37 protein-coding genes are annotated in these 45,275 nt (G+C 73.6%); 11 read left to right on the top strand and 26 right to left on the bottom strand.

Annotated elements, in window-relative coordinates:
• Window positions 1–356 precede the first annotated feature (356 nt).
• Complete coding sequence (locus ACZ4WH_RS13965; protein ID WP_468179974.1) at window positions 357–3,668, bottom strand: FtsX-like permease family protein; 3,312 nt, start codon at window positions 3,666–3,668, stop codon at window positions 357–359.
• 205 nt (window positions 3,669–3,873) lie between these two features.
• Complete coding sequence (locus tag ACZ4WH_RS13960) at window positions 3,874–4,278, bottom strand: globin (RefSeq protein WP_171156225.1); 405 nt, start codon at window positions 4,276–4,278, stop codon at window positions 3,874–3,876.
• Window positions 4,279–4,373: 95 nt separating this feature from the next.
• Here ACZ4WH_RS13960 and ACZ4WH_RS13955 point away from each other — a divergent pair, with 95 nt between their 5' ends.
• Complete coding sequence (locus tag ACZ4WH_RS13955) at window positions 4,374–5,351, top strand: methyltransferase domain-containing protein (RefSeq protein WP_468179972.1); 978 nt, start codon at window positions 4,374–4,376, stop codon at window positions 5,349–5,351.
• Between the two features lie 6 nt (window positions 5,352–5,357).
• Here ACZ4WH_RS13955 and ACZ4WH_RS13950 read toward each other — a convergent pair whose 3' ends face one another.
• From ACZ4WH_RS13950 to ACZ4WH_RS13880, 15 genes are all read right to left on the bottom strand, one after another.
• Window positions 5,358–7,166 carry an FHA domain-containing protein gene (locus ACZ4WH_RS13950; RefSeq protein WP_468179970.1) on the bottom strand — a complete coding sequence of 603 codons (1,809 nt, stop codon included), beginning with the start codon at window positions 7,164–7,166 and terminating at the stop codon, window positions 5,358–5,360.
• Window positions 7,167–7,200: 34 nt separating this feature from the next.
• Window positions 7,201–8,544, bottom strand: a complete 1,344-nt coding sequence (locus ACZ4WH_RS13945; protein ID WP_468179968.1) for a VWA domain-containing protein — start codon at window positions 8,542–8,544, stop codon at window positions 7,201–7,203.
• Between the two features lie 115 nt (window positions 8,545–8,659).
• Window positions 8,660–10,186 carry a PP2C family serine/threonine-protein phosphatase gene (locus ACZ4WH_RS13940; protein WP_468179966.1) on the bottom strand — a complete coding sequence of 509 codons (1,527 nt, stop codon included), beginning with the start codon at window positions 10,184–10,186 and terminating at the stop codon, window positions 8,660–8,662.
• Between the two features lie 3 nt (window positions 10,187–10,189).
• Complete coding sequence (locus ACZ4WH_RS13935; protein WP_468179964.1) at window positions 10,190–12,673, bottom strand: serine/threonine-protein kinase; 2,484 nt, start codon at window positions 12,671–12,673, stop codon at window positions 10,190–10,192.
• Window positions 12,670–13,950, bottom strand: a complete 1,281-nt coding sequence (locus tag ACZ4WH_RS13930) for a coiled-coil domain-containing protein (RefSeq protein WP_468179962.1) — start codon at window positions 13,948–13,950, stop codon at window positions 12,670–12,672. The genes ACZ4WH_RS13935 and ACZ4WH_RS13930 overlap by 4 nt, the downstream gene beginning before the upstream one ends.
• 40 nt (window positions 13,951–13,990) lie before the next feature.
• Window positions 13,991–15,022, bottom strand: coding sequence for a glutamate ABC transporter substrate-binding protein (locus ACZ4WH_RS13925; protein WP_468180002.1), 1,032 nt, complete (start codon window positions 15,020–15,022; stop codon window positions 13,991–13,993).
• 14 nt (window positions 15,023–15,036) lie between these two features.
• Window positions 15,037–16,494: a hypothetical protein gene (locus ACZ4WH_RS13920; protein WP_468179961.1), complete on the bottom strand. Its 1,458-nt coding sequence runs from the start codon at window positions 16,492–16,494 to the stop codon at window positions 15,037–15,039.
• A 198-nt stretch (window positions 16,495–16,692) separates the two neighbouring features.
• Window positions 16,693–18,147 (bottom strand): purine-cytosine permease family protein, encoded by a 1,455-nt coding sequence (locus ACZ4WH_RS13915; RefSeq protein ID WP_468179959.1) that lies wholly within the window; start codon window positions 18,145–18,147, stop codon window positions 16,693–16,695.
• Window positions 18,148–18,219: 72 nt separating this feature from the next.
• Window positions 18,220–19,206: an N-acetylglucosamine kinase gene (locus ACZ4WH_RS13910; protein ID WP_468179957.1), complete on the bottom strand. Its 987-nt coding sequence runs from the start codon at window positions 19,204–19,206 to the stop codon at window positions 18,220–18,222.
• Entirely contained in the window at window positions 19,197–20,462 is a 1,266-nt protein-coding gene (locus tag ACZ4WH_RS13905) for a 6-phospho-beta-glucosidase (RefSeq protein ID WP_468179955.1), read from the bottom strand. The genes ACZ4WH_RS13910 and ACZ4WH_RS13905 overlap by 10 nt, the downstream gene beginning before the upstream one ends.
• 7 nt (window positions 20,463–20,469) lie before the next feature.
• Complete coding sequence (locus ACZ4WH_RS13900; RefSeq protein WP_468179953.1) at window positions 20,470–21,363, bottom strand: carbohydrate ABC transporter permease; 894 nt, start codon at window positions 21,361–21,363, stop codon at window positions 20,470–20,472.
• A gap of 1 nt (window position 21,364) precedes the next feature.
• Window positions 21,365–22,306 carry a carbohydrate ABC transporter permease gene (locus ACZ4WH_RS13895; protein WP_468179951.1) on the bottom strand — a complete coding sequence of 314 codons (942 nt, stop codon included), beginning with the start codon at window positions 22,304–22,306 and terminating at the stop codon, window positions 21,365–21,367.
• A complete protein-coding gene (locus ACZ4WH_RS13890) occupies window positions 22,306–23,649 on the bottom strand; it encodes an ABC transporter substrate-binding protein (protein ID WP_468179949.1) in 1,344 nt (447 codons plus the stop codon). The genes ACZ4WH_RS13895 and ACZ4WH_RS13890 overlap by 1 nt, the downstream gene beginning before the upstream one ends.
• A 44-nt stretch (window positions 23,650–23,693) precedes the next feature.
• Window positions 23,694–24,905 carry an ROK family transcriptional regulator gene (locus tag ACZ4WH_RS13885; protein ID WP_468179946.1) on the bottom strand — a complete coding sequence of 404 codons (1,212 nt, stop codon included), beginning with the start codon at window positions 24,903–24,905 and terminating at the stop codon, window positions 23,694–23,696.
• Window positions 24,906–25,122: 217 nt separating this feature from the next.
• A complete protein-coding gene (locus ACZ4WH_RS13880; protein ID WP_468179944.1) occupies window positions 25,123–25,950 on the bottom strand; it encodes a hypothetical protein in 828 nt (275 codons plus the stop codon).
• Between the two features lie 244 nt (window positions 25,951–26,194).
• Between ACZ4WH_RS13880 and ACZ4WH_RS13875 the strand changes: the two genes are divergently transcribed.
• On the top strand, window positions 26,195–26,731 hold the full coding sequence (locus ACZ4WH_RS13875) for a hypothetical protein (RefSeq protein ID WP_468179942.1): 537 nt from the start codon (window positions 26,195–26,197) through the stop codon (window positions 26,729–26,731).
• Window positions 26,728–27,339 (top strand): hypothetical protein, encoded by a 612-nt coding sequence (locus ACZ4WH_RS13870; RefSeq protein ID WP_468179940.1) that lies wholly within the window; start codon window positions 26,728–26,730, stop codon window positions 27,337–27,339. Before ACZ4WH_RS13875 ends, ACZ4WH_RS13870 begins: the two co-directional genes overlap by 4 nt.
• Before the next feature lie 59 nt (window positions 27,340–27,398).
• On the opposite strand, the gene ACZ4WH_RS13865 is transcribed toward ACZ4WH_RS13870, so the two are convergent.
• Entirely contained in the window at window positions 27,399–28,511 is a 1,113-nt protein-coding gene (locus ACZ4WH_RS13865) for a mechanosensitive ion channel family protein (RefSeq protein WP_468179938.1), read from the bottom strand.
• Between the two features lie 317 nt (window positions 28,512–28,828).
• Here ACZ4WH_RS13865 and ACZ4WH_RS13860 point away from each other — a divergent pair, with 317 nt between their 5' ends.
• On the top strand, window positions 28,829–29,365 hold the full coding sequence (locus ACZ4WH_RS13860; protein ID WP_014672759.1) for an HNH endonuclease: 537 nt from the start codon (window positions 28,829–28,831) through the stop codon (window positions 29,363–29,365).
• 123 nt (window positions 29,366–29,488) lie between these two features.
• On the opposite strand, the gene ACZ4WH_RS13855 is transcribed toward ACZ4WH_RS13860, so the two are convergent.
• The 5 genes from ACZ4WH_RS13855 to ACZ4WH_RS13835 form a co-directional block, all read right to left on the bottom strand.
• Window positions 29,489–30,091 (bottom strand): hypothetical protein, encoded by a 603-nt coding sequence (locus ACZ4WH_RS13855; protein WP_468179936.1) that lies wholly within the window; start codon window positions 30,089–30,091, stop codon window positions 29,489–29,491.
• Window positions 30,092–30,122: 31 nt separating this feature from the next.
• A complete protein-coding gene (locus tag ACZ4WH_RS13850) occupies window positions 30,123–31,454 on the bottom strand; it encodes a hypothetical protein (protein ID WP_468179934.1) in 1,332 nt (443 codons plus the stop codon).
• Window positions 31,451–32,224, bottom strand: a complete 774-nt coding sequence (locus ACZ4WH_RS13845; RefSeq protein ID WP_468179932.1) for an ABC transporter ATP-binding protein — start codon at window positions 32,222–32,224, stop codon at window positions 31,451–31,453. Before ACZ4WH_RS13845 ends, ACZ4WH_RS13850 begins: the two co-directional genes overlap by 4 nt.
• 221 nt (window positions 32,225–32,445) lie before the next feature.
• Window positions 32,446–33,978, bottom strand: coding sequence for a zf-HC2 domain-containing protein (locus ACZ4WH_RS13840; protein ID WP_468179930.1), 1,533 nt, complete (start codon window positions 33,976–33,978; stop codon window positions 32,446–32,448).
• Window positions 33,975–34,583 (bottom strand): RNA polymerase sigma factor, encoded by a 609-nt coding sequence (locus tag ACZ4WH_RS13835; protein WP_468179928.1) that lies wholly within the window; start codon window positions 34,581–34,583, stop codon window positions 33,975–33,977. The genes ACZ4WH_RS13840 and ACZ4WH_RS13835 overlap by 4 nt, the downstream gene beginning before the upstream one ends.
• Before the next feature lie 166 nt (window positions 34,584–34,749).
• On the opposite strand from ACZ4WH_RS13835, the gene ACZ4WH_RS13830 reads away from it, so the two are divergent.
• From ACZ4WH_RS13830 to ACZ4WH_RS13820, 3 genes are all read left to right on the top strand, one after another.
• Window positions 34,750–34,995, top strand: a complete 246-nt coding sequence (locus ACZ4WH_RS13830; RefSeq protein ID WP_468179926.1) for a hypothetical protein — start codon at window positions 34,750–34,752, stop codon at window positions 34,993–34,995.
• Complete coding sequence (gene malQ / locus ACZ4WH_RS13825) at window positions 34,996–37,080, top strand: 4-alpha-glucanotransferase (RefSeq protein WP_468179924.1); 2,085 nt, start codon at window positions 34,996–34,998, stop codon at window positions 37,078–37,080.
• Window positions 37,081–37,146: 66 nt separating this feature from the next.
• Window positions 37,147–37,428: a hypothetical protein gene (locus ACZ4WH_RS13820; RefSeq protein ID WP_103810356.1), complete on the top strand. Its 282-nt coding sequence runs from the start codon at window positions 37,147–37,149 to the stop codon at window positions 37,426–37,428.
• A 141-nt stretch (window positions 37,429–37,569) separates the two neighbouring features.
• Here the strand turns inward: ACZ4WH_RS13820 and ACZ4WH_RS13815 are convergent, their stop codons facing one another.
• Window positions 37,570–38,070 (bottom strand): MarR family winged helix-turn-helix transcriptional regulator, encoded by a 501-nt coding sequence (locus tag ACZ4WH_RS13815; protein ID WP_468179922.1) that lies wholly within the window; start codon window positions 38,068–38,070, stop codon window positions 37,570–37,572.
• Between the two features lie 110 nt (window positions 38,071–38,180).
• On the opposite strand from ACZ4WH_RS13815, the gene ACZ4WH_RS13810 reads away from it, so the two are divergent.
• Together ACZ4WH_RS13810 and ACZ4WH_RS13805 are read left to right on the top strand one after the other, a co-directional pair.
• Window positions 38,181–39,146, top strand: coding sequence for an EamA family transporter (locus ACZ4WH_RS13810; RefSeq protein ID WP_468179920.1), 966 nt, complete (start codon window positions 38,181–38,183; stop codon window positions 39,144–39,146).
• 196 nt (window positions 39,147–39,342) lie between these two features.
• Entirely contained in the window at window positions 39,343–39,612 is a 270-nt protein-coding gene (locus ACZ4WH_RS13805; protein WP_468179918.1) for a hypothetical protein, read from the top strand.
• Window positions 39,613–39,753: 141 nt separating this feature from the next.
• Here the strand turns inward: ACZ4WH_RS13805 and pepN are convergent, their stop codons facing one another.
• Window positions 39,754–42,366: an aminopeptidase N gene (gene pepN, locus ACZ4WH_RS13800; protein WP_468179916.1), complete on the bottom strand. Its 2,613-nt coding sequence runs from the start codon at window positions 42,364–42,366 to the stop codon at window positions 39,754–39,756.
• Window positions 42,367–42,478: 112 nt separating this feature from the next.
• On the opposite strand from pepN, the gene ACZ4WH_RS13795 reads away from it, so the two are divergent.
• The gene (locus ACZ4WH_RS13795) at window positions 42,479–42,958 is read left to right on the top strand and encodes a DUF1203 domain-containing protein (RefSeq protein WP_468179915.1); all 480 of its coding nucleotides are present in this window, start codon (window positions 42,479–42,481) and stop codon (window positions 42,956–42,958) included.
• A gap of 72 nt (window positions 42,959–43,030) precedes the next feature.
• Here the strand turns inward: ACZ4WH_RS13795 and ACZ4WH_RS13790 are convergent, their stop codons facing one another.
• Window positions 43,031–44,050, bottom strand: coding sequence for an aspartate-semialdehyde dehydrogenase (locus ACZ4WH_RS13790; protein ID WP_468179913.1), 1,020 nt, complete (start codon window positions 44,048–44,050; stop codon window positions 43,031–43,033).
• A gap of 330 nt (window positions 44,051–44,380) precedes the next feature.
• Here ACZ4WH_RS13790 and ACZ4WH_RS13785 point away from each other — a divergent pair, with 330 nt between their 5' ends.
• Complete coding sequence (locus ACZ4WH_RS13785) at window positions 44,381–44,932, top strand: RNA polymerase sigma factor (protein ID WP_468180001.1); 552 nt, start codon at window positions 44,381–44,383, stop codon at window positions 44,930–44,932.
• Window positions 44,933–45,275: the final 343 nt, after the last annotated feature.

Genomic DNA, 45,275 nt, shown 5'->3' with positions numbered 1-45,275 from the left:
CGCACGCGACAGCCGCGCCGGTTTCGTTCGGAGTACGGCCGACGCCACGAGTGAGGCCCGCGGCCGGGCTCGCGCCCAGGGAGGAAGCACGCTCGGTGGCAGCGGTCGGCCCATGTCACTCACCTCCCTGCGCACGCGACAGCCGCGCCGGTTCCGTTCGGAGTACGGCCGACGCCACGAGTGAGGCCCGCGGCCGGGCTCGCGCCCAGGGAGGAAGCACGCTCGGCGGCAGCGGTCGGCCCCTGTCCGTTCGGCGTACGGCTGCTGTTGCCGCCGCCCGCAACCGCGTCCGCACCCACGGAGCGACCGTGTGGGACACCCCGGGTGAGAGCACACGCGGCACCGGGCGCCCCACCTCACTCACCCCCCTGCGCACGCAACGCCCGTGCCGGATCTCCCCGGCGTACGGCGGCTGTCGCCGCGACCGTCAGTGGGGCCACGGCGACGGCGGTGAGGAGCAATGCCACCCTTCCGGGCGGCAGTTGGACCAGTAGGTCCGGTACCGGGCGGGTCGCCTCGCCGGTCAGGACGATCAGGGGCAGGACGGTGCGGGCCAGTACGGTGCCCAGGCCCAGGCCGACCGCGAGGGCCAGGCCCACCAGGACGGCCTGTTCGGCGGCGACCGTCCGGGCCAGCTGGCGGCGCGGCACGCCGAGTGCGCGCAGGACGGCGAACTCGGCGCCGCGGGCCCGTTGCGCGCCGACGGCGCCGACCGCGAAGCCGACCGCGGCGAGCGCCGCCGCCACCACGGCCGCCGCCGCGAACGCGGCCTCCGGTCCGGCGCCGAACGGGTCGTCGCGCAGCTCGGCGGCGATCTCGTCGCGCACCACGACCTGCCCCGGATCGACGTCCGGCAACGCCCGGACGGCGGCGGCCACGGGCGCGGAGGCGCCGGGCGCGGTGGCGAGCCACCACTCGGTGGGGGTGGCGCTCTCGCCGTACCGGGCCTGGAGCAGCCGGTTCACGGCGCGCAGGTCGAGCAGGACGGCACCGCCGTCGTGGACGCCGGTGCCGGCCGGGTCGGCGGTGGCCGGCAGTGCCCGTACCGCTCGTACGATCCGCACCGGCACCCGCCGGTCGCCGATCGTGAGGTCGATCCGCTGCCCGGTGCGGGCGCCCGCCGCGGCCAGGTAGCGGTCGGTCGCGACGGCCGGCACCTCGGCCGGCGCGGCCTGGGTGGCCTGGAGCCGGAGGGTGACGGAGGCGACGGTCCAGATGTCGGCGTCCGGGAGGTAGCCGGTGCTGTAGGCGAAGGTCAGCGGGTGGGTGCCGGTGACCTCGGGGCGGGTGGGGCTGGTGGCGGCGCTCGGTACGGCGGCGCCGCCCGCCTCGGCGGTGGTGGTCCACCGGGCGGGCAGCGTGAGCCGGTGGTCCGTGCCGTCCGTCCCCGACGCGGTCACCCCGTCGACCGTGAACCGGTGCCGCTCGGCCCGCTCGGCGGGCTGGGTCAGGTCCAGGCGGAGACCGGTGAGGGTCGCCGGTCCGGTGGCGCTGCCGAGGGCGAGGGTCAGGGTGTGCGGGCGGCCGTCGGCGGTGAGCTGCCCGATCGGCAGTTGGTAGGGCACCCCGTACCGGTCGGTCAGGGTCACCGTCACCGTGGTCGTGGTGCCCGGCCCGGTCGAGCTGTGCAGACGTGCCGTCAGCTTCAGCCGGGCGGTGCCCGCCGGGACCTCGGCCCCGGCCGGGGTGCCCTCGGGGGTGAGCCGGCCCAGCAGTGGCCGTACCGGTTCGTCCGCCAGGTCGGGGCGCATGAGGTACGCGTCCGCCGCGTGGGCGGTGTCCAGGGCCAGCACGGTCGCCGTGCGGTCGCCGGACAGTGGCTGGGCGGCGTGCACGGCCGGGGCGGCCTCACGCACCCCCGGCAGGCCGGCGTACAGGTCCGTACGGCCGAACCCGTCCGCCCCGGTGGCCAGGACCCGTACCGGCACCCCGGCCCGGAAGTCGGCCTGGTCGTCCTGCGAGCGGTCCCAGGAGGCGGCCTGCCCGATCGCGAGCATGCCGAGGGCGACGGCGAGGACGAGCAGCAGCACCGGGCCCGCGCCGCGCGCGGTGCGCCGGCTGAACTGCCAGCCGGCCAGCGCCACCGGCAGCCCCCGCCCGCCGGCCGCCCAGCGTTCGGCGAACCGTGCCACGGGCGGCAGCAGCCGCAGCGTGAGCACGGTCCCGGCGAGCAGGGCCAGCGCGGGCGCGGCCACCAGCAGCGGATCGACACCGAGCGCGCCCGACCGGTCGGCGGCCACGGCCCCGGAGTCCTGCCGGCCCAGCTGCCAGTAGGCCACCCCGGCGATCGCGAGCAGCCCGAGGTCGGCACCGGCCCGCAGCGGTGCGGGCACGGGCCGCGCGCCGCCCGGCCGGGCCGCCTTCCCGCGCAGCCGCGGGGCCCAGGAGCGCCGGGGGCCGGACGGGCGCGCCTCGGCCCCCGTCCCCGTCACCGCGGGTACGGTCACCGCCAGCGCACAGCCGAGGGCGACCCCGGCCGCGACCAGCCAGACGGCGGGCCGGCCGACGGGCGGGAGATCCAGGCGCAGGCCGAGCCGGGCCAGCGGGCCGTGCCCGGCCAGCAGCGCGGTGAGCGGACCGGCGAGCAGCGGCGCGCACACGGCCGCGGGCAGCGCGAGCAGCAGCGCCTCGGCACCGGCGAGCGCGGCGATCCGGGTGCGGGAGGCGCCCCGGGCCCGCAGCAGCCGGGTCTCGTCGGCGCGTTCGGTGCTGAGCAGCCGGGCGACCAGCAGCAGCGCGTAGCCGGCGAGCAGCACCAGCTGGAGTGCGACGATCAGCAGGGTGGAGCGGGCCACGAGCAGCGAACGGTCCACCCGGTCCAGGACGTCCGGCAGCGCGGTCTGCGACACCGTCGTACCGCTCAGCGCGGCCGGCCGGCGCAGGGCCGCGCTGCCGGCCCGGGCCGCAGCCCGCAGCTCCCCGATCCGCCCGGTCGTCACCGAGGCGAAGTCCGCCGACGCCAGCCAGCCCGTCGCCCCGGCGCTGACCCGGCCGCCGGTGAGAACGGACGGGTCGGCGAGCAGGGGGCCGTACGTCGTGAAGCCGGACTTCTTCACCCCGCGCCCGAGCAGGTCGTCCAGCCGCCAGTACGGTGCCGTCACCGAGGCGGGGCGGTACACGCCGACGACCCGGACCCGGACCGCCGGTCCCTCCAGCCGGTTCGCCAGGGTGAGCCGGGTGCCGGGCTTCAGCCGCAGCGCCCGCGCCGCCGCCTCCGGGAACGCCACCTCCACCTCGCCGTCGGTACGGCGGGGGGATCGGCCGGCGGCCAACCGCACCCGCGTGCGGTCCAGGGCCGCGAAGTAGGTCAGGTCCGGGTCGCCCGACCTGCTCGCGGGCGGCTGGAGGGAGCGGGGCAGGGCGTACGGCCCCGAGCGGCGCAGGGTCCGTACGGTCACCGGTAACCCGGCGAAGGTACGGCGCGCGCCCTCGCGTACGGCGGCGTCGGCGGCGGTCCGCTCGGCCGGGGGCACGTCCGCCTTGACGATCAGCGCGGTGTCGGCGGCGCCCCGCGGGTCGCCGAGCACATGGCGCAGCGCCGCGTCGCCGACCGCCCCCGAGTACGCCGTGAGCGTCGCCAGCACGGCGGTGGTCAGCACCACCGTCAGCAGCGCGGCACCCAGCAGCAGGCGGTGCGCACGCGCGCGTGAGAAGACGAACCCCGTCACCCGGCCCCCGTGTGTCCGGTGCTTCCAGACCTTCGGGCGATGCTGACAGAGGGCCGGGCGGCGGGTAAGCGGTTGTCAGCCGGTCTATACCGGATTGTGATCGGAATACGGCGACGGGTGACCGGAATCCGACCTTCAGTGACGACCCGTCAGTCCGGAGTGACACCCCGGGTGATCAGCCGGGGAATGATCAGTCGGGGAGTGATCAGTCGGGGGTGTTCACCATCGACGCGGCGGCGTACGTCAGGTAGTTCCACAGCGTCCGCTCGTGCTCCTCGGAGAGCCCCAGCTCGTCGACGGCCACCCGCATGTGCCTCAGCCACGCGTCGTGCGCCGCCCGGTCCACGGTGAACGGGGCGTGCCGCATGCGCAGCCGGGGGTGGCCACGGTTCTGGCTGTACGTCGTCGGGCCGCCCCAGTACTGCATCAGGAACAGGACCAGCCGCTCCTCGGCCGGGCCCAGGTCCTCCTCCGGGTACATCGGCCGCAGGAGCGGGTCCTCGGCGACCCCCTCGTAGAAACGGTGGACGAGCCGGCGGAAGGTCTCCTCCCCGCCGACCTGCTCGTAGAAGGTCTGCTCCTGAAGCGTGCCGCGCCGAATCTCATTCACCCGTCCATCGTCTCAGACCGGGTGACGGAGGACTCAAGGCTTAGGACCAGCCCCGCCCGCCCCGTCCACGGACCCCCCGCCCCTACTGTGGACCCATGGGCGCCTACGACACCGAGACCGAGGCTCTCGCCGACGCGGCGCGGGCCGAGCTGGTGCGGGAGATCGACGCCGACGGGGCCTGGGCGGACGACCCGGTGTGGCGGAAGGCGTTCGCGGCGGTGCCCCGGCACCTGTTCGTGCCGTACTACTACGTCACCGGGGCGCGCGGCTACGAGCGCCGCTGGGGCGAGAGCCCCGACCGCGAGGCCCGGGAGCGCTGGGTGCGCGGCGCCTACGCGGACGTACCGCTGGCCACCCGGCTGCGCGACGGCGAGCTGCTCTCCTCCAGCAGCCAGCCCTCCCTGATGGCCCGGATGCTGGTCGCCCTGCGCGTCGAGGACGGCAACCGGGTCCTGGAGGTGGGCGCCGGCACCGGCTACAACGCGGCCCTGCTCGCCCACCGGCTCGGCGACGACGACCTCGTCACCACCATCGACCTGGAACCGGAGATCACCGAGTCGGCCCGGCAGCACCTCGCGGCGGCCGGCCGTCACCCCGTCGTCGTCACCGGCGACGGCGCGCGCGGAGTGCCCGAACGCGCCCCCTTCGACCGGATCATCGCCACCTGCGAACTGCCCACGGTGCCGCGCGCCTGGCTCGCCCAGTGCCGCCCCGGCGCGCGCGTCCTTACCCCGCTCGCCACCGGCCTGCTCACCCTGACCGTGCGGGACACGGAACACGCCGAGGGCCCCTTCCTGCCCGGGGCCGCCTTCTTCGTGCCGCTGCGCGGCGGGCGCAGGGCGCAGCCCGAGGGCGCCTTGCCGGCCGGGCTGCCGCGCCGGGCCCGCGAGCAGGAGCCGTTCCGCTTCCTGCTCGCGCTGACCCGGGGCGCGCTCGACCCGCAGGAGGCGTACGCGCTGTGGGAGCGCGAGGGCGAACCCGGGCGCGGGCGATACGGCGTCACGGTCGCCGGCGAGCACGCCTGGGCGTGGCTGGACGACCCGGAGGGGCCGTACGCCTGGCCCCTTCCCTGAGCGCGCTCAGCCCCGGCGGACGGTGATCGTCGTCCAGGCGCCCACGTGCACCCGGTCGCCGTCCTGGAGCGGCACCGGCACGAACGGCTGGATCGGCTCCTCCGACATGTTGACCGTGGTGCCGTTCGTCGAGTTCTGGTCGACGACCGCCCAGCTGCCGTCCGGCTGCTGCACCAGCACCGCGTGCTGGTGCGAGACACCCGGGTCCTCCGGCGGCACCGACAGGTCGATGTCGGGGGTGTCGCCGGTGGAGTGCCGGCGACGGCCGATGGTGACCTGGTTTCCGGTCAGCGTGCGCTGCTGCTCCGGCGAGTACGCGGGCAGGTTCAGGCCCGCGGCCTCGGGACCGGAGCGCTGCATCATCGCCATGAAGTACTCGCGGTCCGGGCCGATGGTCGCGGTCCACGTCGTCGACCGGGAGGCGTGCGGCGCCTGGGGGAAGCCGCCGGGACCACCCGGTCCGCCCTGTCCGGGCGGGGTCTGGGTGGCGCCGGGCTGCGGGTAGCCGTAGCCGCCGCCCTGACCGCCGGGGCCGGTGGACGACGGCGGGGAGATCACCCAGTCGTCGTCGGCGGCCGGGGGCCGGCGGGTCTGGCCCGGGAACGCGGGCGGAGCCGACGCGCCGGACTGCTGGAACGCACCGCCGGGACCGCCGGGCGGCGGCGCCGGACGCGAGGGATCACCGCCGAAGCCGGAGGGGCCGGACGGAGTGGGACCACCGGGACGGGAGGGCTCACGCCCGAAGGACGAGGGGCCCCGGGACCCCGGGCCCTGTCCTTGCCCCGGTCCCGGACCACCGCCGAAGCCGGACGGGCCACCGGACCCCGGGCCACCAGGGCCACTGGGGTCTTGGCCACCGCCGAAGCCGGACGCGTTACCGGACCCCGGGCCCTGTCCCTGGCCACCGCCGAACCCGGACGGGCCGCCCGGACCACCGGGACCCTGCCCCTGCCCGGGGCCGCCACCGAACCCGGACGAACTGGAGGGACCACTGGGACTCTGCCCCTGCCCGGGACCGCCACCGAACCCGGACGAACCGGACGGACCGCCGGCGCCCGGACCCTGCCCGGGACCGCCGCCGAAGCCGGACGGGCCACCGGAACCAGGACCACCGGGGCCCTGCCCCGGAACCGTGCCCCGGCCGCCGAAACCGCCGGGACCGGACGGGCCGGACGGGGCACCGGCACCCGGGCCCTGCCCCGCGCCCGGACCCTGCCCCGCGCCCGGACCCTGACCCTGGCCGCCCTGACCCTGGCCGCCCTGGCCGAAGCCCTGCGGCGGACCCGGCGGGCGCTGGTTGGCCCCGAAGGCGGGCGGGCCCGAGGGGCCGGGGGAGGTCGGTGGGCCGGACGGGGCGCGGTCGCCGCCGAACGGCGTCGGGCCCGACGGCTCGCTGTGGAAGGACGGGATCGGCTCGGCGGGCCGGTTCACCTGCGAGGGCCGCGAGCCCTGGTACTCGTACCCGTCACCGCCGCCGTACGTCGAGCTCGGCGGCTGGAACCGCGGCTGCGGCGAGCGCGGGGCGGCCGGGGTGTAGGAGGTCGCCGTGTTGGTCAGGAAGTTCCACCGGCACTCCTCGCAGAAGGGCGCGCCGCCCTCGCGGGGCGTACGGCACTGCGGGCACAGCTCCGGCTCCGGGTCGGACCCGGCGCCCTGGTGCGGGCGGCCACCGGCCGGGCCACCCTGCGCGGGCGGGAAGCCGTAACCACCCGGGGGCGGCGGAGGGGGCGGAGGTACGGCACCGGCCATGCGGTGACCGCAGACCTCGCACCAGTCGTCGGAACCCGACTGGTGTCCGTTCGGGCAGGTCGGCATGTCGGTGCTTCCCCTTCTCCTGCGCTTTTGAGGGTCACTTCTTTACACGAACAGTCTTTGTGGACCGGGTCTCCAGAGTCATCTCGTCCGCCTCCGCGACCCTCGTCTTCAACCGCACAGTACCTGTCACGGCGTCGACCACGTCCACCACCTTCGCAAGCAGTTTCGCAGTATCCGCGTTCCCCGAGGCGTTCGCGAGCTGAACTGCGCGCCCCAGTTTGGCGGTTGCTCCATCGAAATCGCCCGCTTTGCGAAGGTCGAGGCCCTTCTGGATGGCCTGCGCCAGTTCGGCCTGCCCGGTGTAGTGGGCGACTTGGGGGTTGATCGAGGTGGAGGCGGTCATGTCGTCGGTCCAGACCGCCCGTACGAGCCCCTGCGCGCCGAGGTTCTGTGCTGTCCCGTCCGGTTGCGGGACCACGAGCGAGACCCGCGCGGCGAGCATCTCCTGGCCGAGCCCGGCCGGCGGAACTGTCACGCACAGGTGGTAGTCGCGGGACTCGTCGCCCCAGGACCCGGTCGGGTAGTCCCCGGCGCGCGGCCCCGCCTCGGTACGGCGGCCGGTCAAGTCCTCCACGGCGGGGGCGACTTGCTTGACGAACCGGATGGTCGTGCCGACCGGCGTCCACACCCGCAGGGCGACGTCCGCGACCCCCTTGCCCATCGCCGTCTCCATCATCCGAGTGAAGTCGGCGGCGAGACCGGCCGGGTCGGCGACGATGTCGGCGGTGCCGAGCAGCGCCGAGGCGATCCCTGTGACTTCTTTCACTTCCCAGTCGGTGCCCACGCCCCGCGCGTCACAGGTGAACCGGCCGGCGCAGGCGTCCAGTGTCGCCCGGAGATCCTCCGCCGACTCGTGTTCGTTGCGGCCGTCGGTGAGCAGGACGCCGTGCCGGATGGTGACGTCCGCCGCGGACAGCAGCCGGTCGGCGAGCCGCAGCCAGGTGCCGATGGCCGTACCGCCGCCCGCGCTCAGCCGGCGCAGCGCCTGCTTGGCCTGCTCGCGGGTCGTGGCGTCGGCGACCGCGAGCCGCCCGCCGCCCGGATAGACCTCCTTGGCCACGTGCGTGCCGCCGATGACCGCGAAGCGGGTGCCGTCGCGCAGGGTGTCGATCGCGGCGGCCGTGGCGTCCCGGGCGCCCCGCATCTTGGTCGGCGGGTAGTCCATGGAGCCCGAGCAGTCGACCATGATCGCCACCGCGGCGGACGGCCGCCGGCCCGGCGGGTACACCTGCGCGGAGACCGCGCTGCCGATGGTGCCGCCGCCGGTCGCGGTCACCGTGACGATGGCGTTGACCTCGCTGCCGCCCTCGGGCAGGTACTCGTTCTGGTAGACGTCCACCGAGAACCGTGGCGCGTTCGACTTCGCGAAATTGGCCATGCTCGCTCGCATCCCCCTCGGACGCCTCGCCGACGCGAGGCGACGACTGTGAGCGGACCGGTCCCCTCCGGTCCGCCGCGGCTTCCCCGTGCCGTTCCCCCGTCGGATACGGCCCTCAGGCCGATCCTGCCCCCTGCGGCGGCGCCGGGAACGGCAGGACCGCCACTGTTACGTTGTCGTGGCCCCCGCCGTCCAGGGCGTGCCCGACCAGCACCCGCGCGCTGTGCAGCGGGCGGACCGCCGCGTCCGGCGGGACGATCTCGGACATCTCCTCGGCCGTCTCGGCGTAGTTCCACAGTCCGTCGGTGCACACCACCACGACACCGGGCCGGTCCGGCTTGAAGGACGCGGTGTGCGGCTCCAGTTCGTAGGCGTCCGCGCCGAGCCAGCCGGTGATCGCGTGGGCGCGCTCGTCGGCGTACGCCTCGGCCTCGCTCATCAGTCCGGCGGCGACCATCTGCGCGGCCCAGGAGTCGTCCTCGGTCAGCCGGGCGGGCGGGGCCGCGCGGTCGGTGGGCACCCAGTAGACGCGGCTGTCGCCGACCCAGCCGACGACCAGCAGCCCGGGGGTGACCACCGCGCCGACGATCGTGCAGGCCGGCGCGTTCTGGTGCGGGGCGTGCTCGCGGGCCGTGGCGGGCTCCTCGGCGAGCGCGTTGACGGCCTGGGCGGCGGCGACGATCGCCTCGTGCATCGCAGCTTGCGGGTGGGTGCCGCGCGGCAGCGCGGCCAGCAGGGTGTCGCCGGCCGCCTGCGAAGCGGCCAGGGAGGCGTCGTCGGGGCGGGTCGCGGACGACACGCCGTCGCAGACGATCGCCAGCGCGGCCGGGGTGCCGTCGGGCAGCGTGGTGCGGCCGACGGCGAAGGCGTCCTCGTTGCGGTGGTGGCGCAGGCCGCGGTCGCTGACGGCGGCGACCGGTCCCGACTCCCGCTCCACGTGGTCCCGTTCGCGCGGCTGGGCGTGCCCGCAGTTCTCGCAGTAGCCGTCGCTGTCCACCCGGCCCGCCCGGCAGGCCACGCACAGCTGCGCCGGATCGGCCGGGGCGGAGGCCAGCCGTGGATCGGGCGCCTGCAACGGGTACTCATCGGGCTCGTCCGGCCGATCGAACCGCACCCCGGAACCGGAAGAATGCCCCCCACCGGCCTCCTGCCCGCCACCCGACTCCGTCCCGCCCGGAACGGGCCCGCTCCCGTGCGAGGGCAGCGGTGCGCCGCCCGGGCCCGAGCCGGGCCCCTGCCCGGACGGCGGTGTGCCGCCCGTGGTGCTGTGGAATCCCTGACCGGTCGGCGATGCGCCGCCCGGGGCGGGCCCGAACCCCTGCCCCGCCCCGGGCGCAGCCCCGGAAGCCGCCGCGGGTCCCTGTCCTGACAGGGGGGTGTCGCCCGAGTCGGTGCCCGGGAGGTCTGTCGGGAGGTGGGGTGCCGGTGAGGCCGGGGGGCCGGGCGGTTCGGGGGTGGGCCAGGGTGTGCCGTCCCCGGGTGGCGTGGGGCCCGTCATGGTGAGCGTCGGATGGTCCTGCGGTGGTGCGGGCACCACCGAAAGGTCGTATCCGCACGCTCCGCAGAACAGGTCACCCGACTCCACGGGCTCCGCGCAGCTCGGGCACTTCGCCAGTGCGGCCTGCTGGGGCATCTGCGACATCGACTACACCCACGTTCGGGGGCGGTAACGGTTGGCCCGTTCCACCAGCTCGATCCTCTCCTCGCCGCCGGGCGCCAGCCGGGCCAGCGTGCGGTAGGCCCGCTCCAGGCCGAAGCGGAGGCCCCGCTCGTCCAGACCGCTGCCCAGCAGCACCCGGCCTCCGGCGGCGGGCCCGGTGCCCTGGCCCCCGGAGAGTATCCAGTCCAGCGCACAGCCGAGCACTTCCGCCGACAACAGCTCGCGCCGCGCCGGGTCCAGGCCGTACGCCTGGAGTGCCTCGACCTGACCGGCGGCGGCCGTCAGGTCGTCCAGGAACGGTACGTCACCGGCGCTCGCCGTGCGCTGTCTGAGCCGGGCCCGGACGGCGGCGACCCGGGCGGCCGTGTAGTGGATGGAGGACTCCGGCACCGACTCCAGCGTCGTCACGGCGCCGCCCCGGTCCCCGGCCGCGAGCTGCACCCGGGCCAGCCCGAACGCGGCGCTGACGAAGCTCGGGTCGGTCGTCCACACCAGGCGGTAGTACTCGGCCGCGTTGTCGAGCTGGCCCAGCACCTCGGCGCACAGGCCGAGCGCCAGCTTGGGCGCGGCCTCGCCGGGGAAGGCGTCGTAGATCGCGTCGAAGGCGAGCGCGGCGTGCTCGAAGTCGCCGGTGACCAGCGCGGCCACGCCCCGGTACCACACCACCCGCCAGTCGTCGGGCCGTTCTTCGTTCAACTCGGCCAGGCTCATCAGCGCACCCTGGTGGTCACCGCTCTCCAGCCGGGCGCGGATCTGCCGGAGCCGGGTCTCCTCGGTCTGCGCGGGCGCCGCCGCCAACGCGCTCATCAGTTCGGCCGGTGCCGAGGCCATCAGGCCGGCCAGGAAACCGGCGTTGGGGTCGTTCGGGTCGACCAGCGGGACCGGCAGGGCGAGCGCGGCGGCCGCGGTGTCGACGGGCTTGACCAGGGCCGGCAGGGGCGGAGCGGGGGTGGCGGCAGCCCTCCGTACCGGCCGGGCGCCCAGCCGGGACACGTCCCCGTCCAGCCGGGGGAACAACTCCGTGTCCGTGACCTTCGTCTCCGGCCCGAACAGCGTCGACAGCGCGGGCCGTGCCCGCCCGGTCTGGAGCGAGACGACCTCCCGCAGCACCCCCGTCAGCTGCTCGGCCATCTCCTGCGCGGAGGCGAACCGGCGGGCCGGGTCGGGGTCGGTGGCGCGCACCAGGAGCCGGTAGAAGGACTCGTAGCGGCGGAAGACCTCGATGGTGTCGGGGTCGGGCAGGGAGTCGGCGTAGACGTTCGTGTAGCCCTGGAAGTCGAAGGCCAGCACGGCGAGCGTGCGGGCCACCGTGTACAGGTCGCTGGCCACGGACGGGCCGGCCTCGGCGACCTCCGGGGCCTGGTAGCCGACCGTGCCGTAGATCGCCGACTCGTCGTCGTCCATCCGGCGGACCGCGCCCATGTCGATCAGCTTGAGCTGGTCCTCGGTCTGGATGGCGTTGTCGACCTTGAAGTCGCAGTACAGCAGGTTCCGGCTGTGCAGATGGCCGAGCGCCTCCAGCGCCTCGATGCCGTACGCGCACGCCTGCTCCACCGGCAGCGGGTCGCGGCGGCCGTCGGGCGCCCGGCGGGCGTTGGCGATCTCCTTCAGGGACTTGCCGCCGACGTACTCCATGACGATGTAGCCGTCGAGGGAGCCGGTGCGCTGGTCCAGGTGCTCCACGAAGTTGTAGATCCGCACGATGTTGGCGTGCTCGATCTCCGCGAGGAAGCGCCGTTCGGAGATCGCCGCGGCCATCGCGTCCTGGTCGCCGGTGTCCAGCAGGCCCTTGAGCACCACCCACCGGTCGGAGACGGCCCGGTCCACGGCGAGGTAGATCCAGCCGAGCCCGCCGTGCGCCAGGCAGCCCACGACCTCGTACTGGCCGTGCACGATGTCCCCGGCCTTCAGCTTGGGCACGAAGGAGTACGGGTGCCCGCACTTGGTGCAGAAACCTTCCGTGCGGCCCGGCCGCTCACCCCGGGCCCGGCCGACCGGCGCCCCGCAGTCCGACCGCGAGCAGAACCGCTTCCGCTCCGGCACCTCCGGGTTCTCCAGCACCATCGCGCGCGGGTCGGGCCGCGGCACCTGCGGCACCGAGACCAGGCCCACGCCCAGCCGGCCCCGCGAGGAGGCCCCGGACGACGAGCCCGAGCTGCGCACCGACACCGAGCGGCCCGTGGACTTCCCCGACAGCGACCGGGACAGCCGCCCGGACACCGAGCGGCGCGACCTCGACGACTGGGAGGACGTACGCGAGCTGCGGGAGCTGCGGGAACTGCCGCTGTCGGCCGCCCCCTTGGTGACCCCGGTGGGCGGCGAGGCCACCATGCCCGCCCCGGAGGGGGGACCTACAGCCGAGACCACCGGCGCGAGACCGCACGTGTCGCAGTACAGCTCGCCGCCGCCGACGTCCTCGTACGTCCCCGCACAGCCCGGCCGCTGGCAGGTCTGCCCCGGCTGACTCATGACTCGTCCCCCTTACGGTCCCCCGGCGCGCCCGCGCCGCCGAGCAGTTCCGCCGCCGCCTGCTGGTAGCGCAGCACGGCCTGCTCGGCCACGCGCAGGTCGCAGGGCGCGCTCCACAGCATGCGGCGGGCCGCGTCGTACCGCTCGACCAGCAGCGGGTCCTCCGCGAGACCGTGCCGGGCGACCTTCGCCTTGTACGCGTCGAGCCGGCCGCGCAGCTCGGCGCGGACCGCGAGCGGCGCGGTGACCGCGGTCAACGACTCGCGGGCGCGCAGCAGTTCGTCCTCCGCCTTCTCCTCCAGCGACTCCAGCAGCGGGGAGAGCCGGTGCCACTGGGCCTGCCTGCGGTACTCGGCCGCGGTCGCCAGCTGCTCCTGGAGCGCGGTCGGCGGCCCGCTCACCACCGGCACCTCGGTCGCGGCGATCTTCGCCAGCACCTCGCCGCGCGCGGTGCGGGCCTCCGCCAGGGTGCGGTCCGCGCGCGAGAGCACGTCCCGCAGCCGGATCAGCCGTGCCTCCGCGTCCTGGCGGACCGTCAGCACGGCGTCGATCTCCCGGCGCACGTCCTCCAGGGCGCGCGCCTCACGGTCGTACACCGTCGTGTCCGGACGTCCGCCGCCGGGCGCCGAACTGCCCTCGGCCGGCACCCAGAAGGCGAGCGGGTCGGAGACGACGTCCTCGCGGAGCCTGGTCAACGTGCGGGTGATCCGCTCCAGGTCGTCACCGGCCGGGTGCTCGCCGGGGCGCACCCCGACCGAGTGCGCGAGCTGCCGGGTGCGCTGGAGTTCCGCGGCGAGTAAATCGATCCGCGCGGGCAGCGCCGACCAGACCGCGTCGGCGGCCACGATCATGTCCAGGCTCGTCGCGTACAGCTCGTTCATCCGGTCCACCAGCGCGGACAGCGAGAACGTCTCGCTGAGCCTGCCCCTCCCGCCGCCGGGGACGGTCACGGACTCGCCGCGCAGCAGCTCGGTCAGCTCCGCCAGGTCCTCCCGGCTGGACCAGCGGCGCCGGGCGCGGATCTCGCGGGCGCCGCGCAGCGCGGCCGTGTAGGCGTCGAAGTACGCCCACAGCTGGGTGATCTGCGCCTCCGTGGCCTGCCAGCGCTCCTTGGTGACGCCGGTCAGCTGCGCGCCTTCGAGGAGTCTGCGGCCCGCGTGGTCCTGAAGGGCCAGCAGCGAGGTCTCGATCGCCTCGTGCTCCTGGCCGAGCCGCGCCAGCGCACGGTCCACCTCGTCCCGGTCCATCACCGGCCCGGCGGGGTCCGTGACGCCCATCGATCACCTCTCGCTTGCTGTCTGTTCCGGTCGGTACGGCTCAACTGCTGCGCCGGTACTGCGGCGCGGGCGGCTTCGACGCGGCCGAGTCCTTGCCCAGTGTCGCCGACAGCCAGTCGTCGTACGACGTCTGCCAGCCGTGCGCGCGGTAGTCCACCAGAACGCGGTTGACCCGGCGTACCAGATCGCCGGCGTCCTTCTTCATCGCCACGCCGTAGTACTCGGTGGTGAACGCCGCGCCCTTCAGTTCGACGGTCGGGTCCTGCGCGGCCTGGCTAGCGGCGAGCGCGCCGTCGGTCACCACCGCGTCCACCTCGCCGAGTTGCAGCCGGACCAGGCAGTCCAGCTGGTTCGGCACGGTGGTGGAGATGTCGGTGGTGGCGGGCAGCCGGCCGTCCTTCCTGTCGGCGTCCAGCTTGGCGTAGGCGGTCGAACCGGCCGCCGTGCACACCTTCTTGTGCGCCAGCGAGTCGTTGTAGCCCCTGATCGGGGAGGACTTGGGGGCGAGGACCTGCTGACCGGTCTTGAAGTAGGGCGCGGAGAAGGCGACCTGCCTCAGCCGGTCACAGGTGATCGTCATGGTGCGGACGACCATGTCGACGCGCCCGTCCTCGATCGCCGGGATGCGCTGGCTGGTCGGTATCGCCTTGAACTGCACCGCCTCCGGGTCCCCGAGGATGTCCTCGGCGATCCGGTGGACGAGGTCGATGTCGAAGCCCTCCAGTCGGGCGCCCTCGGTGTTCGGGTTGCGGTAGCCCCAGCGGTAGCTGTTCTGGTCGACGCCGACGATCAGCTTCCGCTTGGCGCCCGTGCGCGCCTTGATCGCGTCGATCGTCGGACCGTCCGCGTCGGACGGCGCCAGCGTCTGCTCGTGCGCCTCGGCGTCCACGCACTTGTCGGCGCGGGCCTGGGTGCCGGTGGCGACCTTCTGCCCGGCCCGCTGCGGGTCGTCCGGCGTCCGCTGGGTGCACGGCAGCAGCAGCACGAACGCCAGCGCCAGCGCGCACAGCACCGCCATCGTGGCGACCCCGCCCCAACCTCGCAGGGCGGACCGTGCACGGCTCACGTACATCGCCTTGCCCCCTGTCACCGGTACTCCGAAAGTCTGCGGCCGATGCCGGCGACTGCGCCGGCCGCGCCCAGCACCGCGAGGACGGCGGCGCCCTCCGGCAGTCCGGCCATGGCGTCCCGCCCGTCCCCGGCCGCCCGCTGGAACTCGGCCTGCTCATGGTCGATGGCCCGGGCGAGACTGCGGTCGACGCCGTCGAAGCACTCGGCGGTCGCGCCCTTGGCGCCGATCACCTTGTCCAGCGCCTGCTGGTAGTTGCCGTTCTCGTCCTCGGCGCGGGCCGCGGAGTGGCGTTGCTTCCACACCGCCATGTCGCCCTCGGCCGCCTTGACCGGTGCGGTGCCCCCCTGGTCGTCGGCGAGCCGCGCCGCCTCGGTGAGACCCTTGCCGAGCACGGCGATGTCCTTGTCGAAGTCGCGGTAGTAGGCGTCGTACGTCGTGCCGTCGACCGTGACGGTCTCCGCGCCGCGCGCCACCAGGCTCAGGTTCTCGTTGCCGCGCGCCTTCAGGGAGGCGATCCGGGCGTCGTGGAGCACGTTCAGCGAGCGGATGCCGTGCTGGTACGAGCCGTCGAGCCCCGACCGGGCCACCGCGTGGCCCACGACCAGCCACAGCAGGGCGACCGCCGTCGCGGCGCTGGCGGCGACCAGGCCGTGGTTGAGGACGCGGTGGGTGCGTCGGTACACGCGGTGCTGGGCCCAGCCGAGCGCGGCCAGCGCGAGCAGCCCGAGCGCGATCGCGATCCACGGGTACGGCGTCGCGTCCGCGTAGTCCGCGTCGAGCCGCCGGTTCTCCGTCGTGTAGAGATCCTCCGCCGCCGGGAGCATCTCCTTCTGCATCTTCTCGTTGGCGTACCGCAGATAGGCGCCGCCGACCGGATAGCCCTGCCGGTTGTACGTCCGGGCCCGCTCGATGAGGCCCTTGTACTCGGGCAGCAGCCGGTTCAGCTCGGTGATGGTCGCCTCGGAGGCGGAGCCCGGCTCGGCGTTGGCGGCGGCGGTGACGAGCCCGGCGGCCGCCGTCCGTATGTCCTTCTCGTACCGGTCCGTGGACTGGGCGTTCTCCTGGCCGCCCGCCAGGAACCCGCTGGACGCGGCCGTGTTGGCGTCGGCCAGCGACCGGTAGATGCCGGCCGCGCCCGAACTGAGCGGCTGGCTGCGGTGCAGCACGTCGTCGGCGGCGGCCGAACGGGCACTGGTCTGCCAGGCGGTGACCACCCCGAACGCGACGACCAGCAGCGCCAGGACGGCACCGATGATCCGCAACCGCCCCGGCTCGGTGGTCGCGGCGGCCCGCAGCCGCTCGGCACCCTCGGCGAAGGCGGTCCGGCGCGCGGGCGGCACCCCCGGACCGACGGCCACGGGCGGCGCGGGTGGCCCGGGCGGCCCGGGCTGAGCGGGGATGCCGGGGACACCGGCCACACCGGCGGACCCGGCCGGCGGTGGCGCCGCGCTGCTCTTCGGCGGGTGTGTCACTCGACCTCCCCCATGGTCATCCGTACGCCGCCCAGTATCACCGCCCGCACTGACATTCCGCACCGGCCTTCACTGGATCTTGATCGGATCGCAGCGTGCCCCGGGGGCGCGTACCGGCGGACGCACCACCCCCTGTGCTGGAACACGCTGATGACGGGGGATCGGTTCCCTTGCGCAGCGGGCCGCCCGGGGACGGTCTCACGGCTCGCGGTGCTCGTGAGCAGCCTGTTCCAGGCCTGCCGCCTCCGCTGTCGCCAGCCGGGTCTCCGCCTCCACGTCGATCGAGCGGGTCAGCCACCAGTACAGGAGGGCGCTGACCGGGAGGCCGATGAAGAGGGAGATGTCGGCGCCGCCCAGCGCCTTCGCGGCGGGGCCGGCGTACAGGGTGCCCACGGAGAAGAACGGGACCATGGCGGCGAAGCCGACGAGGTAGGCGACGATGCCGTGCCAGCCCCAGCGGCCGTAGAGGCCGTGCGGGTTGAAGATCTCGGCGATGGCGTAGTGCCCGCGGCGCACCACGTAGTAGTCCATGAGGTTCACGGCGGTCCACGGGATGAACAGGTAGAGCACCAGGAGCAGGAAGTTCTCGAAGTTCGCCAGGAAGTTCGACGTCGCGGCCAGCGCGCCGACCAGGGAGAGCGCCGCGGTGAGGCCGAGGGTGAGCAGCCGCACGCCGAGCGTCGGCCGGACCCGTGCGAAGGAGTCGATGGCGCTGATGAGCGTGAGTGACCCGCCGTACATGTTCAGCGCGGTCACCGAGACCAGGCCGAGGGCCGAGAACAGCAGCACGACGGCGCCGAACCCGGTGAACACCTTGTCCCCCGCGGAGTTGATCGCCGGGATCGTCTGGAAGGTCTGCGGGCCCGCCCAGGCCGCCAGCAGCGCTCCGAGAACCATCAGCCAGATGCCGCCCAGCGCGGAACCGAAGTAGGTCCAGTAGAAGGTCTTGCGGACGGTCACGTCCGGAGGAAGGTAACGGGAGTAGTCGGAGACGTAGATGGCCCAGCTGATCTGGTAGCCCGCGACCACGCCGAACTGCGCGAGGAACGGCGTCCAACGGAAGCCGCCGAGGTCGAAGGAGCCCGCCGGGTAGTGCAGGGTGACCAGGACGCCCACGGTGAAGATCCCGAAGATCACCAGGAAGGTGTACGTCAGGACCCGCTCGGCCTTGTGGATGATGTCGTAGCCCACCAGCGCGACGACGAGCGCGACGACGGTCACCACGACGACCCACAGCTTGACGCCGCCGTGCACTGTGGTGTGCAGGGCGTCGGCGGCGAGGATGCTGTTGAAGACGTTGAACCCGGCGTACTGCACGTAGGCGAACAGCCACACCAGCAGGGCGCCGACGTAGCCGAACTGGGGCCGTGACTGGATCATCTGCGGCAGCCCGAGCTGGGGGCCCTGGGCGGAGTGGAAGGCCATGAAGAAGGTGCCGATCACGGTGCCGGAGACGATGGCCAGCAGTGACCAGACGAGGTTGCCGCCCTGGGTGATGCTGACCAGCCCGACGGCCAGGGTGGCGATCTGTGCGTTGGACATGAACCACAGCGGGCCCAGATGCCAGAGCTTGCCGTGCCGCTCGTCCAGCGGGACGTAGTCGATGGACCGGACCTCCAGACCGGACACTCTTGGCTCGTCTGATGTGCTCATGGCGCCTCCGGAGGTCGGGTCCGCACCTCTGGTCACATTGTTGCCCCGCTCCGCCCGTGGGACGACTCAGGATCAGCCCGCCTCCCAGTAGGCCCGCGCCCGCTCCCGCGCCTGAGCGTCCGCCCCCAGCCGGTCCAGGCCCAGGAGGACCGCTCCCAGGACCGGGCTCGCCGTCACCACCCGGACGTCGGCCTTGGGGGCGCGGGCCGCCAGGAGGGTGCGGATGGCGTCGTTCAGCTGGGGGTGGCCGGCGGTGAGGACGCTGCCGCCGAGGAGGACCGGGGTCTCCTCCTCCAGCAGGTCCAGGCGGGTGAGGGCGACCGTGGCCATCACCGTGACCTCCTCCGCGAGCCGGGTGACGATCGCGCGGGCCACCGGGTCGCCGTCCGCCGCGGTGGCGAACAGGACCGGCGTCAGCTCGTGCCGGCGGTCGTGGTCCACGTGCTCCAGGTGCAGCGCCTCGATGAGGGCGTACATGGTGGGCAGGCCGAAGTGCGCGGGCAGGGTCCGGGCCAGAGAGGTCGGACCGCCGCGCCCGTCCTCCGCGCGGGCCGCGTGCCACAGGGCCTCCTCCGCCAGGCCCCAGCCGCCGCCCCAGTCGCCGGAGATACGGCCGATGGCCGGGAACCGGGCGGTACGGCCGTCGGGCCGCATGCCCACGCAGTTGATGCCCGCGCCGCACACCACCGCCACCCCGCGCGGCTCGGCGACGCCCGCGCGCAGGATCGCGAAGGTGTCGTTGCGGACCTCCACCGACGCGCCCCACGCGCGCGCGTGCAGCGCGCTCGCCAACTGCTCCTCCTCCACCGGAAGATCGGCGTTGGCCAGGCAGGCCGCGACATGGCTGACGGAGGTGACCCGGGCGTCCGCGAACGCCCGGGCCACCGGTTCCGCCAGCGCGTCCAGCGCCGCCGCCACACCCACCGCGGGCGGGCGGAAACCGCCGCCGCGCGCCGTGGCCAGGACCTCCCCGGCGGCGGTGACCACGGCCACGTCGGTCTTGCTGTTGCCCGCGTCGATGGCGAGGACCGTCAGGGGGTCAGGTGCGGTCAGGCCCACGCCAGGTGCTCCCGGTTGTGTGCGATCAGCTGGTCGGTGAGGGCGTCGGCGTACGCGTGCTGGCCGATCAGGGGGTGTGCCAGCAGCGCGCGGAAGACGCGGTCCCGGCCGCCGCGCAGGGCCGCCTCCAGGGCCAGGTCCTCGTACGCCGTCACGTTCGCGATCAGGCCGGAGAACAGCGGGTCCAGGCCGGGGACCGGGAGCGGGACCGGGCCGGCGGAGCCGACCGCCGCCTGCACCTCGATCACCGCGTCGTCCGGGAGGAAGGGCAGCGTGCCCCTGTTGAGCGCGTTCACCACCTGGTAGGGGCTGCCTCCTCCGCCCAGCAGGGCCGCCGCCAGGTCCACGGCCGCCTCCGAGTAGAAGGCACCGCCGCGCTTGGCGAGCAGGGCCGGCTTCTCGTCCAGGGCCGGGTCGCCGTACATCGCCAGGAGTTCGCGCTCCATCGCCGCCACTTCGGCCGCCCGCGAGGGCTTGGTGCGCAGTTCCCGGACGACCTCGTCGTGCGCGTAGTAGTAGCGCAGGTAGTAGGAGGGGACGACGCCGAGGCGGTCCAGCAGGGGGCGGGGGAGGCGGACGTCGTCGGCGATGGCCTCGCCGTGCTCGGCCAGGAGCTTCGGCAGGACGTTCTCACCCTCCGGGCCGCCCAGACGCACACCGGTTTCCCAGGTGAGGTGGTTCAGGCCCACATGGCCCAGATGCACATCCGCCGGGGCCACGCCGAGCAGGGCCGCGAACTTCCGCTGGAAGCCGATCGCCACGTTGCACAGCCCGACCGCCCGGTGCCCGGCCTGGAGCAGGGCGCGGGTGACGATGCCGACCGGGTTGGTGAAGTCGATGATCCACGCGCGCGGGTTGCTCCGGCGGACCCGCTCGGCGATGTCCAGGACCACCGGGACCGTGCGCAGGGCCTTCGCCAGGCCGCCCGCGCCGGTGGTCTCCTGGCCGATGCACCCGCACTCCAGCGGCCAGGTCTCGTCCTGCTGCCGGGCCGCCTGCCCGCCGACGCGCAGCTGGAGCAGGACGGCGTCGGCGCCGTCGATACCCGCGTCCAGGTCGGACGTCGTGACGATCCGGCCGCCGTGGCCCTGCTTGGCGAAGATCCGCCGGGCCAGGCCGCCGACCAGCTCCAGGCGGTCCACGGCCGGGTCGACCAGGACGAGTTCCTCGATGGGCAGGGTGTCCCTGAGGCGCGCGAAGCCGTCGACGAGTTCGGGTGTGTAGGTCGAGCCGCCGCCGACCACGGTGAGTTTCATAGCCAGTTCAACCCTTTACTCCGGTGAGGGTGACGCCCTCGACGAACGCCTTCTGGGCGAAGAAGAACACGAGGATCACGGGGGCCATGACCAGCACGGTGGCGGCCATGGTGAGGTTCCAGTCGGTGTGGTGGGCGCCCTTGAAGGACTCCAGGCCGTAGGACAGGGTCCAGGCGCCGGGGTTCTCGGACGCGTAGATCTGCGGGCCGAAGTAGTCGTTCCAGGCGTAGAAGAACTGGAAGAGGGCGACGGCGGCGATGCCCGGCCTGGCCATGGGCAGCACGACCCGCACCAGGGTGCGCAGGTCACCGCAGCCGTCGACCTTGGCCGCGTCGAGGTACTCGTTCGGGATCGTCATCAGGAACTGGCGCAGCAGGAAGATGGAGAACGCGTCCCCGAACGCCATCGGGACGATCAGCGGCCACAGCGTGCCCGACAGGTCCAGTTGTTTCGCCCAGAAGAGGTACATCGGGATGACGACCACCTGCGGGGGCAGCATCATCATCGAGATCACCAGCATGAGCGACAGATTCCGGCCCCGGAAGCGGAACTTGGCGAGCGCGTACGCCACCGGGATGGAGGACACCACGGTCAGCAGGGTGCCGAGACCGGCGTAGATCAGCGTGTTCTTCCACCAGGTGAGGAAGCCGGGCGTGTCGAAGACCTTCCGGTAGTTGCCCCACTCCCAAGTGTGCGGGATCAGGTCCCGGCTGAGGGCCTGGCTGTCGCTCATCAGCGAGGTCAGGAAGACGAACACGAACGGCAGCGTGAAGAACAGCGCGGCGGCGACGCCGAGCGAGTGGACCGCGATCCACTCCAGCAGCGCCCTGCGGCGGGCGGTGCGCTCGGCTCCGGTGACGAGCGGTGCCGGCTTCACCGGCGGGTCCAGTACTTGGGTCATGTCAGTCACCTGCCTGGATCAGGCCGCCCCGGCGCCGCATCAGCAGCGCGGTGAACGCCATCGACAGGGCGAACAGCACCAGCGCCACCACGCACGCCGAGCCGTAGTCGAAGCGCTGGAAGCCGAGGTTGTAGACGAGCTGGGGGAGGGTGAGCGTGGACTTGTCGGGGTAGCCGGGCTCGAACTGGGTGCCGGCCCCCTGGATCACCCCGGAGGCGACCTTCCCGGCGACCAGTGGCTGGGTGTAGTACTGCATGGTCTGGATCACGCCGGTGACGACGGCGAACATCACGATCGGGGAGATGTTCGGCAGGGTCACGTACCGGAAGCGCTGCCAGGCCGAGGTGCCGTCCAGCTCCGCCGCCTCGTACTGCTCCGTCGGTACGTCGAGCAGCGCGGCCATGAAGATGACCATCAGGTCGCCGACGCCCCACAGGGCCAGCAGGGTCAGCGCCGGCTTGGACCACGTGGGGTCGTTGAACCAGCCCGGCGCCGGCAGCCCGGCCTTCTCCAGGATGGCGTTGACCGGGCCGGTACCGGGGTTCAGCAGGAACGCGAAGGCCATGGTGGCCGCGACCGGCGGGGCGAGGTACGGCAGGTAGAACAGGGTGCGGAAGACGCCCGTACCGGTCTTGATCCTGGTGATGAGCAGCCCGACGCCGAGCCCGAACACCACCCGCAGGCTCACCATGATCACGACCAGCCACAGTGTGTTGCGCAGGGCGGGCCAGAACAGCGGGTAGTGCTCGAAGACGTACGTCCAGTTCTTCCCGCCGCTCCACGTCGGCGGCCGGAAGCCGTCGTAGTGCATGAAGGAGAAATAGACCGTGGAGATCAGCGGATAGGCGAAGAAGACCGCGAAGCCGATGAGCCACGGGGACATGAAGGCGAGCGTGCGCAGGGCCGAGCGCCGGCGTTTCGACGCGAGGGTGACGGCGCTCATCACTGGGCCTGCGCGATGTCCGTGTCGATCTGCGCGGCCGTCTTCTTCAGCCCGGCCTTGAGATCGGTGACCTTGCCGCTCTCGTAGTCGTAGCCGAACTGCTGGATCGTCACCAGGTACACACCGCCGTTGATCGAGGCGGGACTCGTGGTGGAGTCCGGGTTGGCGGCGATGTCCAGGAAGGTCTTGAACCGCGGGTCGTACTTCAGCTTGGGCGACTTCAGCGCGGCCAGCGTGGACGGCACGTTGTGGATGTCGTTGGCGAAGCCGACCACCGCGTCCGTGTTCGTGGTCATGTACTTCACCAGTTCCCAGGCCGCGTTCTGCTTGTGGCTGGTGGCGGCGATGCCCGCGATGGTGCCGGTGATGTAGCCCTTGCCGTACTGGTCGGCCTGGTCGTCCGGGACGGGCAGCGGGGCGACCCCGATCTCGAAGTCCGGCTTGGCCTCCTCGGCCATGCCGAGCCGCCACTCGCCGTCGAGCTGCATGGCGACCTGGCCGGTGTGGAAGGGGTGCTTGGGGCCCCATTCGTCCCCCAGCGTGGCGCGGAACTTCTCCAGCTTCTGGTAGCCGCCGAGTTCGTCCACGAGCTTCTTCTGGAGCGTGAAGCCCTGTGCGAAAGCGGGGTCCTTGGTGAGGTTCGACTTGCCGTTCTTGTCGAAGTACGTCGGCGAGAACTGGCCGAGGTAGTGCTCGGTGGTGGACTCCCAGCCGTGGTAGTTCGGCATGAACCCGAGCTGCTTGTAGCCGCCGCCCTGAGGAATGGTCAGCTTCTTGGCGTCCGCCTCGAACTCGGACCAGGTCTTCGGCGGATTCGCGATGCCGGCCTTCTTGAACGCCGTCTTGTTGTAGTAGAGCCCGTACGCGTCACCGAGCAGCGGCACCGTGCAGCGGTTGCCGTCGAACTGGGTGTACTCGTTCATCGGCTTCGGGAACGTCTTCGCCGGGTCGATCCCGGACTTCGCGAAGAACGGGTTCAGGTCCACCAGCGCGCCCGAGGAGCAGAACTTGCCCACGTTGTTGGTGGTGAACGACGAGATCACGTCCGGGGCCTTGTCACCGCCGGCCCGCAGCGCCTGGTTGATCTTGTCGTCGGTCATGTTGCCGACGATGTTCACGTGGATGTTGGGGTGCGCGTGCTCGAAGCCGGCGACCAGCGACTTGACGGCCTTCACCTCGTTCGGCGCGCTCCAGGCGTGCCAGAAGTTGATCGTCGTGTCCTTCGAGGGATCGTCGGTGGCACCGGAGTCGGACTGGCCGGTACACGCGGCGGTGAGGAGCACGGCGGAGGCAGTCAGGGCAAAAGCCGCCTTTCGGGCGACTCCGGGTATGGCTGTGGGCATGGCGAGGTCTCCCTGGGGGACGGGGTCGGGAAAAGAGGGGGCGCTCAGCGCGAGGTGTCGAAGACCTCGTCGCGGGTGGCGGCGAGCGCGGACTCCAGCGCGCCGCGCATCACGGGGTGTTCGCGGACGTCGCCCACGACCAGCCGGGGCCGGGCCGCGGCCAGCTCCTCCAGCTCGGCCTGGACGAGGGCGCGCAGCACCTCGCCGCCGGCCGTCAGGGCGGAGCCGCTGAGGACGACGAGTTCGGGATCGAGGACGGAGACGAGCGAGGCGAGACCGGTGGCCAGCCGGGTGGCGTAGGTCTGGAGCAGCTCCCGGTGAGGGCCGCTCGCGTGGTCGGCGGCGCGGGCGACGAGCGTGGTGGCGGCTTCGGTGTACGGCCCCGACGGCACGTCCTCGATGCCGAGTTCCCGGGCCAGCTTCGGCAGGGCCTGGGAGCCGGCCAGCTCCTGGTAGCCGCCGCTGTTGGCCTTGGTGACCTGCCGTACCAGCGGGGTGCCCGGTACCGGCAGGAAGCCGACCTCGCCGGCGCCGCCGGTCCAGCCGCGGTGCAGCCGGCCGCCGAGGACCAGGGCGGCGCCGAGGCCCTCCTCGTTCCACAGCAGCACGAAGTCCGCGTGGCCGCGGGCCGCGCCGAGCCGCTGTTCGGCGATGGCGGCGAGGTTGACGTCGTTCTCGTACTCGACCGGCATCGGCAGGGCCGCCGCGAGGTCGTCGAGCAGCGCGGGGGAGTGCCAGCCCGGCAGGTGGGAGGCGTAGCGCAGCCGCCCGGTGTTGGGATCGAAGGCGCCGGGCGTGCCGATGACCAGCCGGTGCACGTCGGACCGGGCGAGCCCGGCGGCCTTGACGGCGCCGTCGAGGGCGTCGGTGACCTGCTGGACGACGGGGTGTGCCGGGCGCCGGCCGGGGGTGGGCAGTTCGTACTCGCCGACCGTGCGGCCGGTGATGTCGGCGACCGCGGCCCGGATGCGGTTCGGGGTGACGTCGAGCCCGGCGGCGTACGCGGCCCCGGGGTCGAGCGCGTACAGCTGGGCGTTGGGTCCCGGCCGGCCCTCGCTGGTGCCGGTGACCCGGACCAGTCCGGCCGCCTCCAGACGGGCCAGCAGCTGGGAGGCGGTGGGCTTGGACAGGCCGGTGAGCTTGCCGATCCGGGTGCGTGACAGCGGTCCGTGTTCCAGCAGCAGGTCCAGGGCGGCGCGGTCGTTCATGGCGCGCAGGACGCGCGGCGTGCCCGGCGTACCGGCGGTTCCTGCCATGGGGGTCGACACCTGCCTTTCCAGCCGCCCAGCTTTTCAGTGACCTGGGCATGACGTCCAGTCTTGATCAACGGCGCCCGGGAGATCACTGTTAGGAAACTTTCCTATTGGGGTGGGAGGAACGTAAGCCGAGGACGAAGGGGGCGTCAATAGACAACGCCCCCGAGGCAACAGAGTCGTTACCTCGGGGGCGCTGCGGTACGGGGAGTGCCCGGGGTCACTTCACGGTCACGTGGTCACCGGCGGACGTCTTCGCGCCGGTGGTGGCCGTACCGGCGAAGACGAAGCGGTAGCTGCCGCTCCTGGCCGCCTTCACCGTGGTGGACAGGGCGCCCCCGGTGCCGGAGGTGATCGTCCTGACGTTCGCGTACGCGCCGCCGTCCGCCTTGAACTGGAGGACGACCTTCTGGTCCTTGTAGCCGGTGTACGTGCCGGTCGCCCAGTTCGCGCGGGTCAGCCTGCCCTTGACGGTCAGCGTCCGGCCCTTGACGACGGGCTCCGGGGCGGCGTTCACGGTCAGCCGGGCGGCGCGCTTGATCTGCACCGACGCGAGGTTGCCCCACATGGTGACGTCGTTCTCGCTGTGCAGGTAGTCGTCCGAGGCGCTGCCGTCGCTGTGCGCGTAGACACCGGCGGCCTTCCAGGTGCCGGCGTCGGTGGCCTCGTACAGTTCCCGGTCCGGAACGGCGACGATCGTCTCGGTGCAGCTCTCGGTGACGGTCGTGTCCGTCGTGGCGGTGGTCGTGCAGACGGGCGCCTTCTCCGGCCCCAGCTCGTTGTCGACCGACTTCAGCGTGCCGAGGTACAGGAGCACGCCCTGCACGGTCTTCTCCTGGTCGATGACCAGGTCCTTCGGCCGGGTCAGGGTGTACGACACCGGCACGTTCACGGCCTTGGTGGTGCCGACCACGACCGGCTTGCCCTTGTTCACGGTCACGCCGGAGAACGTCAGGTCCGGCGTACCGGTCGCCGACGCGGCGGGCGCGGCCAGGCCGGCCAGGGCCAGGGCACCGGACAGGGCGGTACCGATGGCGAGCTTGCGCATGTTTCCCCACATTCGAGACGGGCCCCCGGGCGGCGTCGCGCTCCAGAACAAGGGCCCGTTGTGGAGGCGACCCTAGAGGATCACCGGATGCGGAGGGAATGCGGGGTTCCTGTGAGGACGATCTGGATTCGGGTGCGAGACGGGCGCCTGTCACGGGTGCGTCACGGATGTGGTTTTCGCTGGTCACAGGGCCTACATTCGGGCGGCGAACGGACAGCGCGGGGACGGGTGGGGGATGGTGGGGATGGCCGACCGAAGGCTGCTCTGGAGACTGTGGCCGGCCACGATGTCCGGCTTCGTGCCCTTGCTGGTGACGGTGGGCCTGAGCGACTTCCTGGGCGAGGGCCTGACCCGGTCGTTCGCCGAAGACCTCGTCCTCGCCCCGCTCCTCTGGGCCGGCCTCAGCCTGCTCGCCGCGCTCTGGGTGTACGCCGCCCTGGTCTGCCGGGCGCGCGGCACCGGCATCCCGGTCACCGTGGACGCCCTCGCGCCCACGCAGGAGCGGGCGTTCCCGGCGGGGGAGGCGGAGCGGCTGCGGGCGGAGATCGCCGGGTCCGAGCGGGCGTTCGACGTGACGGGCGAGGGGGAGGCGTGGGACTTCCGCTGGCGTCCGTTCCGCGGCCGGCACGCCGTCACCGGTTCCCTGACGCTGGACCGGACGTCGGGTGAGGCCCTGGTGGTGCTGCGCGCGGACCAGGGGTTGACGAGCATGCCGGGGCAGCGCGTGGCGAGCGCGTTCGTGGCGCTGTGCCAGGTGACGAGACTGGGGCAGGCGAAGTGAGAGGCGGTCGGACGGCGGTGGCGGTCGCGCTGCTGCTGGGAGCGGTGGCGTGTACGGCGCGGCAGCCGCGTCAGGCCCCGGCGACGCCCTTGGCGAAGCCCTCCGCGTCGCCGTCCTGCGGCTCCGGCGCGTTCCGCTGGGGTGCGGTACGGCGGGAGACGCGGCTGACCGGTGTCTCCCCGGTGGTGACGCTCGGCAAGGACGACGGATGGGCCACCTTCCGGAACGTGCCCGTGCGCACGGTCGTCGGCTCGATCCGGACGAACGGCGTGGAGGTGTCCCGGCGGCGGGCGATGGCCTCGCTCGCGCGGCACCTGGGCCACGACGCGAGCGAGCTGATGGCTCCCGGGGAGAGCACGGCCCGTCGTCCCCGGCACCCCGACCGGATCGACTTCGACGGCGCCGGCCGCTTCGTCACCGCGGAGGCCGTGAAGGTGGTGGACGCGAGCTTCGCCGTCAGCTGCCCGGACGGCACGCACTACGGCAGCGTCACGACCGGGCTCGACGCCCACCAGGGCGCCTCCCTGTCCTGCGGCACCGACCCGGGCGGGGAGGCGTGGGTCCGCGAGGCCTACCAGACGGCCTGCGGTCCGCTCAGCCCTCGATGAAGGCGGCGGCGGTGTCCAGGGCGGGGCAGGGCGCCGAACGAGCGCGCTGAACCGCTCCCCTACTTCCCCGGCGGCGCCTGGCGCTGGGCGGCTATCGGAGTGGCCGCCGCCGACTGGGGCGAGTCCGCGTTGGAGTACACCGACGGGGCCGCGACCGTGGCCGTCGGGTCGGGGGTGTCCTCCTGGTCCTCGACGGCCGTCGCCCCGCCCACGATGCGGATGCTCGCCGCGTCGAACGCCCGCTTGATCCGCCAGCGCAGCTCCCGCTCCACCGTGACCGACTTGCCCGGCATCGTCCTGGCCGAGACCCGGATCACCATGGAGTCGATCAGCACGGAGTCCAGGCCGAGCACCTCGATCTGGCCCCACAGCAGCTCGTTCCAGGGCTCTTCCTTGCTCATCTTCTCGGCGACCTCGTCCAGCGTGGCCTTGACCCGGTCCAGGTCCTCGCTCGCCCGCACGGTCACGTCGACCCCGGCCGTCGCCCAGCCCTGGGACAGGTTGCCGATCCGCTTGACCTCGCCGTTGCGGACGTACCAGATCTCCCCGTTGTCACCGCGCAGCTTGGTCACGCGCAGCCCGACCTCGATCACCTCGCCGGTCGCCACACCCGCGTCGATCACGTCCCCGACGCCGTACTGGTCCTCCAGGATCATGAACACGCCGGACAGGAAGTCCGTGACCAGGTTGCGCGCGCCGAAACCGATCGCCACACCCGCGACACCGGCCGACGCCAGCAGCGGCGCCAGGTTGATCTTGAAGGTGCCCAGCACCATCAGCGCGGCCGTGCCGAGGATCAGGAAGCTCGCCACCGAGCGCAGCACCGACCCGATCGCGGCCGAGCGCTGCCGGCGCCGCTCCGCGTTGACCAGCAGCCCGCCCAGCGCGCTGCCCTCCGCCGCCTGCGCGGTGCGGCCCATCCGGTCTATCAGCTTGGTGATCGCCCGCCGCACCACCGCTCGGAGCGCCACCGCCACGGCCAGGATCAGCAGGATCTGAAGGCCCATCGCGAGCCATGTCGACCAGTTCTGCTCGACCCAGCTCGCCGCGTTCGTCGCGCTCTCCTGGGCGTCCTGGAGCGTCGGCACGGCCGGGGCCGTCGAACCGGACGGCGACGGCGAAGGAGACGGCGATGCGCCGGCGGCCAGGACGGCGGCGGGCAGGGACGACACGGCAGGTACCTCCCAGGTGCTGCGCGGTCCGTACCGGCGGGCGGTCAAGGTCACGAAAAGGTCACCGGACGGACAGGACCACCACACTAACGGGGCATTGTGTATGCCTCGTGCCGATCCGCACAGGAGGCGTGCAGGAGAGACGCGACTCACGCGGGCTTGAACAGGCCATGATCCGGGGGATGAATCAGGGTGTGGTCGAAAACACTCCCAGCCCGTTACCGGGACATGGTGGCGCTTCCACCAGGCATGAGGGGAGACTGACTGCAGATCGTCCCGGCGCGAGCCACGCGCCGCCGACGCCCAAGGAGGCACCCGTGCCGCATGTCCTGGTCCTCAACGCGTCGTACGAGCCGCTCGGCGTCGTACCGCTCCGCCGCGCGCTCGTCCTCGTCCTGGAGAACAAGGCCGTCTCCCTGGAGGAATCCGGCGCCTATATGCACAGCGCAACCGTCACCCTCCCCGCACCCAGCGTGGTCCGGCTCAAGCGATTCGTCCGGGTCCCCTATCGGGGGCCTGTTCCTCTGACCCGCCGTGCGCTGTTCGCGCGCGACGGGGGCCGGTGCATGTACTGCGGTGGCGTCGCAACCAGCGTCGACCACGTCATCCCGCGCAGTCGCGGGGGCAAGCACGTCTGGGACAACGTGGTGGCGTCCTGCCGCCGCTGCAACCATGTCAAGGCCGACCGTCACCTCGTGGAACTGGGCTGGCGGCTGCGGCACAAACCCGCTCCGCCGACCGGACTTGCCTGGCGGATCATCGGCACGGGGCATCGTGACCCGCGCTGGTTGCCGTACTTGCAGCCGTACGGCGCGGATGATGCTCTGGCCCGGATCGACGGCATCTCTGCCTAGACCCGGGCCGGTGTGTTTGCGCCTATAAGAAGGGGCGGCGGTGGTTCGTCGGCGGCCGCGGGCGCGTGGGGCGCCTTCGCGCAGTTCCCCGCGCCCCTTCGGCTTGGCTCCGCCGCCCGGGGTTCAGGCCCGCGGCCCCTCCGGGCGGGCACCGCGCGCCGCGTACAGGGCCGCTCCCACGGCGAACGCGGTCAGGGCCACCGTCCAGGCGCCCGGCTGGGCGCCCGGCTGCATCGGCCAGGCCCAGACCGTGGCCGCCCGGCCGCGTGCCGTGGTGGAGCCCAGGTATACGGCGGTGACGTAGGCGAACGCGGGGAGCCAGCTCAGGCGGGCGCCCAGGAACACCGCCGCCGCCGCGGTGACGCCCGTGCAGCCGAGGGTGTTGCGGAGCACGGCGGGCGGGCCGAAGGTGTCCGTGTGGCCGAGGACGGCCGGGACGACCAGCAGGGCCGCCAGTGCGGTCAGGGCCGTCAGCTGGGCCAGCCGGCGCGGCCACCAGGGGCGTACGGCCGTCCGGTCCAGTTCGTCCGAGGGGGTGTACAGGCTCGCTCCGATCACCGCCGACGCCAGCAGCGGCGCCAGCGCCACGATCGGCACCCGGCGGTCGGGGTCGAGGTAGGCGTCCAGCCGGCCGGCCGCCCAGAGGGCGAAGGCGGCGGTACCGGCGAGCGCGGCCAGGGTGGTGGGCAGCGCCCGGGAGCGGGCGTACAGCAGGAATCCGGTCACAGGGCCGGCACCTCCTTGGAGACGGGTCCGGTCACAGGGCCGGAACCCCCTCGGCGTCACAGTCGGCGCGGGCCGCGAAGTAGGCCGACAGCCACGCGCGGCGCGTCCGCTCGTCCATGCCGGCCAGCTTCGCCCGGGCCGCGCGGCGCTCGCGCAGGTCGGCGCGCCGGGTCGCGTCACCCCGGGCGTCGTCCTCGTCGATCGCCTTCCGCGTCGAGGTCGGCGCGAGGTAGTACTCCACCGCGTCGCCCGCCCTGAGCACCCGGGCCGTCCCGGTCCGCTCGGGACAGTCGTAGCCCTCCAGCGCGGCGACGGCCTCCCACGCGAACTGCTCCGGATCGGTCAGCCGCCCCCGCACGGCCGACCAGCCCAGCGGTGTGATGCCCGGCAGCCGGGCCTCGTCGGCGCGCGGGGCGCCGCCGTGGTCCGCCCACCGCACCGGCAGGTTCCGCACACCGTCCAGCTTGCCCGTGACCCCCGACAGGGCATCTCTGACCTGCGGGAGCATCCCGGCGTACCGGGCGTTGACGCACACCGCCGGGGTGGTGGAGGTGTCGCACACCTGGCGGCGGGAGAGCGGGTCGGAGTGCCACAGGCCGTCCCCGGTCTGCGCGAGCAGCGTGCCCGCGGCCAGCGCGGCGGCCAGCGGCAGCAGGGCCGTCACCCGGCGCCGGGCCGCGTACGCCAGCGCGGCGGCGACCGCGAGGCCGCCCGTCCACACCGCCATGGCCCACGGCTGCCACCACACGGGCAGCCCGCCGTCCAGGGGCGAGATGGTGGGACTCAGGGCGCGGCCGGGTGCCGAGCCGTCGGCCGTCACGATCCCGAGGCCCAGATAGCCGGCCATCGCCAGCAGCGGCGCCGCGAGCCGCGTCGGCACCACCCGGCCCACCACATGCCCGGCCAGCGCGCCCGCCGCCATGGCGACCGCGTCCCCGGGCACCAGCGCCGGATGGGGACGGTCACCCTGGGCGTAGGGCCAGGTGGCGAGCAGGGCCAGGGCCACCGCGACCAGGTAGCCGGCGGCCACCCAGAGCGCGACGGGCAGCGCAGCGGCCAGCAGCCGGGTGAGCGGCGGCCGTACGGTCGTCCCCCACAGCTCCTCCGTACGGCGCCGGCGCTCCCGGCCGCCCTGCCAGCAGCCCGCCGCCGCGGCCAGCGGAAGAGTGATCAGCATCGCCGAGTGCACCTGGTCGGCGGTCTCCGACCACCCGCCCTGCCAGCGGTCCGCCTTCCCCCACAGGGTCATGCCGAGCGTCAGCACCACCGCGGCCCCGGCCCAGGGCGCGAAACCCCGGACGGCCTCGGCCCGCAGCGGATGCGGTGCGCGTACGGACGTCCTCGGTCCGGTGACGAGGGTCATCGCACCGCCTCCCGCGCACCACGCGCGCGGTGCGCCCGCAGCGCCGCCGTGTACCCGCGCTCGATCGGATGGTCGCCCGGCCCGTCGGACGCCTCACCGAGCAGGGTGAGTTCCTCGGGCGTGCCCCGGTACGCGATCCGGCCTCCGTCCAGCAGGGTGACCTCCGTGCAGGCGGCGGCCACGTCCTCCACCAGGTGGGTGGAGACCACCACGGTCGCCGAGGCGCCCAGCTCGCGCAGCAGCTCGCGGAACTCCACCCGCTGCTCCGGGTCCAGACCGGCGGTCGGCTCGTCCAGCAGCAGGACGGCGGGGTCGTTGACGACGGCCTGGGCGATGCCGACCCGGCGGACCATGCCGCCGGACAGCGTCCGGACCTTCGCGTCGATACGGTCCCCGAGACCGACCCGGGCCACGGCCCGCTCCACGGCCGCCGGTACGTTCGCGGGCGGCATCTCCTTCAGCCAGGCCACGTACGCCACGAACTCCCGCACGGTGAACCCCGGGTAGTAGCCGAACTCCTGCGGCAGGTAGCCCAGTCGGCGCCGCACCCCGGCCAGCCCGCGGTGACCCGCGGTGTCCTCGCCGAGCAGCTCCACCCGGCCGGCGTCCGGCCGCGCCACCGTGGCCAGCACCCGGATCAGCGAGGTCTTCCCGGCCCCGTTCGGCCCGAGCAGCCCGTGCACACCGGTGCCCAGCACGAGGTCGAGCGCGTCGAGGGCGAGCGTCTTGCGGTGCCGGACCCGCAGGCCGGTCACACGTATGGAACTCATCGTCTCTCCAGGGGAGGGCACGGGACCGAGAGTGGGTCCCGGCGTTGTTCGGTCGGGGGCGCGGGGGCTCGGCATGGGGGGCGCGGTGGGTGGCCCCGCGTGCCATTGGCCACCGGTGGTCCCGGGGTGTCGTCAGAGGTGATCGGGGTGACAGGCTCTGGTCGGCCTGGTGAGCGCGGCCGTGGCGCCGGACCCCGCGGGGCGGAGCGGTAAGGGCGGCGTCACGGCCGCAGTGGGCGGTCGTACGCCGGGCGGCGGGCCGTCAGCAGGGTCGCGCTCAGGACGGCCGCCGCCGCCCACGCGCTCTGCGCGGCGACGCCGTCCAGGCAGCGGGAGAGCTGCTCGGCCAGCCGTACGGTCGCCGCACCACCCGGGGCGACGGCCACCGGTGCCAGGACGGCGCACAGCCAGCCGCCGCCCGTCACCCCGGCCGCCGCCCGGCACCCCACGATGGAGGCCAGGGCCAGCGAGGCCAGCGCCAGCGTCAGCCCGGGCAGCAGCCAGGCCGCCGCGGCCGGTGCGCCCGAGGCGGGCAGCAGCAGCCCGGTGAGGGTCAGCAGCGGCAGGCTCACCGCGAGTACGGCGACCGTACGGGTGAGCGCGAGCCGTAGCCCGCCGCCCGGCGTGGCCGCGGTGACCTCGTGCAAGGGGTCCGCGTGCGGACCGTAGGACAGGGCGACCCCGGCGACGGGCACCACGGGAGCGATGGCCAGCAGCAGCGCGCGTGTCCCGGGGAACCCGGCCCCGTACGACAGGGCCGGCGCGGCCACGGCCACACCCAGCACGGCCGGCAGCCACGCCCCCCGCACGGCGGGCCCGGCGGCCCACAACAGCCGGACGAGCCGCGACAGCGCGGGCCGCCCCACGACCGCACCGGAGAACGGCTTCCCCCGTCCGACCGCCTCGGACACCGGCACGAACGCCGCCCGGCGGAGGGCCGGTTCGGTCGATCCGGCTGTGTCCGGCGCGGGGGTCATCGCGGCCCGGTGGAGGGCCGGTTCCGTCGATCCGACCGTCTCGGGCACCGGCACGAGCGCCGTCCGGTCGAGGGCCGGTTCGGTCGATCCGGCTGTGTTCGGCGCGGGGGTCATCGCCGCCCGGTGGAGGTCCGGTTCCGTCGGTCCGACCGTCTCGGGCGCCGGCACGAGCGCCGTCCGGTCGAGGGCCCGTTCGGTCGATCCGGCTGTGTTCGGCGCGGGGGTCATCGCCGCCCGGTGGAGGGCCGGTTCCGTCGATCCGACCGTCTCGGGCGCCGGCACGAGCGCCGTCCGGTCGAGGGCCGGTTCGGTCGATCCGGCTGTGTTCGGCGCGGGGGTCATCGCCGCCCGGTGGAGGTCCGGTTCCGTCGATCCGACCGTCTCGGGCACCGGCACGAGCGCCGTCCGGTCGAGGGCCGGTTCGGTCGATCCGGCTGTGTTCGGCGCGGGGGTCATCGCCGCCCGGCCGAGGTCCGGTTCCTCTGATACCGCCGTTCCCGATGCCCGTGCCGGCTCCAGGTCCGCGCCCGGGGCGTGGGCCGGCCGTGCCGATCCGGCCGCCCACGGTGCCGCCTTCAGCACCGCCGCCCGTACTTCTGCCAGTACCGCCCCGGCCGCCGTACCGCGTACCGCGGCCGACACCCGGGACGCGCACCTCGCGCAGGTCTCCACGTGTTTCTCCAGGGACCAGGCGTCCGGTTCCGGCAGGGTGCCGTCGGCGTAGCGGGTCACCTGGTCGTCGGGGGTGTGCCACTGGTGGCTGTCGCGGTGGGTCATGCCGTGCCTCCCAACGGGGACGGGTTGAGCTGGGCCAGCGCTTCGCGCAACTCCGCGCGGGCGCGGCGGGCCCGGGACTTGACCGTGCCCTCCGGGATGCCGAGGAGCCGGGCCGCCTCGCGGGTGCTCAGCCCGTCGACGACCGTCGCCCGCAGCACCTCCCGCAGCTCGGGGGAGATCCGGTCGAGCGCGGTGCCGACATCGCCGTACTCCAGAGCCGCCAGCACCCGGTCCTCGGCGGACGGCGCGGCGGCGGACTCGTACCGCCCGTGGGACTCCGGGTCCGGCAGCGGTCCCGCGACCCGCGCCGCCCGCTCCTGCGCCCGTCGCGCGTCGACCAGTCGGCGCACGGCGATCGTCCACAGCCAGCCGCCGGCCTCCTGCCCGCGGTGCCCGGCCGCCGACCGCCACACCGTGACGAACGTGTCCTGGAGCACCTCCCGCACCAGTTCGGGGTCGGCGCACCGGCGCGTCAGCCGCGCGTGCAGCCACCCGGCGTGCCGGTCGTACAGGGCGGCCATCGCCGAGGCGTCCCCCCGCGCGACGGCCCGCAACAGGGCCGCGTCCCCGCCGCTCCCGTCGTCCTTCTCCCGCTGGCCCCCCATGGGGCGGAACAGTCTCACACCCCCTCTATCGATCACCGGACCGGTGCCGGATCACCCGGACCGCCCCCGGCACCGGTTTTTGCCGCGCGTGGCGGCGGGCTCACGGGGTAGGCCTGCCGTAACCCGTCCAAAGCCGCAGCATCCGCACAGCGACAAGGAGGCCCTCGTGGCCGCACCGGCTCGACTCACGATCCCGGCCCAGCTCAAACCCGTGGCGGCGCCGTCCGCCGAGACCGACGCGGCGCCGCTGTGCGTCTTCAGCGCGGAGAGCGCGTGCGCGCAGGCACCGCTGACCAGCGAGCCGCCGCTGCCCGACGCCGAGCCCCTGACCAGCGAGCCCCCGCTCGCCGAGGCCGCCCCGCTGACCAGCGAGTCCGACCCGGTCCCGGACTCCTTCGCGCCGGGGCTGTAAATGGCCGCGGCGCCCGACGAGCACCCCGACGAGCACCCCACGGAGGACCTCGCCCGGCTCGCCGAGCTGCACGGGGTCGCCACCTCCTACCGCCCCGCCCCGGACCGTACCGTCCAGGTCCCCGCCTCCGCCGTGACCGCCGCCCTCGCCGCCCTCGGCGTCGACGCGGCCGGCCCGGACGCCGTACGCGCCGCCCTCGCCGCCAGGGAACGCGAACTGCGCGAGCGCCTGCTGCCGCCGACGGTGGTCCAGTGGGCCGGCGCGGAGCCGCCCGCCGCCCTCACCGCACTGCCCTCCGGCACCCGGCTGCGCGTCGAGACGGAGGACGGGGACGAGCAGGAGGGGGCCGGGGATCTTCCACTCGGCGTCCACCGGCTGACCGCCTCCGCACCCGACGGGCGGACCGGTGAGGCGTGTCTCGTCGTCGCCCCGGACCGGCTGCCCGCCCCGCCCGGCCGTTCCTACGGCCTCCTCGTCCAGCTGTACTCCCTGCTCTCCCGCCGCTCCTGGGGCATGGGCGACCTCGCCGACCTCGCCGAGCTGGCCGGCTGGGCCGGACGCACCGCCGGTGCCGGGTTCGTCCAGGTCAACCCGCTGCACGCGGCCGTACCCGGCGCCCCCACCGACCCGTCCCCGTACCGCCCCTCCTCCCGCCGCTTCCCCGACCCCGTCCACCTGCGGATCGAGGACGTCCCCGAGTGCGCGTACGTCGAGGACCGCGAGCGGCTCGGCGGGCTGCTGGAGCGGGCCGGTCGGCTGCGCGCCGCCGTCCTGGAGAAGGGCGCCCTCATCGACCGGGACGCGGTGTGGGAGCTGAAGCGGGAGGCACTGGAGCTGGTCGCGCGGGTCCCGCTCGGGCCCGGCCGCCAGGCCGCCTACGACGCCTTCCGCGCCGACCACGGCCAGGCCCTGGACGACCACGCCACCTGGTGCGCCCTCGCCGAGATCTACGGCTCCGACTGGCACCGCTGGCCGGACGGGCTGCGCGACCCCCGCTCGGCCGTCACCACCCGGGCCCGGGAGGAACTCGCCGACCGGGTGGAGTTCCACACCCGCCTCGCCTGGCTCACGGACGGCCAGCTCCGCGCCGCCCAGCGCGCCGCCCGCGAGGCCGGCATGCCCGTCGGGATCGTGCACGACCTCGCCGTGGGCGTGCACCCGGTGGGCGCCGACGCCTGGGCCCAGCAGGACGTGTTCGCCGCCGGGATGTCCGTCGGCGCCCCGCCGGACGCCTTCAACGCCCGTGGCCAGGACTGGGGCCTGCCGCCCTGGCGCCCCGACCGGCTCGCCGCGACCGGCCACGCCCCCTACCGCGACCTCCTGCGCGCCCTGTTCCGCTACGCCGGCGCCCTGCGCATCGACCACGTCATGGGCCTGTTCCGGCTCTGGTGGGTCCCCCAGGGCAGCCCGCCCACCGACGGCACCTACGTCCGCTACGACGCCGACGCCATGCTCGCCCTCCTGGCCCTGGAGGCGACCCGCGCGGGAGCCGTCGTGATCGGCGAGGACCTCGGCACCGTAGAGCCCGGCGTGCGCGAGACGCTCCAGCGGCGCGGGGTGCTCGGCACCTCCGTGCTCTGGTTCGAACGGGACTGGGAGGGCGACGGCCACCCGCTGCCGCCCGACCGCTGGCGCGCCGACTGCCTGGCCACCGCCACCACCCACGACCTGCCGCCCACCGCCGCCCGGCTCACCGGCGACCACGTCGACCTGCGCGACCGCCTCGGCCTGCTCACCCGTTCGGCCGCCGAGGAGCGCGCAGAGGCCGCCGCCGACACCGCCGAGTGGCTCGCCCTGCTCGGCAGCCTCGCTCTGCTGGACAGCCCGGCGGCCGGACCGCCCGGCTCCGACGAGGAGGAGGAGATCCGCGCCGTCCACCGCTTCCTGCTGCGCACTCCCGCCCGGCTGATCGGCGTCTGGCTCCCGGACGGCATCGGCGACCGCCGCCCGCAGAACCTGCCGGGCACCTGGGACCAGTACCCGAACTGGCGGCTGCCCATCGCCGACGCCGACGGCCGCCCGGTACCGCTGGAGGAACTGGTGGCCTCGCCCCGGCTCCGGGCCCTGCTGGAGGTGCTCCGCTGACCCCGTTCGCCCCCGTACGGGCACCCCGGCCGCGCGGCCCCGACGGCGGTTCGCTAACTTGATTCCGTGGACAAGAAGAACGCCCTGCGCGCCGGCGCCCTGGCCGCCGGTACGACGCTGATGATGCTGCTCATGTCGTCCCCCGCGCTCGCGCTGACCCGCGACGACGGCGACGACCCCGGCAAGGGCCTGAGCGTCATCGAGACGCTGGGCCTGTACGTCTTTGCCCCGGTGGTGCTGTTCCTGGTCATCGCCGGTCTGGTGATGGCCCTCGACAAGTCCCGGGCCAAGAAGGACACCACCTCGTCCAACATCAACGTCAAGTCCGACGCGCGGGCCAAGGCCTGAGCGACCGTCGGTTCGTTCGCCGGGGGCGCCGGTCCTCCCGTCGGTACGCGCGCACGCCGTACCCGGATGAGACCGGCGTCCCCGGCGTTCTCGTGAGCGCCCGGGCGTTTTCGTGAGCGTGCTCCGCGCTGCCGACGACGGCTAGTCGGCCGTGGCGTCGAGCAGCTTGCGCAGCAGGCCGGCCAGGTGGCCGGCCTCTTCGGCGTCCAGGGCGGACAGCGCGGCGCTCTCCTCCGCCAGCCCGGCGCCCACCGCTTCGTCGATCAGCCGCAGCCCCTCCTCGGTGAGGGTCACCTTCAGGCCGCGCCGGTCGTGCGGGTCGGGGGAGCGGCGCAGCAGTCCGGCGCGCTCCAGTTTGTCGAGCCGGCCGGTCATCCCCCCGGTGGTGAGCATGAGCGTGGCCGACAGTTGGCGCGGCGAGAGGGTGTACGGCTCGCCGGACCGGCGCAGGGTGGCCAGGACGTCGAACTCGCCGCGGGAGATGCCGTAGGGCTTGTACGCCCTCTCCATCCGGTCGCCCATCGCGCGCGAGAGCCGGAAGATCCGGCCGAAGACCTCCATCGCCCGGGTGTCCAGGTCGGGCCGCACGCGCGCCCACTGCTCGGTGATCGCGTCGACGGTGTCCGCGGGCTGTTGTTGCATGTGGAGAGTATCGGCCCGATCCCACTCGCCCGCAAGAAAGTGGCTTGACGCTAAGTAGCTTGAAGCTAAGCTACTTAGGAGTGAGCAGCCGCTTTCGGAAGGGGCCTCCCATGCCCACACGCCGCCCGGGTACCAGCACCGCAGTCATCGCCGTCACCGCCCTCGCCCCGGTCTCCTGGGGCACCACCTACGCGGTCACCACCGAGTTCCTGCCGCCGGACCGCCCCCTGTTCACGGCCCTGGCGCGGGCCCTGCCCGCCGGGCTGCTGCTGCTCGCCCTCACCCGGGTGCTGCCGCGCGGCACCTGGTGGGCCAAGGCGGCCGTGCTCGGGGCGCTGAACATCGGCGCCTTCTTCCCGCTGCTGTTCGTCGCGGCGTACCGGCTGCCAGGCGGGACGGCCGCGGTCGTCGGCTCGGCCGGACCGCTGTTCGTCGTCGGGCTCTCGGCACTGCTGCTCGGTCAACGGCCGGACCGGCGCACCCTGCTCACCGGGCTGGTGGCCGCGCTCGGCGTCAGCCTCGTCGTGCTGAAGGGGGCCGGCGCACTCGACCTCGTCGGCGTCCTCGCGGCCCTCGCGTCCACCGCCGCCATGGCCGCCGGCACCGTGCTGACCAAGCGCTGGGGCCGCCCGGACGGGGTCGGTCCGCTCGCGTTCACCGGCTGGCAGCTCACCGCGGGCGGCCTGCTCATCGCCCCGGTCGCCCTCCTGGCCGAGGGCGCGCCGCCCGCCCTCGACGCCCGCGCCGCCGGCGGCTACCTCTACCTCGCCCTGGCCAACACGGCCGTCGCCTACTGGCTCTGGTTCCGCGGCATCGGCCGGCTCACCGCCACTCAGGCGGCCTTCCTCGGCCCCCTCTCCCCGCTGACCGCCGCCGTCGTCGGCTGGGCGGTCCTCGGTCAGACGCTCACCCCCGTGCAGCTGGCGGGCATGGCGCTGGCGTTCGCCGCGACGGTGGCGGGTCAGTTCTCCGGCGGGCGGGGATCGTTCACCGGACGGCATCGGTGGCGGCCGAGCGGTCACGGTCCGTGGCGGTCCGAGATGCTGACTCACCGGAGGCCGGTTAGCGTGAAGTAAAAGGGCCGCGATCAGGGGTGTGCCCGCCGCAGGCGGCGAGTGCCCTGTTCACCGGGAACGGCAGCCGAAGTGGCCAGGCCTGCTGCTCGTCCCCCGCGGCAACACCTACGACCGCGCCGTGCCACGTTCGCACCGCGGCCGCGGCCATCGCCCCCGGACCGTGAACCCCGCGAGGGCGTGGAAGGAAGGTAGGCCCATGACAGCACGTAGCGTGAGGCGTCTCTTCGCGGTATCCGCGGCCGGCGTCCTCCTGGCCGGAGGTGCCGCGATCGGAACGGCAGGCACGGCCTCGGCAGCGACCCCGGACCAGGTCACCACCAACCACGGCTGCTTCAACCGAGGCGGCTTCGGGTTCAACAACTGCTACGGCAACGGCTTCTCCAACGGCTTCCGCAACAACTTCTACGGCCCGGGCTTCGTCCCCGGCTTCGGCGGCGGAGGCGTCGTGGTGGTCGTCGTCAACTGACAGCCGACAACGGTCCCGAACCGCTGAACCCACCCCGATGCCGGACGGGCCCCAGCCCGCCCGGCATCGGCATGCCGCCGGGACCCGCACACGAAGGGGCGCCCGGTGTGGCACCGGGCGCCCCTGTCGGCGTGCGGGCGGCTACTCGGCGGGGGCCGCCGCGTCCGCCGCCTGGGCCTTCAGGGCCCGTTCGATGCCCGCGCGGGACTCCGAGACGAGGCGGCGCAGGGCCGCGGTCGGCTCGGCCGAGGCGAGCCAGGCATCCGTCTTGGCCAGGGTCTCCTCGGAGACCTGGACCGACGGGTAGAGGCCGATCGCGATCTGCTGGGCGATCTCGTGCGAACGGGAGCCCCAGACGTCCTTGAGAACCTCGAAGTACTTGTCCGTGTAGGGCGCGAGCAGCTCCCGCTGGTCGGTCTGCACGAAGCCGCCGATCACGGCCTCCTGCACGGCGTTCGGCAGCTTGTCGGAGTCGATGACCGAGGACCAGGCCTCCGCCTTCGCCTCTGGCGTCGGACGGGCCGCGCGGGCCGTGGCCGCGTGCCGCTCGCCGGCCGCCGTCTTGTCCCGCTCGTACTCGCCCGCGATCTCCGCCTCGTCGTACCGGCCGACGGCCGCGAGCCGCTGGACGAAGGCCCAGCGCAGCTCGGTGTCGACGGTCAGGCCCTCGACGGTCTGCGTGCCGTCGAGCAGGGCCTCCAGCAGGTCCAGCTGCTCCGGGGTGCGCGCGGTCGCCGCGAAGGCACGCGCCCAGGCCAGCTGGTGGTCGCTGCCCGGCTCGGCCGCGCGCAGATGGGCCAGCGTGGCGTCGGTCCAGCGGGTCAGCAGGGCCTCGCGGGCGGCCGGGGCGGCGTACAGGTCGATGGCCAGCTTGACCTGGCGGTGCAGGGACTGCACGACGCCGATGTCGGACTCCTTGCCGATGCCGGACAGCACCAGGGAGAGGTAGTCCCGGGCGGCCAGCTCGGCGTCCCGCGTCATGTCCCAGGCGGACGCCCAGCACAGGGCGCGCGGCAGGGACGCCTCGAAGTCGCCGAGATGCTCGGTGACGGTCTTCAGCGACTCCTCGTCCAGACGGACCTTGGCGTAGGACAGGTCGTCGTCGTTGAGGAGGATCACCGCCGGACGGCGCGTGCCCGTCAGCCGCGGTACGGCGGTCAGCTCACCGTCGACGTCCAGCTCGATCCGCTCGGTGCGCACCAGCTTGCCGGCGTCGGAGAGGTCGTAGAGGCCGATCGCGATGCGGTGCGGGCGCAGCGTCGGCTCGCCCTTGGCGCCGGCGGGCAGGGCCGGGGCCTCCTGGCGGACGGCGAAGGAGGTGATCAGGCCATCGGCGTCGGTCTCCACCTCGGGGCGGAGGATGTTGATGCCGGCCGTCTCCAGCCACTTCTTCGACCAGGTCTTCAGGTCGCGGCCGGAGGTCTCCTCCAGGGCGCCCAGCAGGTCGGACAGGCGCGTGTTGCCGAACGCGTGCGCCTTGAAGTACGCCTGCACGCCCTTGAAGAACTCGTCCTCGCCGACGTAGGCGACGAGCTGCTTCAGGACGGACGCGCCCTTGGCGTACGTGATGCCGTCGAAGTTGACGAGGACGTCGTCCAGGTCGCGGATGTCCGCCATGATCGGGTGCGTGGACGGCAGCTGGTCCTGCCGGTACGCCCAGGTCTTCATCGAGTTGGCGAACGTGGTCCACGAGTGCGGCCAGCGCGAGCCGGGCGCGGCGGCCTGGCAGGCGATGGAGGTGTAGGTGGCGAACGACTCGTTCAGCCACAGGTCGTTCCACCACTCCATGGTGACCAGGTCGCCGAACCACATGTGGGCCAGCTCGTGCAGGATGGTCTCCGCGCGGACCTCGTACGCCGCGTCGGTCACCTTGGACCGGAAGACGTACTGGTCACGGATGGTGACCGCGCCCGCGTTCTCCATGGCGCCCGCGTTGAACTCGGGCACGAAGAGCTGGTCGTACTTCTTGAAGGGGTAGGCGTAGTCGAACTTCTCCTGGAACCAGTCGAAGCCCTGCCGTGTGACCTCGAAGATCGCGTCGGAGTCCAGGAACTCGGCGAGCGAGGGGCGGCAGTAGATGCCGAGCGGCACGGACTGCCCGTCCTTCTCGTACACGCTGTGCACGGAGTGGTACGGGCCGACGATCAGTGCGGTGACGTACGTCGAGATCCGCGGGGTCGGCTCGAAGACCCAGACGTTGTCCTTCGGCTCCGGCGTCGGAGAGTTGGAAATGACCGTCCAGCCCTCGGGCGCCCGCACCGTGAACTGGAAGGTGGCCTTCAGGTCCGGCTGCTCGAAGGAGGCGAAGACGCGGCGGGCGTCCGGCACCTCGAACTGGGTGTACAGGTAGGCCTGGCCGTCGACCGGGTCGACGAACTTGTGCAGGCCCTCGCCGGTGTTGGTGTAGGCGCAGTCCGCGACGACCCGCAGGACGTTCGGCCCCTCCAGCAGCCCCGGCAGCGCGATCCGCGAGTCCTTGAAGACCTCCGCGACGTCCAGCTGGTCGCCGTTGAGGACCACCTCGTGGACGGTCGGGGCCACCAGGTCGATGAAGGACTCGGCACCGCCGCGGGCCACGTCGAAGCGCACCGTGGTCACGGACCGGTAGGTACCTCCCCCGGTCTCGGCTTCGCTCGACCGGGAGGGATCCCCACCCTGCGCGCCGGAGAGGTCGAGATCGATCTCGTACGAGTCAACGGTGAGCAGCTCGGCCCGCTGCTGCGCCTCTTCGCGAGTCAGGTTTGTGCCAGGCACGCGGTCATCTCCTCGTTATGTGTCGGTTGCGTCATCCTTCCATGGGATCGACGGGGAACGCGATGTCCGTATCCCGCCGGTCAGCGCGCCGCCGGAACCGGACGCTGAACGCATGACGACGACACACACGGCACGCCCCGTCGACCCGGCCGTCCTGAAGGAGCTGCGCACCGCCGACGACGCAGGCCGCCCCCTGGTCCCGATGACCGACCAGGAGGGTGACGCCCCGCTGCGCTGCTGCCTGCGCCACAGTGTGCCCGGCGAGCGGATCGCGCTGGTCTCGTACGCACCACTGCGCCGCTGGGCCGCCGAGACGGGCGCCGACCCGGGGGCCTACGACGAACAGGGACCGGTCTTCGTCCACGCCGAGGAGTGCGCGGGCCCGGCCGGTGACGCCCTGCCCTTCACCAACGCCCACCGCGTCCTGCGCCGCTACTCGGCCGACGGCCGCATCCTCGGCGGCCGCCTGGTGGAGCACGCGGACACCTTCGACCCCGCCCTCACGGAGGCCTTCGCCGACCCGGAGGTCGCGGTGGTGCATGTGCGGGCGGTGGAGTACGGGTGCTTCTTGTACGAGGTGCGGCGGGGGTAGGCCCCGGCCGTGCTGCCGTCGGGACATGCGGAAGGGGCGGCCGGGAGGGCCGCCCCTCGTCGAAGGTGGGGGTTACTTCCCCGACAGTTCCGCCGCCACCAGCTCCGCGATCTGGACCGCGTTCAGTGCGGCGCCCTTGCGGAGGTTGTCGTTGGAGATGAACAGGGCGAGGCCGTTGTCCACCGTCTCGTCGCGGCGGACGCGGCCGACGTACGACGGGTCCTGGCCGGCCGCCTGGAGCGGGGTCGGGATGTCGGAGAGGGCCACGCCCGGTGCCTTCGCCAGCAGCTCGGTCGCGCGCTCCGGGGAGATCGGGCGTGCGAAGCGGGCGTTGACCTGGAGGGAGTGGCCGGAGAACACCGGGACGCGCACGCAGGTGCCGGAGACCTTCAGAGCGGGGATCTCCAGGATCTTGCGGGACTCGTTGCGCAGCTTCTGCTCCTCGTCGGTCTCGTTCAGACCGTCGTCGACGAGGTTGCCCGCGAAGGGCAGCACGTTGAAGGCGATGGCGCGCTTGTAGACCTGCGGCTCGGGGAAGTCGACCGCCGCGCCGTCGTGGGTGAGCTTGTCGGCCTCGGCGGCCACCTTCTGCACCTGGCCGTGCAGCTCGGCCACGCCCGCCAGACCCGAGCCGGACACCGCCTGGTAGGTGGCGACGACCAGCGCCTCCAGGCCGGCCTCCTCGTGCAGCGGCCTGAGCACCGGCATCGCGGCCATCGTGGTGCAGTTCGGGTTGGCGATGATGCCCTTGGGGCGGTCGGCGATGGCGTGCGGGTTCACCTCGGAGACCACCAGCGGGACCTCGGGGTCCTTGCGCCAGGCCGAGGAGTTGTCGATCACGACGGCGCCCTGGGAGGCGACCTTTTCGGCCAGCGCCTTGGAGGTCGCGCCGCCCGCCGAGAAGAGCACGATGTCCAGGCCGGTGTAGTCGGCGGTCGCCGCGTCCTCCACCGTCACGCCGTCCAGCACGGTCCCGGCGGAACGGGCCGAGGCGAACAGGCGCAGCTTCGTGACCGGGAAGTTCCGCTCCGCGAGGATCCCGCGCATGACCGTGCCCACCTGACCGGTGGCTCCGACGATTCCGACCCTCACAGCGACTCCCTCTATGTCTCTCTTGCCTGACCCGGGCTTTTCCATCATGCGGCCGACCCCGGTCCACCTGTCCAATTCTTTGCCGCGCGTGCCCGAAGAGTGGGACACGATCACCCGGCGGACGGTTCCATACCTCCGGCCGGGCACCCGGCTGAGGTGCAGGAATTCCCTCCGCCGGGCGCCGGTGCCGGAAGCTGTGCTGTCCCGCCCCTGCCCGTGCCGGTCCCGGCCATACGAGGGTGTGACGTACGCCTCTGACGACTTCCGGCGCCGGCCGAACGTTTCGGCCCGCCGTCACGTCGTAGGGGCAAACGCGTGAGGGGGTGGCTTGTGCTGCGCGGAAAGGCGCGCCGCGACCGGGGAGCGGCGTACGTCGCCGGTACGGTCGGTACCGGCGACGACCCGCTGGACGCGGCCCAGGAACGCCGGGTGCGAGCGGTGCTGGCGCTCGGCGGGGTGCCGCAGTCGGACCTGCCGGACGGGGTGCAGCAGGTCCGGCTGCGGCTGCTGGAGCGGGCCGCGAGCGGGCGCGAGGCGCCGCGGGACGTGTCCGCGTGGGCGGCGGTGGTCGCCTCCAACCTGGCCATGGACTGGCACCGGGCCAAGCGGCGCCAGGAGCGGCTGGGGGAGCGGCTGGCCGCGCTGCGCGCGCCCGCGCACGCCTCCGGCGAGGAGACCAGCCTGCTGTCCCTCGCCGTCGCCCGGGGCCTGGACGAGCTGCCGGCCGCCCAGCGGCAGGTGGTCGTACTGCGCTTCTTCGCCGACCTGCCGGTGCGGGACATCGCCGAACAGCTGGGCATCCCGGAGGGCACGGTCAAGAGCAGGCTGCACACGGCGGTCCGCACACTGCGCGACCGCCTGCACGAGGACGAGGTGGCGTGACATGACCGCCGAACACGAGGACAGGCGGGGCGCCGGGGACTCCGGGGGCGCCATGGGCGCCGGGGATGCCGGGGATGCCGCGGGTGCCGGGGACGCTCGGAGCGATGGGGGCGCTGGGAGCGCCGGGGACGCCCGGGGCATTCGGGGCGCCGGGGGCTTTGGGGGCGCCATGGGTGCCGGGGATGCCAGGGGCGCCGGGGTCGCCAAGGGTGGCGCGAAGAACGGGGAGGACCGAGAGTTCCGGCGGGACCGGGAGGAGCGGGAGGACGGGGACGAACGGGGGGAGCGGGAGGACCGGGAGGAGCGGGGGGACCCTGAGGACCGGGAGGACCGGCGGGGCCGG

Source organism: Streptomyces sp. NPDC029138, assembly GCF_055564375.1.
The sequence above is the reverse complement of the archived record's forward strand: the minus strand, read 5'-3'. Positions and strand labels throughout refer to the sequence as shown.

What these genes read in the sequence shown, in the direction of transcription:
- ACZ4WH_RS13955 (WP_468179972.1), top strand. Translation starts at nt 4,374, where the DNA reads ATGGGCGCCTACGACACCGAGACCGAGGCTCTCGCCGACGCGGCGCGG.
- ACZ4WH_RS13950 (WP_468179970.1), bottom strand. Translation starts at nt 7,166, where the DNA reads ATGCCGACCTGCCCGAACGGACACCAGTCGGGTTCCGACGACTGGTGC.
- ACZ4WH_RS13945 (WP_468179968.1), bottom strand. Translation starts at nt 8,544, where the DNA reads ATGGCCAATTTCGCGAAGTCGAACGCGCCACGGTTCTCGGTGGACGTC.
- ACZ4WH_RS13940 (WP_468179966.1), bottom strand. Translation starts at nt 10,186, where the DNA reads ATGTCGCAGATGCCCCAGCAGGCCGCACTGGCGAAGTGCCCGAGCTGC.
- ACZ4WH_RS13935 (WP_468179964.1), bottom strand. Translation starts at nt 12,673, where the DNA reads ATGAGTCAGCCGGGGCAGACCTGCCAGCGGCCGGGCTGTGCGGGGACG.
- ACZ4WH_RS13930 (WP_468179962.1), bottom strand. Translation starts at nt 13,950, where the DNA reads ATGGGCGTCACGGACCCCGCCGGGCCGGTGATGGACCGGGACGAGGTG.
- ACZ4WH_RS13925 (WP_468180002.1), bottom strand. Translation starts at nt 15,022, where the DNA reads ATGTACGTGAGCCGTGCACGGTCCGCCCTGCGAGGTTGGGGCGGGGTC.
- ACZ4WH_RS13915 (WP_468179959.1), bottom strand. Translation starts at nt 18,147, where the DNA reads ATGAGCACATCAGACGAGCCAAGAGTGTCCGGTCTGGAGGTCCGGTCC.
- ACZ4WH_RS13905 (WP_468179955.1), bottom strand. Translation starts at nt 20,462, where the DNA reads ATGAAACTCACCGTGGTCGGCGGCGGCTCGACCTACACACCCGAACTC.
- ACZ4WH_RS13900 (WP_468179953.1), bottom strand. Translation starts at nt 21,363, where the DNA reads ATGACCCAAGTACTGGACCCGCCGGTGAAGCCGGCACCGCTCGTCACC.
- ACZ4WH_RS13895 (WP_468179951.1), bottom strand. Translation starts at nt 22,306, where the DNA reads ATGAGCGCCGTCACCCTCGCGTCGAAACGCCGGCGCTCGGCCCTGCGC.
- ACZ4WH_RS13890 (WP_468179949.1), bottom strand. Translation starts at nt 23,649, where the DNA reads ATGCCCACAGCCATACCCGGAGTCGCCCGAAAGGCGGCTTTTGCCCTG.
- ACZ4WH_RS13885 (WP_468179946.1), bottom strand. Translation starts at nt 24,905, where the DNA reads ATGGCAGGAACCGCCGGTACGCCGGGCACGCCGCGCGTCCTGCGCGCC.
- ACZ4WH_RS13880 (WP_468179944.1), bottom strand. Translation starts at nt 25,950, where the DNA reads ATGCGCAAGCTCGCCATCGGTACCGCCCTGTCCGGTGCCCTGGCCCTG.
- ACZ4WH_RS13875 (WP_468179942.1), top strand. Translation starts at nt 26,195, where the DNA reads ATGGCCGACCGAAGGCTGCTCTGGAGACTGTGGCCGGCCACGATGTCC.
- ACZ4WH_RS13850 (WP_468179934.1), bottom strand. Translation starts at nt 31,454, where the DNA reads ATGACCCTCGTCACCGGACCGAGGACGTCCGTACGCGCACCGCATCCG.
- ACZ4WH_RS13845 (WP_468179932.1), bottom strand. Translation starts at nt 32,224, where the DNA reads ATGAGTTCCATACGTGTGACCGGCCTGCGGGTCCGGCACCGCAAGACG.
- ACZ4WH_RS13840 (WP_468179930.1), bottom strand. Translation starts at nt 33,978, where the DNA reads ATGACCCACCGCGACAGCCACCAGTGGCACACCCCCGACGACCAGGTG.
- ACZ4WH_RS13835 (WP_468179928.1), bottom strand. Translation starts at nt 34,583, where the DNA reads ATGGGGGGCCAGCGGGAGAAGGACGACGGGAGCGGCGGGGACGCGGCC.
- malQ (WP_468179924.1), top strand. Translation starts at nt 34,996, where the DNA reads ATGGCCGCGGCGCCCGACGAGCACCCCGACGAGCACCCCACGGAGGAC.
- ACZ4WH_RS13815 (WP_468179922.1), bottom strand. Translation starts at nt 38,070, where the DNA reads ATGCAACAACAGCCCGCGGACACCGTCGACGCGATCACCGAGCAGTGG.
- ACZ4WH_RS13810 (WP_468179920.1), top strand. Translation starts at nt 38,181, where the DNA reads ATGCCCACACGCCGCCCGGGTACCAGCACCGCAGTCATCGCCGTCACC.
- ACZ4WH_RS13805 (WP_468179918.1), top strand. Translation starts at nt 39,343, where the DNA reads ATGACAGCACGTAGCGTGAGGCGTCTCTTCGCGGTATCCGCGGCCGGC.
- ACZ4WH_RS13795 (WP_468179915.1), top strand. Translation starts at nt 42,479, where the DNA reads ATGACGACGACACACACGGCACGCCCCGTCGACCCGGCCGTCCTGAAG.